Source organism: Halobacillus sp. BAB-2008, assembly GCF_000328325.1.
Classification (GTDB): domain Bacteria; phylum Bacillota; class Bacilli; order Bacillales; family Halobacillaceae; genus Halobacillus.
In genome coordinates, this window is the sequence record NZ_ANPF01000050.1 from 1 (window position 1) to 57,671 (window position 57,671).

General features: G+C 48.0%; 52 protein-coding genes, 3 pseudogenes and 2 riboswitches (1 of these 57 running past the window's edge). Of the genes and pseudogenes, 5 read left to right on the forward strand and 50 right to left on the reverse strand.

The genetic code is table 11. The features are described from left to right. Both D479_RS21190 and smc read right to left on the reverse strand, forming a co-directional pair. Positions 1-1,507, reverse strand: a pseudogene (locus D479_RS21190) (chromosome segregation protein SMC); the annotation flags it as partial. Further along, a complete protein-coding gene (smc, locus tag D479_RS21195; protein ID WP_051989393.1) occupies positions 1,486-3,303 on the reverse strand; it encodes a chromosome segregation protein SMC in 1,818 nt (605 codons plus the stop codon). The pseudogene D479_RS21190 and the gene smc, both read right to left, overlap by 22 nt. Positions 3,304-3,479: 176 nt before the next feature. Here smc and D479_RS11550 point away from each other — a divergent pair, with 176 nt between their 5' ends. Then, positions 3,480-3,701, forward strand: coding sequence for a DUF1128 domain-containing protein (locus D479_RS11550; protein WP_008637180.1), 222 nt, complete (start codon positions 3,480-3,482; stop codon positions 3,699-3,701). 74 nt (positions 3,702-3,775) lie between these two features. On the opposite strand, the gene rnc is transcribed toward D479_RS11550, so the two are convergent. The 9 genes and pseudogenes from rnc to sdaAB form a co-directional block, all read right to left on the reverse strand. After that, positions 3,776-4,468, reverse strand: coding sequence for a ribonuclease III (gene rnc / locus D479_RS11555; RefSeq protein ID WP_008637182.1), 693 nt, complete (start codon positions 4,466-4,468; stop codon positions 3,776-3,778). Positions 4,469-4,543: 75 nt separating this feature from the next. After that, complete coding sequence (gene acpP / locus D479_RS11560) at positions 4,544-4,777, reverse strand: acyl carrier protein (protein ID WP_008637184.1); 234 nt, start codon at positions 4,775-4,777, stop codon at positions 4,544-4,546. 85 nt (positions 4,778-4,862) lie between these two features. Further along, positions 4,863-5,603: a 3-oxoacyl-[acyl-carrier-protein] reductase gene (gene fabG / locus D479_RS11565; protein WP_026577480.1), complete on the reverse strand. Its 741-nt coding sequence runs from the start codon at positions 5,601-5,603 to the stop codon at positions 4,863-4,865. Then, complete coding sequence (gene fabD / locus D479_RS11570) at positions 5,603-6,547, reverse strand: ACP S-malonyltransferase (protein ID WP_008637189.1); 945 nt, start codon at positions 6,545-6,547, stop codon at positions 5,603-5,605. The genes fabG and fabD overlap by 1 nt, the downstream gene beginning before the upstream one ends. Next, positions 6,544-7,548 carry a phosphate acyltransferase PlsX gene (gene plsX, locus D479_RS11575; protein ID WP_008637191.1) on the reverse strand — a complete coding sequence of 335 codons (1,005 nt, stop codon included), beginning with the start codon at positions 7,546-7,548 and terminating at the stop codon, positions 6,544-6,546. The genes fabD and plsX overlap by 4 nt, the downstream gene beginning before the upstream one ends. A 15-nt stretch (positions 7,549-7,563) precedes the next feature. After that, on the reverse strand, positions 7,564-8,124 hold the full coding sequence (gene fapR, locus D479_RS11580; protein WP_008637193.1) for a transcription factor FapR: 561 nt from the start codon (positions 8,122-8,124) through the stop codon (positions 7,564-7,566). 185 nt (positions 8,125-8,309) lie between these two features. Continuing rightward, a pseudogene (gene recG, locus D479_RS11585) lies at positions 8,310-10,354 on the reverse strand (ATP-dependent DNA helicase RecG). Then, positions 10,351-11,235 (reverse strand): L-serine ammonia-lyase, iron-sulfur-dependent, subunit alpha, encoded by an 885-nt coding sequence (gene sdaAA / locus D479_RS11590; protein ID WP_008637195.1) that lies wholly within the window; start codon positions 11,233-11,235, stop codon positions 10,351-10,353. Before sdaAA ends, recG begins: the two are co-directional and overlap by 4 nt. 22 nt (positions 11,236-11,257) lie before the next feature. Beyond that, positions 11,258-11,920 carry an L-serine ammonia-lyase, iron-sulfur-dependent subunit beta gene (sdaAB, locus tag D479_RS11595; protein ID WP_008637197.1) on the reverse strand — a complete coding sequence of 221 codons (663 nt, stop codon included), beginning with the start codon at positions 11,918-11,920 and terminating at the stop codon, positions 11,258-11,260. A 224-nt stretch (positions 11,921-12,144) separates the two neighbouring features. Here sdaAB and D479_RS11600 point away from each other — a divergent pair, with 224 nt between their 5' ends. Further along, entirely contained in the window at positions 12,145-13,413 is a 1,269-nt protein-coding gene (locus tag D479_RS11600) for an NCS2 family permease (protein ID WP_026577484.1), read from the forward strand. 97 nt (positions 13,414-13,510) lie between these two features. Here the strand turns inward: D479_RS11600 and D479_RS11605 are convergent, their stop codons facing one another. The 11 genes from D479_RS11605 to D479_RS11655 all read right to left on the reverse strand — a co-directional run bounded on the left by D479_RS11605 (position 13,511) and on the right by D479_RS11655 (position 23,573). Next, entirely contained in the window at positions 13,511-13,897 is a 387-nt protein-coding gene (locus tag D479_RS11605; RefSeq protein ID WP_026577485.1) for a hypothetical protein, read from the reverse strand. Between the two features lie 94 nt (positions 13,898-13,991). After that, positions 13,992-14,432: an Hsp20/alpha crystallin family protein gene (locus tag D479_RS11610; RefSeq protein WP_008637207.1), complete on the reverse strand. Its 441-nt coding sequence runs from the start codon at positions 14,430-14,432 to the stop codon at positions 13,992-13,994. Between the two features lie 64 nt (positions 14,433-14,496). Next, positions 14,497-16,209 (reverse strand): assimilatory sulfite reductase (NADPH) hemoprotein subunit, encoded by a 1,713-nt coding sequence (gene cysI / locus D479_RS11615; RefSeq protein WP_008637208.1) that lies wholly within the window; start codon positions 16,207-16,209, stop codon positions 14,497-14,499. 21 nt (positions 16,210-16,230) lie between these two features. Then, positions 16,231-18,039: an assimilatory sulfite reductase (NADPH) flavoprotein subunit gene (locus tag D479_RS11620; protein ID WP_008637209.1), complete on the reverse strand. Its 1,809-nt coding sequence runs from the start codon at positions 18,037-18,039 to the stop codon at positions 16,231-16,233. 22 nt (positions 18,040-18,061) lie between these two features. Then, a complete protein-coding gene (locus D479_RS11625) occupies positions 18,062-18,877 on the reverse strand; it encodes a uroporphyrinogen-III synthase (RefSeq protein ID WP_008637210.1) in 816 nt (271 codons plus the stop codon). Further along, positions 18,865-19,503: an NAD(P)-dependent oxidoreductase gene (locus D479_RS11630; protein WP_008637212.1), complete on the reverse strand. Its 639-nt coding sequence runs from the start codon at positions 19,501-19,503 to the stop codon at positions 18,865-18,867. Before D479_RS11630 ends, D479_RS11625 begins: the two co-directional genes overlap by 13 nt. A gap of 13 nt (positions 19,504-19,516) precedes the next feature. Further along, entirely contained in the window at positions 19,517-20,257 is a 741-nt protein-coding gene (locus tag D479_RS11635) for a sirohydrochlorin chelatase (protein ID WP_008637213.1), read from the reverse strand. A 17-nt stretch (positions 20,258-20,274) separates the two neighbouring features. Beyond that, complete coding sequence (gene cobA / locus D479_RS11640) at positions 20,275-21,054, reverse strand: uroporphyrinogen-III C-methyltransferase (protein WP_008637214.1); 780 nt, start codon at positions 21,052-21,054, stop codon at positions 20,275-20,277. Next, positions 21,055-21,663 (reverse strand): adenylyl-sulfate kinase, encoded by a 609-nt coding sequence (gene cysC / locus D479_RS11645; protein ID WP_008637215.1) that lies wholly within the window; start codon positions 21,661-21,663, stop codon positions 21,055-21,057. 5 nt (positions 21,664-21,668) lie between these two features. Then, complete coding sequence (gene sat, locus D479_RS11650) at positions 21,669-22,814, reverse strand: sulfate adenylyltransferase (RefSeq protein WP_008637216.1); 1,146 nt, start codon at positions 22,812-22,814, stop codon at positions 21,669-21,671. A 30-nt stretch (positions 22,815-22,844) separates the two neighbouring features. Beyond that, the gene (locus D479_RS11655; protein ID WP_008637217.1) at positions 22,845-23,573 is read right to left on the reverse strand and encodes a phosphoadenylyl-sulfate reductase; all 729 of its coding nucleotides are present in this window, start codon (positions 23,571-23,573) and stop codon (positions 22,845-22,847) included. 78 nt (positions 23,574-23,651) lie between these two features. Then, positions 23,652-23,769, reverse strand: a riboswitch (SAM riboswitch). Between the two features lie 165 nt (positions 23,770-23,934). Continuing rightward, a riboswitch (SAM riboswitch) is annotated at positions 23,935-24,030 on the forward strand. A gap of 139 nt (positions 24,031-24,169) precedes the next feature. On the opposite strand from D479_RS11655, the gene D479_RS11660 reads away from it, so the two are divergent. After that, positions 24,170-25,042 (forward strand): sulfite exporter TauE/SafE family protein, encoded by an 873-nt coding sequence (locus tag D479_RS11660; protein WP_008637218.1) that lies wholly within the window; start codon positions 24,170-24,172, stop codon positions 25,040-25,042. A gap of 89 nt (positions 25,043-25,131) precedes the next feature. On the opposite strand, the gene D479_RS11665 is transcribed toward D479_RS11660, so the two are convergent. Both D479_RS11665 and D479_RS11670 read right to left on the reverse strand, forming a co-directional pair. Then, positions 25,132-26,796, reverse strand: coding sequence for a DAK2 domain-containing protein (locus tag D479_RS11665; RefSeq protein WP_008637220.1), 1,665 nt, complete (start codon positions 26,794-26,796; stop codon positions 25,132-25,134). 32 nt (positions 26,797-26,828) lie between these two features. Further along, the gene (locus tag D479_RS11670) at positions 26,829-27,191 is read right to left on the reverse strand and encodes an Asp23/Gls24 family envelope stress response protein (protein ID WP_008637222.1); all 363 of its coding nucleotides are present in this window, start codon (positions 27,189-27,191) and stop codon (positions 26,829-26,831) included. A gap of 236 nt (positions 27,192-27,427) precedes the next feature. Here D479_RS11670 and rpmB point away from each other — a divergent pair, with 236 nt between their 5' ends. Beyond that, entirely contained in the window at positions 27,428-27,613 is a 186-nt protein-coding gene (gene rpmB, locus D479_RS11675; protein ID WP_008637223.1) for a 50S ribosomal protein L28, read from the forward strand. Positions 27,614-27,666: 53 nt separating this feature from the next. On the opposite strand, the gene spoVM is transcribed toward rpmB, so the two are convergent. The 14 genes and pseudogenes from spoVM to D479_RS11740 form a co-directional block, all read right to left on the reverse strand. Then, positions 27,667-27,747, reverse strand: coding sequence for a stage V sporulation protein SpoVM (spoVM, locus tag D479_RS20240; RefSeq protein ID WP_035531293.1), 81 nt, complete (start codon positions 27,745-27,747; stop codon positions 27,667-27,669). Between the two features lie 41 nt (positions 27,748-27,788). Further along, complete coding sequence (locus tag D479_RS11680) at positions 27,789-28,451, reverse strand: thiamine diphosphokinase (RefSeq protein ID WP_008637224.1); 663 nt, start codon at positions 28,449-28,451, stop codon at positions 27,789-27,791. A gap of 80 nt (positions 28,452-28,531) precedes the next feature. Further along, positions 28,532-29,182, reverse strand: a complete 651-nt coding sequence (gene rpe / locus D479_RS11685; protein ID WP_008637231.1) for a ribulose-phosphate 3-epimerase — start codon at positions 29,180-29,182, stop codon at positions 28,532-28,534. A gap of 3 nt (positions 29,183-29,185) precedes the next feature. Next, a complete protein-coding gene (rsgA, locus tag D479_RS11690) occupies positions 29,186-30,067 on the reverse strand; it encodes a ribosome small subunit-dependent GTPase A (RefSeq protein WP_008637232.1) in 882 nt (293 codons plus the stop codon). Between the two features lie 12 nt (positions 30,068-30,079). Then, entirely contained in the window at positions 30,080-32,110 is a 2,031-nt protein-coding gene (gene pknB, locus D479_RS11695) for a Stk1 family PASTA domain-containing Ser/Thr kinase (protein WP_008637233.1), read from the reverse strand. Continuing rightward, positions 32,110-32,868 (reverse strand): Stp1/IreP family PP2C-type Ser/Thr phosphatase, encoded by a 759-nt coding sequence (locus tag D479_RS11700; protein WP_008637234.1) that lies wholly within the window; start codon positions 32,866-32,868, stop codon positions 32,110-32,112. Before D479_RS11700 ends, pknB begins: the two co-directional genes overlap by 1 nt. A gap of 61 nt (positions 32,869-32,929) precedes the next feature. Next, positions 32,930-34,276, reverse strand: a complete 1,347-nt coding sequence (gene rsmB / locus D479_RS11705; protein WP_008637235.1) for a 16S rRNA (cytosine(967)-C(5))-methyltransferase RsmB — start codon at positions 34,274-34,276, stop codon at positions 32,930-32,932. Continuing rightward, entirely contained in the window at positions 34,269-35,216 is a 948-nt protein-coding gene (fmt, locus tag D479_RS11710; protein WP_008637236.1) for a methionyl-tRNA formyltransferase, read from the reverse strand. Before fmt ends, rsmB begins: the two co-directional genes overlap by 8 nt. Before the next feature lie 27 nt (positions 35,217-35,243). After that, positions 35,244-37,655: a primosomal protein N' gene (gene priA / locus D479_RS11715; RefSeq protein ID WP_008637237.1), complete on the reverse strand. Its 2,412-nt coding sequence runs from the start codon at positions 37,653-37,655 to the stop codon at positions 35,244-35,246. Next, positions 37,652-38,859, reverse strand: a pseudogene (coaBC, locus tag D479_RS11720) (bifunctional phosphopantothenoylcysteine decarboxylase/phosphopantothenate--cysteine ligase CoaBC). Before coaBC ends, priA begins: the two are co-directional and overlap by 4 nt. A 123-nt stretch (positions 38,860-38,982) precedes the next feature. Continuing rightward, the gene (rpoZ, locus tag D479_RS11725; RefSeq protein WP_008637239.1) at positions 38,983-39,210 is read right to left on the reverse strand and encodes a DNA-directed RNA polymerase subunit omega; all 228 of its coding nucleotides are present in this window, start codon (positions 39,208-39,210) and stop codon (positions 38,983-38,985) included. A gap of 2 nt (positions 39,211-39,212) precedes the next feature. Continuing rightward, positions 39,213-39,827 carry a guanylate kinase gene (gene gmk / locus D479_RS11730; protein WP_008637240.1) on the reverse strand — a complete coding sequence of 205 codons (615 nt, stop codon included), beginning with the start codon at positions 39,825-39,827 and terminating at the stop codon, positions 39,213-39,215. A gap of 14 nt (positions 39,828-39,841) precedes the next feature. Further along, complete coding sequence (locus tag D479_RS11735; protein ID WP_008637241.1) at positions 39,842-40,105, reverse strand: DUF370 domain-containing protein; 264 nt, start codon at positions 40,103-40,105, stop codon at positions 39,842-39,844. A gap of 79 nt (positions 40,106-40,184) precedes the next feature. Beyond that, positions 40,185-41,063, reverse strand: coding sequence for a YicC/YloC family endoribonuclease (locus tag D479_RS11740; RefSeq protein ID WP_162129288.1), 879 nt, complete (start codon positions 41,061-41,063; stop codon positions 40,185-40,187). A 136-nt stretch (positions 41,064-41,199) separates the two neighbouring features. On the opposite strand from D479_RS11740, the gene D479_RS11745 reads away from it, so the two are divergent. Continuing rightward, positions 41,200-42,927, forward strand: coding sequence for an NFACT RNA binding domain-containing protein (locus tag D479_RS11745; RefSeq protein WP_008637243.1), 1,728 nt, complete (start codon positions 41,200-41,202; stop codon positions 42,925-42,927). A 46-nt stretch (positions 42,928-42,973) separates the two neighbouring features. Here the strand turns inward: D479_RS11745 and D479_RS11750 are convergent, their stop codons facing one another. From D479_RS11750 to D479_RS11805, 12 genes are all read right to left on the reverse strand, one after another. Continuing rightward, on the reverse strand, positions 42,974-44,323 hold the full coding sequence (locus tag D479_RS11750) for a VWA domain-containing protein (RefSeq protein WP_008637244.1): 1,350 nt from the start codon (positions 44,321-44,323) through the stop codon (positions 42,974-42,976). Between the two features lie 139 nt (positions 44,324-44,462). Then, positions 44,463-46,649 carry an FUSC family protein gene (locus D479_RS11755; RefSeq protein WP_008637245.1) on the reverse strand — a complete coding sequence of 729 codons (2,187 nt, stop codon included), beginning with the start codon at positions 46,647-46,649 and terminating at the stop codon, positions 44,463-44,465. A gap of 150 nt (positions 46,650-46,799) precedes the next feature. Further along, complete coding sequence (locus tag D479_RS11760; RefSeq protein WP_235601483.1) at positions 46,800-47,072, reverse strand: hypothetical protein; 273 nt, start codon at positions 47,070-47,072, stop codon at positions 46,800-46,802. 64 nt (positions 47,073-47,136) lie between these two features. Beyond that, the gene (pyrE, locus tag D479_RS11765) at positions 47,137-47,661 is read right to left on the reverse strand and encodes an orotate phosphoribosyltransferase (protein WP_008637256.1); all 525 of its coding nucleotides are present in this window, start codon (positions 47,659-47,661) and stop codon (positions 47,137-47,139) included. 78 nt (positions 47,662-47,739) lie between these two features. Beyond that, entirely contained in the window at positions 47,740-48,462 is a 723-nt protein-coding gene (gene pyrF, locus D479_RS11770) for an orotidine-5'-phosphate decarboxylase (RefSeq protein WP_008637269.1), read from the reverse strand. Next, the gene (locus D479_RS11775; protein ID WP_008637271.1) at positions 48,428-49,360 is read right to left on the reverse strand and encodes a dihydroorotate dehydrogenase; all 933 of its coding nucleotides are present in this window, start codon (positions 49,358-49,360) and stop codon (positions 48,428-48,430) included. Before D479_RS11775 ends, pyrF begins: the two co-directional genes overlap by 35 nt. Beyond that, entirely contained in the window at positions 49,357-50,118 is a 762-nt protein-coding gene (locus D479_RS11780; protein ID WP_008637272.1) for a dihydroorotate dehydrogenase electron transfer subunit, read from the reverse strand. Before D479_RS11780 ends, D479_RS11775 begins: the two co-directional genes overlap by 4 nt. Beyond that, on the reverse strand, positions 50,115-53,315 hold the full coding sequence (gene carB / locus D479_RS11785) for a carbamoyl-phosphate synthase large subunit (RefSeq protein ID WP_008637273.1): 3,201 nt from the start codon (positions 53,313-53,315) through the stop codon (positions 50,115-50,117). The genes D479_RS11780 and carB overlap by 4 nt, the downstream gene beginning before the upstream one ends. After that, positions 53,294-54,403 carry a carbamoyl phosphate synthase small subunit gene (locus D479_RS11790; protein WP_008637274.1) on the reverse strand — a complete coding sequence of 370 codons (1,110 nt, stop codon included), beginning with the start codon at positions 54,401-54,403 and terminating at the stop codon, positions 53,294-53,296. Before D479_RS11790 ends, carB begins: the two co-directional genes overlap by 22 nt. Further along, positions 54,384-55,673, reverse strand: a complete 1,290-nt coding sequence (locus tag D479_RS11795) for a dihydroorotase (protein ID WP_008637275.1) — start codon at positions 55,671-55,673, stop codon at positions 54,384-54,386. The genes D479_RS11790 and D479_RS11795 overlap by 20 nt, the downstream gene beginning before the upstream one ends. Continuing rightward, complete coding sequence (locus D479_RS11800; protein ID WP_039871403.1) at positions 55,674-56,552, reverse strand: aspartate carbamoyltransferase catalytic subunit; 879 nt, start codon at positions 56,550-56,552, stop codon at positions 55,674-55,676. Between the two features lie 181 nt (positions 56,553-56,733). Further along, positions 56,734-57,671: the 3' portion of a solute carrier family 23 protein gene (locus tag D479_RS11805; RefSeq protein WP_008637291.1), read on the reverse strand. 457 nt of this gene lie beyond the right edge of the window; the window shows 938 of its 1,395 coding nt (coding positions 458-1,395); the start codon falls outside the window, past its right edge — the gene reads right to left on this strand; the stop codon is at positions 56,734-56,736.

A 57,671-nucleotide genomic window follows, 5' to 3' on the forward strand; every position in this document is an offset into this window, starting at 1 on the left:
ACAACAGCGCGATAGCAGTCAGCGCCCGTTCCCCTCCCGACAGAAGACTCATATTCTGCAGTTTCTTACCTGGTGGCTGGGCGACGATATCGACACCTGTTTCAAGCATATTATCAGGATCGGTAAGTTTAAGGTCGGCTTTTCCGCCTCCGAAGAGACTGCGGAACACTTCTCCGAATTCGTTACGGATCTTCGTAAACGTGTCTTCAAATTTCCGCTTCATCTCTCCGTCCATTTCTTCTATAACCGTATGAAGCGTCTGTTTCGCTTCCAACAGGTCGTCCTGTTGGGTCTTTAAGAACTCATATCGTTCAAGGATACGGTCATACTCATCAATAGCACCGATGTTTACAGTTCCCAATTCTTCAATGGCGCGCTTGATCAGCTTCACTTTCGTCTCTGCTGCAGCCATATCCTCTACAGGGGCATACTCCCGTTTCGCCTTCTCAAAGGTCATGACATATTCTTCCTGCAAGTAGGAAAGCATGTTCTCGAGCTCTACATCCTGGCGGTTAGCTTTGACTTCTTTCTGCTGAATGTCCTGGATAAAGTTCTGGTGATTCCGTTTTAATTCCTTCAACAACTGCTCCGCCCTCTGAATGGAGACGCCGTATTCATTCCGTTCTTTCCGGCGTTCCTGGATCAGGACAGAAGTCGTTTCCTTCCTCTGCTTCGTCTCCTCAATCAATTCGAGCAGTTCTTCTTCCGTTTGGTTGGACTCTGCAACTTCCATCAACTGTTGATAAGAGGAACGGTTTCCACGTAGCTCTTGTTCAATGAGTGCTTTCTCCTCCAAGTAACGGCCGGTTTTCTCCTGCTGATTGGAATAGGCTGATTCCTGTTCGGCAAGCTTGATCTCAAGCTCCTGTTTTCGGTTGATCAGCTTTGCTTCGTCCAACTTCTGGCGTTCTTTCGTGTCCGTCAGTTCATCGATTTTCTTCTGAATCAGTGTAAGTTCTTCCGCTAACGACGCAAGGACTTTCTCCAGGTTATTTAATTGATCATGGGCATCTTCCCTGTCCTGATCATACTGGGCCTGATCCTGATCGAAAAGCTGCAGTTGGTCATTCAGATGGTTCCATTTAAGTTCCAGCTCTCTCAAAGTCGATGCCTTCTCATATTCTTCCCTCTTCCATTCGGAGAGTTCCTGGTTATGTCCGGCTGCTTCCTTCTCTTGAAGGGTGAGCTGCTCTTTCAGCTGCATAACCTTCCGCTCCATGTCTTTCGCTTTCTGGTCATACTCACCGATCTTGGCTGTGAGATCCTGCAGTTCTTTCTCCCTTGTAAACAGGGACTGGTTGGACTGTTTCTTTGCACCACCGGACATCGAACCGCCCGGATTCACAACATCCCCGTCTACTGTCACTATTCGGTATTTCCGGTTCAAATAGTTTGCAAGCTGGTTGGCACTCTTCAAATCCTCCGCAATCACGATATGACCGAGCAGGTGCTGAATCGCTTTTGCATAAGGTTCCTCATACTTTACTAACTCTCCCGCAATACCCACAAACCCGGCTGACCGCCAAGCTTTTCTTTGCCATAGACAGAGCGTGCCTGAATCGCATCCAAAGGGAGGAACGTCGCCCTCCCTTTGTTGTTGCTCTTCAGCCAGTGAATCGCCTGTCTCCCTGTCCGCTCATCCTTGACCACGATGTGCTGCGCCTGAGCTCCAAGAGCCGTTTCAACAGCCGTTATTAAATCAGAGGGGATGTCAATGAGTTCAAGAACCGCTCCTTCCACACCAGGGAGCTGCCCTTTCTGACGAGCCTTCAGCACTTCCCTGACGCCTTGGAAATAACCGGTGAAGTCTTCTTTCATATCCTCAAGCATCTCTTTCTTGGAACGCATCTTCTCCAGATATTGATAGCCTTTATACAATTTCTCCTGCGACTCTTGGTAAGCCGTTCTGCTCTGCTCCACCTGAGCCGTTAATGATTGAATCGTGGATTCCAGCTTTTGCCTCTCACTCTTAACTTCTTCTTGTTCAGAAGTGGTCAACCGAAGCTGTTCTTCCAGTTTGGCTCGTTCATCCCTTAAATCTTTAAACTTATCGTTCTGCAATCCTTTTTTGGAATGAATCTGATTTAACTGTTTCTCCAAAAGCTGCTTCTCGTTCCGTTTGGCCGCTTGTTTATTCAACAGTTCAATGTACTCACTCTTCAAATCTTCGATCTGTTCTTCGATCCGGTTGACATCTTTATTCAGGGCCTGGTTCGTTTGGTTGAGTTCCCGCCTCGTTTCCTTACGGATCTGTTTGGTTTCCTCAAGGCGCTTCGTCTCTTCTTCCGCGGTCACCTTCAACCTCTCCAGTTTTTCAGAAAGGTCTTCGTATGCTTCTTCCAGCTTTGATTTATTCTCTTCGAAATGTTTATGGCGTTCCTTCATAAGTTGTTTCTTACCTTCAAAATTTTCAAGGTCTTTCGTGAGAACCAGCAATGTTTCCTGAAGATCTTCAATCGACTCATCCAACGCCTGCATGTCCGACCGCTGCTTCAAGACTGTTTGTTCTTTGTTATCAATCTTTAATTGTAAGGAAGCCTCTTCCGCTTTGATTTTCTCGAGGTCTTTCAAAAGTGCCTGCCATTCTCCGTGCAGCTTCTCAATTTGTGTGATGAGAAGGGAGATTTCTATATGTTTCAATTCATCTTTCTTCTCCAAGTAATCTTTAGCAATAGCCGCCTGTTCCTTCAAAGGCTCCAGCTGACCATCAATTTCATAAAGAATATCCTCGACACGGTTCAAGTTCTCTTGTGTCTCGGATAGTTTATATTCCGCTTTTTTCTTGCGCTGTTTGTATTTAAGCACACCGGCTGCTTCTTCAAAAATCGATCTGCGTTCTTCTGCCTTCGAACTTAATATCTCTTCCACTTTCCCTTGACTGATGATAGAGAAAGCTTCCCGTCCAAGGCCGGAATCCATAAATAGATCGACAATATCCTTTAAACGGCATGTTTGGTTATTAATATAAAACTCGCTTTCACCAGAACGATACACTCGTCTTGTGACACTGACTTCCTGATAGTCAAGAGGAAGTGCCTGATCGGTGTTATCTAATGTTAAAGTTACTTCCGCCATATTTAATGGCGCTCTTGTCTCACTGCCTGCAAAGATGATATCTTCCATCTTCGCACCGCGCAGGGAACGAGCGGACTGCTCACCAAGCACCCAGCGTATAGCATCGGTTATATTACTCTTTCCGCTGCCGTTAGGACCGACGACGGAAGTCACACCTGTTACAAAGTCGACGGTTACCCGTTCGGCAAATGATTTAAATCCAATAGTATCCAATTGTTTGAGGAACATACTCATCCTCCTGTATTTTCACAAATCTATCTGTCACTCAACTTGTATATTTTATCATATTCGCACACCCTACGGTAGGAAGGTTCCGCCTCTTTATCCGATGAGGGTTTAAAAAACGATGAAACTGATTTATTATATGTACTAGTACTATTAAGCGCACTGGAGGAGGAAACACCTTGAGTTTACAAGAAGCCAGCCAAGAGAATCTGGCCGTGATCATCCATGACATGGCAGATAAACTGCAAGTCGTCAACCGTTCCCTTATGGATCCGGAAGACTACGATTTGAATAATTATGAAGAAATCAAATCCCTTCATGACATTATTGAGATGAAAGGCAGTTTAAGCGTCTCCGAGATACAAGCCTTCGTTACGGAACTCGGACAATACCGCAAGTAACAGGGCCGTCTCCAATTAGAGCTAAAAAAAGACCGCGCCAGGCATGAAATGAGTTGCCGTGGACGGTCTTTTTTTTATGAAATCGCTCCGTGATTCTCCAGCGCCTGCTGGGCAGCTTTCTGTTCTGCTTCTTTTTTCGTCCGTCCGACTCCGATTCCACCGATATCATCCTGGATACGGACGTGAGCAATAAATTCGCGGCTGTGGGCAGGTCCTCTTTCTTCGACGATTTCGTATTCAATTTTACTATTCTTATCTCGTTGTATGAATTCCTGCAGCTGACTTTTAAAATCCATCGCATGAGAAAAAGCACCTTTTTTCACTTTCGGATAAACGTAAGTTTGAAGGAACTGTATGACCTTGTCATAGCCTTGATCCAAATAGAGGGCTCCGATGAACGCTTCAAACACGTCAGCCAAAAGTGCAGGCCTGTTGCGTCCACCCGTCATTTCCTCTCCTTTACCGAGAAGAATAAGCTCCTGGAAATTCAACTCATTGGCAAACTCTACCAAAGAGACTTCACAAACGATGGAAGCCCTGAATTTCGTCAGCTCCCCCTCTGCCATATCAGGAAATTCCCGATACAGGTATTGGGATACTCCCAGTTCCAAGACCGCGTCACCTAGAAATTCGAGACGCTCGTTGTCTTCGCGGTCGGTTTTCCGATGCTCATTCACATAAGATGAATGCGTGAAAGCTTGTTCCAGTAACGAAATATCACGGAACTTTATGTTAATTTTGTTCTGGAAACTCGAAAAATCATCCATAAATCACCTTGTCCTTTACTGAGAATTTCTGAAATACAGGAAAGGCTGCCCGTATAAAACGGACAGCGATTCTCCTTACGACTGGCTGCTTATGTAATTCACAGCGTCGCCTACTGTATTGATTTTTTCAGCTTCTTCATCAGAAATTTCCAAATCAAACTCGTCCTCAAGCTCCATTACTAGCTCAACTACGTCAAGAGAGTCTGCTTCTAGATCTTCTTTGAAGGAAGCTTCCATAACCACTTTGGACTCATCAACGTCGAGACGATCGACGATGATCTGTTTTACGCGATCAAATGTATCTGCCATTGGAACCTCACCTCCCTTCAGTAATTATAGTAAGGTGCCGGAAAAAGCGCAAGGACTTATCCAATAACCTTTTCCACCACGTTTGTTACATCACCATTCCACCGTCAATGTGAAGCGTCTGGCCTGTCATATAATCTGCGTCCTCAGAGGCAAGAAAACGCACGACACGCGCGACATCTTTCGCTTCACCCAGACGGGATAAAGGAATCAGATTAAGCATCTGCTCCCGCTGTTCATCTGTCAAAGCATCGGTCATATCCGTAGCAATATACCCCGGCGCTACCGCATTGACATGAATGTTCCGCGCGGCAAGCTCCTTAGCATTCGACTTCGTCATTCCTATGACACCGGCTTTTGCAGCTACGTAGTTCGCCTGGCCGGGGTTTCCGGAGACGCCGACGATGGACGCGACATTGATGATACGGCCATACTTCTGCTTCATCATCTGACGCGTCACACCTTTCGTACAAAGGAAAACACCTTTTAAATTGGTGTCGATGACGGCATCGAATTCTTCTTCCTTCATCCGCATCAGAAGGTTATCCTTCGTGATGCCAGCGTTGTTAATAAGAATATCCAGACTGCCGAACTCATCCACAACAGTCTTCACCATTCGTTTCACATCATCTGCATCAGACACGTTCGCCTGAATTTTAATAGCTGTTCCGCCATTTTCACGGATTTCCTGAACGACTGCCTCGGCTTTGTCTTCACTCCCGGCGAAGTTAACTGCCACTTTTGCCCCTTTTGCTGCAAGCTCAAGGGCAATCGCTTTTCCTATTCCTCTGGAAGCTCCCGTAACAAGAGCCGATCGATCTTGTAAAATCATGAAGACTCCTCCTTATTCCATTCCAAGAATGCGTGCATAGTATCAGGGTCCTGGATACTAAACGTTTTCATCCTGCGCTTCACTTTGCGAACAAGGCCGCTCAGCACCTTCCCATGACCTACTTCGACGATGGCATCGACATCCTCTTCGACGAACGCTTCTAAAATTTCATGGAAACGGACCGGTGAATACAATTGCTCGACAAGCAAGTTCCTGATCGTTCGAGCGTCTGTCACAGGCGCTGCCGTCACATTTGCATAGACCGGAATCTGCGCATCTTTCACTTCTATACGATTCAAATACTCTGCAAATTCATCACTGGCCGGTTTCATCAATCTGGAATGGAAAGGTCCGCTTACGTTCAATGGAAGGACACGTTTCGCTCCGGCATCGGAGAGTTTTTCAGAAGCTTTGTCCACGCCCTCTTTCGTACCAGAAATAACGATTTGTCCAGGACAGTTAATGTTGGCTAAATCTACCGTGAGGTCACCGTCGAAGCCTTCCAGCGTCTTTTCGATATCAGAACGATCAAGACCCAGCACGGCTGCCATCGTCCCTTTACCCGTCGGGAAAGCCTCTTCCATCAATTTTCCACGCACGTGAACAAGCTTCACTGCATCAATTGGATCCAGCGCACCAGCACTGACAAGCGCACTGTACTCACCAAGGCTGTGACCAGCCGTCATCGCCGGTTTTATTCCTTCTTCTTCCAAGACCATCTGGATGGCTACACTATTAAGAAGAAGAGCCGGCTGGGCATTCTCCGTTTTCGTCAAGGTTTCTGCAGGACCTTCAAACATGAGGGTCGAGAGTGAATAACCGAGCGCTTCATCTGCACGGTCGAATAATTCCTTTACAGAAGGGTAAGTCTCATACATCGCTTTCCCCATGCCTACCTCTTGAGAGCCTTGTCCTGGGAATACTGCTGCTATACGTTTCATGATTCATCCTCCTCTGAATCCATTTGTTTGAGCGTTTCCGCAATAGTTTCTGTCACATTTAACTCCACCATCTGACAAGCTTGACGAATGGCGTTGAAAACGGCTCTTTCGTTAGACGAGCCGTGGGCTTTAATCACAGGTGCTGCTAAACCGAACAACCCTGCTCCTCCATACTCCGAGTAATCAAGCTGTGTCTTCAATCCTTTCAGATCGTTTTTAGCAAGACCGGCAGCAATCTTCGTCTTAAAGTTACTCATGAATGTTTGTTTAATCATAGAGAACATCGACATAGCCGTACCTTCAATTGTTTTTAATGCGACGTTACCTGTGAAACCGTCAGTCACTACGACGTCCGCTGCACCATTCAGCAAATCACGTGCTTCCACATTTCCGACAAAATGAATCGGAGCATTCTTCATCAGTTGGAACGCCTTCTTCGTCAAATCGCTGCCTTTTCCTTCTTCTGTACCTACATTCAGCAGTCCGACACGGGGACGTTCCAAACCGCGGACCTGTTCTGCATAAATGGAGCCAATGACGGCATATTGCAGTAAATGCGCCGGTTTCGCATCAACGTTCGCACCAACATCAAGCATTAAGAATCCTTTTCCGTCTATGGTAGGAAGTGTCGGGCTTAACGCCGGACGATCCACACCTTTCATTCTGCCGACAATGAATAGTCCCGCACTCATCAGGGCACCCGTATTTCCGGCGGAAATGCAGGCATCAGCCCTTCCTTCCTTGACTTCATTCGCCATGAGAACCATGGATGCATTCTTCTTCTTTCGAACAGCTCTTACAGGTTCATCTTCCGCCGTAATCATTTCTGTCGTATGTATTACCGTTACGTTTTCCTGCCCCTTCAAATAAGGGGAAATCAGCGATTCATCTCCGACCAGCGTGATGTGCAGTCCATCAATGGCATCAGCTGCCTGGACGGCTCCTTTCACGACAGCTTCCGGAGCATGGTCGCCTCCCATCGCATCTATGACGAGTTTCATCTCTTCCATCTCCTTCTATTGTTTAGAACGGTACATTTCAAATGTACCCGCAAACACTTCTTCCTGACCGACGTAGCTGTGGACTTTGACAATCGTTCTGCCCTTCTCCCCTTCTCCTTGGACAGTCGCTTTGGCAACGACGCGCTCCCCGAGTTTGACGGGACGGGAGAAGTGTATAGTGGACCGGGCAGTCAAAGCAAGTTCATCGTCGATCAAGGCTACAGCAAGTGAATTCGCCTGGGCGAACAGGTGGTGCCCCCTCGCAATGTGATTACGCGAGAATACGTGGTCGGGACGAATATCCAAAATGGAAATAGCCCTGTCGTCCAATTCAAGATCTACAACCTCACCAATGACTTCTTCGATAGGCAGAGCTTTCACCGTACCGTTCCATTCCTGATTCGCAACAGATTTAATTCTTTCACGAAGCTCCGGAATCCCCATTTCCATCCGGTCGAGACGAATGGTTTGTATACTGACACCAAAGGTTTTTGCAAGCTCTTCATCCGTAATAAAAGGCACACGGTCAATTTGATTTTTTAATTCTTCCTGACGAATCTTCTTAGGTTTTCTCATATTGATTCCACCGTTCATCTAGCATAAACGCTCGACTTTATGACTAGGTACTAATAGTAATATATAATACCATGTCCGATTACGCAAGGAGGGGGTTATTTTTCTGAAAATTCCATCCGGTTCTCTTTCATAAATAAAAGGTTCCGGCTTGTCTGCCGGAACCCTGAAGGAAGAAAGCATACCTCTCAGTCCAATACATTCCCAAGAATACTCTTATCCTCATACAGCAATTCCTTCAAAGAGTGGTAGCGCGGATCTCGCTCCAATGAATCAGAAAGGACGAGATCAGCTGCATCCTTCCGCGCCGTTTCCAACGCTCTGTAATCATGAACCATATCTCCGACTCTGAATTCCGGAAGGCCGCTTTGTTTCCTGCCGAAGAAATCTCCAGGTCCCCTGAGCTTCAAATCCTGCTCGGAAAGTTCAAAGCCGTCATTCGTTTCGGTCATGATCCGCATCCTCTCTTTGCCCACATCGCCCTTAGGGTCTGCAAGCAGAATACAGTAACTTTGATCAGAGCCCCTGCCGACACGGCCTCTAAGCTGATGGAGCTGAGAAAGTCCGAAGCGCTCGGCATCGTAGATGACCATCATGGTCGCATTCGGAACATTCACCCCTACTTCCACCACCGTCGTAGATACAAGAATACTCAGCTCATTAGCTGCAAACCGTTCCATGACGGCTTCTTTCTCTTCATTATGTAAGCGTCCATGCATGAGGCCGACGGAAACATCCGGTTCAAACACAGCACTTAATTGATGATAGAGATCAACAGCATTCTGTATATCCAGTTTATCCGACTCTTCAATCAACGGGCTGATGACATAAGCTTGATGTCCCTGGTCAATTTCTTTTTTAATAAAGCTTAAAACGCGGTTGGTCATCTCACCTTTTACCCAATAAGTCTCTACCGGCTTCCTCCCTGCAGGCATTTCATCAATGACGCTGACGTCCATATCCCCGAAAGCCGTTATGGCCAGCGTCCGGGGGATCGGTGTCGCCGTCATGAACAGTACGTCCGGATGTAAACCTTTATCCCGAAGGGCTCTCCGCTGTTTGACACCGAAACGATGCTGTTCGTCAACAATAACGAATCCCAGGTCGGAAAACACGACCTCGTCCTGAATCAACGCATGAGTACCGATCAGGATATCTACTTCTTTCCGCTCAACAGCCTCCAATATTTCCTGTCGCTTTTTCCCCTTTATGGAACCTGTAAGCAGAGCGACATTGGCACGTCCACTAAACATTTCTTTAAGCGATTGGTAATGCTGCTCAGCAAGAATTTCTGTAGGAACCATGAGCGCTCCTTGAAAACCAGCGGTGATGGATGCATAAAGACCGATGGCAGCTACGGCGGTTTTACCTGAACCAACATCCCCTTGCAGCAGGCGGTTCATTCGATGCGGATGCTTCATATCGTGGAGAATTTCCGCAAGCGCCTTTTTCTGAGCCGAGGTCAGTTCGAATGGCAGGGCCTGTACGAACTCCGTCAAGCGTCCGTTGTCATACCGCTGGACAAGCCCTTCACTCGCCTCCCGGTGATACTTACGGAGAAGCTGCATTTTGAGCTGGAAGATAAGAAACTCCTCATAGATGAACCGGCGCTTCGCATGCTTAAGCAATACCCTGCTGTCGGGATAATGCATTTGTCTTAAAGCCTGTACGCGGTCCGGAAGCTTATATCCCAATGTCAACTCTTCAGGGAGAATCTCAGGAACGTCTTGCCCATACGCATCAAGAGCTGTACGGATCACTTTCCTGAGTGTCGTTAAGCTGACTCCTTCTTTCAGCGTATAAACCGGCTGGATCGGTTCCTGTTCTTTCGACTCGCCTTTTTTGAACTGGCTGACTGTAATCTGCAGCCGCTGCTGGTCCCATTTCCCCGTCACCGTAACGGTATCTCCCGGGTTCAGCTGTTTCTTGGCAAAAGCGCGATTGAACATTACAGCCTTCACAGCGAACTGTTCCACCTGCAACGTGAACGTCAACCGCGACTTTTTCCTACCAAAAAACTGAGGACAGGATCGGAGACGACCTGTCCCTCAATTGTCGCCTTCTCATTGTTTTCTAATTCTGTCAGGGGTTTAATTTCATAAGAATCATAACGGTGCGGAAAATAAAACAATAAATCCTCGACCGTAAACAAACCCAATTCATTCAAATTCGTTGCCAGTTTCGGTCCTACACCTTTCACTTCACTGATAGACTGTTGCAGCAATGGTTTCACTCTTTCTTCAACGAGATTCCGTACACTTTCGCTTCAAGCTCTCTTCCTGTTGGAGTGGCGGCGAGCCCCCCCTGGGCTGTTTCACGGAAATCTGACGGCATGCGCTGTCCCACCTTATACATGGCATCGATAACCTCATCACATGGAATACGGCTCGTCACACCTGCGAGCGCCATATCTGCAGCTACGACTGCGTTCGATGCCCCCATGGCGTTCCTTTTCACACACGGGACTTCCACCAATCCAGCTACAGGGTCGCAAATTAGACCTAGCATATTCTTAAGTGTTATCGCCATCGCTTCCGCTGATTGGGAAGGAGTGCCTCCTGCCATTTCTACAATGGCCGCAGCTGCCATACCGGCAGCAGAACCTACTTCCGCCTGACAGCCGCCTGCCGCACCGGAAATAGAAGCATTATTGGCTACAACGAATCCGAAAGCGCCGGACGTAAACAAGTACCGTACCATCTGTTCCCGCGTCGGTTTCAATTGATTTTTCACAGCAAACAATGTACCCGGGACACACCCGGCACTTCCAGCTGTCGGCGTCGCACAAATCGTCCCCATTGCCGCATTGACTTCGTTAGTGGCAACTGCTTTACTTACGGCGTCCATCATCAGATTACCGGATAAAGGAGTATGATTCTTCATATAATTCTGGATGAGTACGGCGTCACCTCCGGTCAGGCCGCTGTGGGATTTTACCCCTTTCAGTCCATCCTCAACCGCTTTCTCCATTACAGACAGGTTCCTTTCCATCTGCTCGATCACTTCTTCTCTCGTCAGCTGCTTCACGTCCATTTCCTGACGGATCATCACTTCCGAGATCTGTATGTTTTGACTCTCTGCCATTTCAACAAGCTCTGCTACGTTGCGAAACATGGGATCGCCCCTTTCTTTGTTGTCAGTCTGATATTTTGGCTACTTGTGTAATATGATCAGCACGCTCCAACTCGTTCAAAACGGAGTCGTCGATATTCTGATCCACTTCGATCACCATAAGCGCCTGTTCTCCCTGCGCTTTCCTCGATACTTCCATTCTACCGATATTGATTTCATTCCTGGCAAGGACCGCCGTCGCAGAGGCAATTGCTCCGTAACGATCATTATGAATCAATAAAATGGCAGGGTGGCTTCCCGACAAACGCAGTTCAAAGCCGTTCAGCTCCGTAATCTCCGCCTTACCGCCTCCGATGGATATGCCTACAAGCTCAAGTTCTCCATCCTCATCACCTATTTTGACGCAGGCGGTGTTCGGGTGATCCGTATGGGAATCCTCCTCATAAAAACGGATTTTCATTCCGTTCTTCCTTGCTGTTACCAAAGATTCCCGGATCCGCTGATCGTCGGTATCGTAATCGAGCAGCCCTCCGATAATCGCGACATCTGTACCGTGCCCTTTATAAGTTTTTGCAAATGATCCATACAGATGGATATGCGCATATTTGGGCTCTCTGCCGAATAAATGACGTGCGGCTCTGCCTATCCTGGCCGCACCTGCTGTATGTGAACTGGACGGACCGATCATGACAGGTCCGATGATATCGAAAACAGAACGATATTTCATTTGTTTCACCTTCCCCTTGTTTCTGTCTCTATTGCACGAAAGAAAACGCTTACTAACATCGAATAATCCCCTATCATCTTATCACAAACTTGAGATTTTCACCTCCATTTTACTAGAATACAAATAATGCTGCTTGTAAGATACTTTAATCAAGAGTAAAATAGATGGTTGTGGGTTACTCGGTAACCGGGTGGGAGAGGGATAACTTCATAGAGGAGATTGAAATGCTCAATCAGCAAAGCAATCGTGCAGACTGGAAGAAAGAGGGTCTGGCAGGTTTAATCGGCTATTTTACGACTGTTTACATCGTAGCTGTCAACAGCCAGATCATGGAGAGTGCCGGACTTCCGCTTGAAAGCGGAATGGTGGCAACGATTCTTGCCAGTGCACTAGGCTGTTTGATCATGGCCTTATATGCGAACGCACCTATGGTTCTGATACCAGGTATGGGGGTCAACGCTTTATTCGCCTATTCCATTGTCGAAGGGACAGGAATGGATTTCCAGCAGGGGCTGGCCGTTGTCGTCGTTGCTTCGATACTGTTTCTCATCACAGCATTTACGAAGCTTGGAGACTGGCTGAAGCAGGCGATCCCTTCTTCTTTGAAGCACGCCATTACGGTCGGATTAGGTTTATTCCTTACATTGATCGGATTGGAGAAAGGTGGACTTGTCGTCAAAGGCGATCACTCGTTGATTGCCCTTGGAAACCCCTCGTCAGCACTAGTAATGACGAGTATCCTGACGCTGTTTATCGGCATTTTCCTCTTCACCAGAAATGTACCTGGGAACTTCCTGATCACGATGGTCGCAGGAACGATTCTTGCGAAGTTCACCGGCGTTCTTGGTGAAAAAGGAGATCCCATTTCTCTCGGAAGCCAATCCTTCGCCTATATGCCGGACTTTTCAACCATTGGACAATTCGGTTTTTGGATGGCGGTCTTTCCGCTGGCGATCGTACTCATCTTTGAAAACATGGGTTTGATCCACGGACAGCTGGGAATGCTTGATCAAGAAGGGAAGTTCAAACGTTCTTATCAGGCGTCTGCCTTTTCCGCACTTACGACAGGGTTCCTCGGCACTTCGCCTACTGTTTCATCCGCAGAGAGTGCAGCTGTTATAGCCTCAGGCGGTAAAAGCGGAAAATCGAGCTTGACGATGGCTGTGTTGTTCATCGGGACGCTTTTTCTAATCCCTTGGATCTCTATGGTGCCTTCTACAGCTATTGCGCCGATTCTAATCATCGTCGGGGCCCTTATGGTGCAGAACATCAAAGAGATTCCGATTGACCAATTATCAGAGTCCATGCCGGCCTTTCTTATCATTGTGATGATTCCGTTCACTTATTCCATAGCAGATGGGATGGCTTTTGGATTTATTGCCTACCCTATTGTCAAGTTTGCTATTGGAAAGCAAAGGGAATTGTCGGCACCGGTCGTTCTTATCGCCATGATCTTTCTCATTGAATTTATCGTTCGTTCACTTGGACATTAATACAGATGAACGTATTTACCCGTTCTCTGAAAAAACCGGCTGCACCCTTTCTCTTGAAGAAGGGCGATCAGCCGGTTTTTTATTTCGCTACAAATCCCTAACCTCTTTGGACACGCCAGCGGAGCATTACGGTCATTTTGCAGCAGTCCACCCCTCCAGCCGTGCCTTTCCACTGAATTTTGATCCTCTCCGGGTTATAATCAAAGTCGAAATCTCCCACTGCTCCAGCCTCTTTAATCATTTGTTCCACCTTTGGACGATTCGACCGCTGAGCTGCCTCCATTAGCTCATCGGCGAATTCCTTCGATGCCTCCACCCGCTCCATCACTTTCTCTGCCCCGTTCATCATTTGTTTCGCTGCCTTCGCAGATTGACGAAACAAGCTGCTGTCGACTTCAGGGAAAGCTGGTCTGCCGACTTGAACATAAGCAGGAATCCGGTAATCATACATGAAATAGGGATAGGGTACCCAGACCATAGGCAAGAATAAAACCTCCCCTTGTTTGCTCCTTTCTTCATGTTTATGTGAATAGGCAGAAAAGAAAACAAAAAAAGAAGACGTTGAAACGTCTTCTTTTTTAATCTTCAATAGGAATGATAGACGAACCCTGCTTTTTAAATAAAATCGTCAGCAGGCCGTCTTGGAAAGATGCCCGAAAGACAGTGTCTGAAACAGTGAATGGAAGTGGAATGATTCTTTCTTTCCGAGTAAACGAACGGCTCTGATTAAAATAATTCATGGAGTGATCATGAACGTAACGATCCTCGGAACCCTCCACCCTGATTCTCACCTGGCTGCCGACATGTTCAAGATGAATCTGCTCTCTCTTAACTCCCGGAAGATATGCTTCAATCGTGTATTCTTTGTCTGTTTCAACCACCTCTATCGGAATAGTGGTGGTTTGGATATAGTGATCGAGCTTCTGGAAGGCATCTCCAAAAAAGGAATCAACTACTTTCATCACATCTTCCAAATCCTGCTGAAACAAATCCGGCAAATGATCGTTTTTATTCTTCATAGGGACACCTCTTTGGTTGAAGTTATACCCTACCAACATATGCCCAGATCAATCTTCAGGTTCCTCACTCATGGAAATCAAGACCGGATGCCACCGCTTTTACATAGCCTTTGCGGATAACGAAGTCTCCGAATTTCTCGTCCTCTTCCCTTTCCTTCGCATAGCGGTGAATCATCGGTTTCAGCTCTTTAAGGATTTCTTCTTCACCAATGTTCTCTCTATACAATTTATTCAAACGATCCCCTGTGAATCCAGCTCCGAGATACATGTTATATTTGCCAGGCCCTTTTCCAATGAATCCGATCTCTCCCAACGCCGGGCGGGAACACCCATTCGGGCATCCGGACATTCGGATAACGATCTCCTGTTCTTTCAATCCGGCTTCATCTAAAATCTCTTCCAGGTGGTCGATCAATGTCGGGAGATACCGCTCCGCCTCCGCCATTGCCAATCCGCAAGTCGGCATCGAAACACATGCCATTGAATTTCGACGGAGAGCAGAATTCTGGCTGCCGTCCGACAACCCGTATTGTTCAATCAATGCTTCAATCACAGGCTTCTCCGCTTCTGATACTCGTGAGATGATAAGGTTTTGGTTGGGGGTCAGACGGAATTCCCCGATTTGGGTTTCCGCTATTTTTCTCAGTGCTTCCTTTAATTTATACCCTTCCGCATCCTTGATGCGTCCATTCTGGATAAAGAATGTGTGGTGCCAGGTCCCGTCTTCTCCTTTGACCCAGCCGTACCGGTCCCCGTTGTGATCAAAATGATATGCCTTCGCTTCTTCCAACGCATAACCTAATCGACGATTAAGTTCCTCCAGAATCTGATCGGCTCCTAATCTGTCAACCGTGTACTTGAACCGGGCGTTCTTACGATTGGAACGATTGCCGTAATCCCGCTGTATCGTCAAAATTTTCTCCGCTACATCAACCACCTGCTCCGGCACACAGAAGCCGATGGTACGACCGAGCTGCGGATATGTCGAAGTGTCGCCGTGGGTCATTCCCATCCCCCCGCCAACGACGACGTTGAATCCCTGCAGCTTTCCATCGTCCAATACAGCGATGAACCCCAGGTCCTGTGAAAACACATCCACGTCATTGGAAGGTGGAACGGCAATGCCTATTTTGAATTTCCTCGGCAGATACAGCGGTCCGTAAATCGGCTCTTCTTCCTGACCGTCCACCACTTTTTCTTCATCCAGCCAAATTTCATGATACGCTCTTGTCCGCGGAAGGAGATGTTCACTCACTTTCTTCGACCACTCATACACTTCTTTATGAAGGGCGGATTGCTCAGGGTTAACGTTACACATGACGTTCCTGTTCACATCGCCACATGCCGCAATGGTGTCCATCAATACGGCATCCATCGCCTGTATCGTCTTCTTCATGTTCCATTTTAAAATACCGTGCATTTGAAACGTCTGACGGGTCGTCAGTTTCAGCGTTTCATTGCCGTACTGGTCTGCCAGACGATCCATAGCCAGCCACTGGTCGGGAGTCGCCACACCACCGGGAAGGCGCACCCTGATCATGAATTGATACGCCGGCTCTAATTTCTGCTTTTTTCGTTCGTTCCGCAGGTCCCTGTCATCCTGCATGTAGCTGCCGTGAAATTTCAAAAGCTTCGTTTGATCATCAGGAATGCTTGCAGAAAGCGGCTCCTGGAAACTCTCGACAAGATCGCCTCGTAAAAACCGGCTCTTTTCTTTAATCTCTTCCATTTCACTCGGAGGACCTTCCGGTTTATGCAATGTTTTGTGTTCAGACATCCGTAAAACTCCTTCCCGCTATTAGTAAACGTCTCTCTGATAGCGCTTTGATTTTCTAAGTTCTGTCAAATAATTTTCTGCTTCTTCTCTTGTATAAGCGCCTTCCTGCTGGAAGATATCAAGCAGGGTTTCCTGCACGTCTTTCGCCATGTGTTTCTCATCGCCGCAAATATAAAGATAAGCACCTTCCTCAATCCATTGGAAGACCTCTTTACTCTTTTCACGCAGGCGGTGCTGCACATAGACCTTTTGATCGGTATCCCTGGAAAAGGCAACGTCCATATTCGTCAGAACGCCGTCTTTGATCCATTTCTGCCATTCCGTCTGATAAAGAAAGTCCGTCACGAAGTGCTGTTCACCGAAGAACAGCCATGACTTCCCTTCCGCTTCCGACTCTTCCCATTCCTCCATAAAGGAACGGTAAGGTGCAATACCAGTACCAGCGCCGATCATGATGATCGGCCGGGTCGTGTCTTCCGGAAGCTTGAAATTCTGGTTTTTCTGTACAAAAACCGAAAGCTGATCCCCGGGTTTCGTCCTTTCGGCACACTGTCCGGAACAGACTCCCGTCCGCTTTCTCCCATGAGAATCATAGCGAAGCGCCCCTACCGTCAAATGAACCTCGTCGGGGTTGGCTTTCAGGCTTGAGGCAATTGAATATAGACGTACTGGAATCTTACGTAATGCAGTAAGGAATGCATCGACATCGACTTCCCAAGGTCCATAGTCTTTGACGAAATCCAACAGATCCCTCCCGTGAATGTATTGGGAAACTTGCTCTTTATCTGTCAAGAGATCCGCTAAACTCTCATTAGAAGTAAAAGGAGCGAGCTTTTCGAGGAGGGGCTTGGTAAGAACCGTAATCTCAAAATGGGTCAGCAGCGCTTCTCTAAGCGCACGGACCTCCCCTTGCTTATTGACTGAGACGGACCTCTCCGGATCCCAATTCATCTCTGTAATCAGTGCATCTACCAAGGAAGGCTCATTTTGGGGATAGATTCCGAGACTGTCTCCAGGCTCATAGGTCAGACCGGACCCTTCCAAGTCGATCTCCAAATGCCGGGTTTCTTTGTTGGAACCCTGCCCGTTCAAATTGATGTTCTCCAACACTTCCGCCTGAAACGGATTAGATTTGGAGTGGACCGGTACGTCGTCCGTAAGCGGTGCAGCAGCTGCAGCAGGAGAATTGGTTTCTGACGCAGAACCCAGCTGCTGACTAACGCCCCGCCACCACTCCTCCGCGGGATCTTCATAATCAAGATCACAATCGACCCTCGGATACATCCTTTCCGCGCCAAGTTCAGCGAGCTTCTCATCGATCACTTTACCGGTCTCGCAGAACAAGTCATAAGAGCTGTCTCCAAGTGCCAAAACCGAATACCGAACCCCCTCCAGCTTCGGTGCACGCTTCCCATGGATAAATTCATAAAACGACAGCGCGTTATCCGGCGGATCTCCTTCTCCATGCGTACTGGTCAAAATGAGAAGATCCTCTACATTTTTCAAAGCCTTCGGTTTGAAGTCATCCAGTGCTGATAACGTCGTTTCAAACCCCTTCTTATCCAACGTTTCCTTGTACTGTTCTGCCAGTGACTGACAGTTCCCCGTATGAGATCCGTAGAGGATGGTAATACTCCTCGTTGCAGCAGCCTTCTCCTCTGTAGTGGAAGGGTGAGACTGAGCAGCAGGGTCTGCTTCGGTTGAAGCCAGGGAAGATGCCAAATACCCGCTTAACCATATTTTTTGATGATTACTTAATGATGTTAATAACTGGTTTAACAAGTCCGCCTGATCTTTATTGAACGGACTGTTGCTGACTTGTAAGGACAACATTTCCACCTCCATAAAACCTTTATTTTTTTATTTCGGAAGCTTTCGCTTTATAGTAGCGATCAAGTGTGACGACCATCGCCCCCATTTTCGGACGGGCGGGCTGAATCACTGTGGATATTCCCTGACCGGCAAGCTCCTCTGCTGTTACTTTGCCAACGGCGACGGCTGTGACGTCCTTTTCGAAGGAAGCGGTGAGACGGCTGCGATCCGCATCTTTTTCAAACAAGTTTTTCACCTGAGTTTTACTCGTGAACACCACCGCATCCAGTTCCCCCGCAAAAATAGCATTCTTCAAATTGTCGATAATGGACAAAGATGGCTTTTCAAATGTGTAAGGCTTTGATAAATAGACGGAAAATCCAAGTTGTTCCAAGGATTCCTTCCATACGGCATCATCCTGATCATACGCCTGCAGGAACAACCTTCCGCCCGAAGCCGCTTCTTTCTGAATGCGCTCCACAAGATCCTTCATCGTCCCATCTGCCGCAACGAGGGCCGGCTTTATCTCGTTTTCTTTTAACCAATCCATTGTCTTCGAACCTCTAACAGCAAGCGTTTCTGTGTTCAGCTTTTTTACAAAAGCACGGGACAATTTTCTTTCAGAGGCTGCATTGTTAAGCGTCCTTGCACCGATTCCGGTTGTTAAGACGACAAGGTCGAATGGTTCATCCAGATAGTCTTTGACATTTCTCACACAGCGCTCTTCGTGGAGCACCTGCTTCCCTTGAATCGGATAGACAGAGGCACGGCCGCCTAAATTTTCTATAAGGGAAGTAATGGCTTCCGACCTTCGATCCGCTGCCACACCTATGTGTTTATTCGTTAATCCTGACACGTCCCTCCCCCTTTCCTATAGCTATGTATATCATCAAGCACCCGCTTTTGCGCTTCTGTATCGTGGTAGTCCTCCTTGAGGATTTCTCTTAAAAAATCATGCTGTGTTTCTTTGTTCATACTGCTTTCTTTAAGCAGCGTACGGCAGTGATGTAAGAAGTCAACATACTCCCCATAACCTTCGCCGTATTCGCTTTCCAGGCGTTGTTTTAATTTGGAGGCAAGCATCGGACTCGCTCCGTCGGTTGATACGGATATTGTCAACCTCCCGCGTTTAAGGAACCCCGGAAAGTGTACATTCCCCCCGCTGCCACCATCCACTCTGTTGATCAGTGGTATCCTTTCACTTAAAGCAGCAATACGGTCATTCTCTTTTTGGTCGCTTGTAGCAATGATCAGGAGGTCCGTTCCTTTGCTGTCGGAACTAGTGAACGTTCGACGGTAACAAGTAATCTCCCCACTCTTCTCCAACAGGGAAAGCTCGGGATGGAGGGAAGGGCTGACAACGATTATTTCTGCGCGGCAGGTCATCAGCGTTTTCACCCGCTTAAGCGCGACGCGCCCACCGCCGGCAACGACGACTCTCCGCCCTTTCCATTCCACCATCATAGGTAAGTGACTGTTCACAGGAAGTCTCCTCTCAAGGTGTCTTCATTCCCACCAGCGTTTCTTTCACACGATCCGCCATCGCTTCGATCATATGAGGATGGTCATTCAAATGTCCGGAAATCTTCACCGCATATCCTTGTTCCGCAGCCTTTTGCACCTTAGCTTCCATAGAACGGAGAAGTACTCCGGTAAACCACAGGTACGGGACGACGACGGTAGGCTTACCCGATTCCAACACTGCATGAAAAGCCTCATCGTAGCTTGGAGTGATTGCGGCAAGGTAACAAACATGAACACTGTCCGCACCCGCTTTGCTCCGCAAACGCTCTCCAATAAATTCCATTGCCGTTCTTGTTGATGGATGTCTGCTGCCCCTTCCAACGAGAAGGATATTAGGAGTTTGATTCCCTGCAACAATGTCCCTTACTCGATCAACAAGGACGTCGATAATACGCTCCTGTACTCCAAGGGGTTCCCCGTAATGCAGTTCAACACCAGGAAAGCGCAGCTTCGCCTTATCAAGCTCCTCCGGTATATCTTCAAAATAATGCCCCGCGCTCAGAAGCAGTACCGGTAAAACGGCGATTCTCGTCGCACCCTTCTTGACAAGACGGTGGATTCCTTCCTCAATGTCTGGTTCGGCTAATTCAAGAAAACATCGTTCGAAAAGGGGAATGCCGATCTCTTCCTGGACTTTACTCAAAAAATCAAGCGCCTGCTCTGTTGCTTCTTTCTTTCTGCTTCCATGACTGACATAGAGAACTGCGTCCATCTTTCTCCCCCTTTCATTCAGCCGACAATCGATTTTGCGATGTCCACCTGGTCCTCCTGCTGTATCGATTCAAACCACTGCAGCTGCTCACGCAATTTCACAACTTCACCAACGACGATCATCGCCGGGTTCTTCATATCTGCAGCTTTAGCAACGATATCCTCAAGCGTCCCGGTAACGGTTTCCTGCTGTTCCGTCGTGCCCCATCGAACGAGAGCGACAGGAGTATCGAGCCCTCTGCCATGTTTCACGAGTTTTCCGCAGATATCCGGCAGCTTCTTCACACCCATGTATATACAAAGAGTGTCCATACTTTTCGCTACGTGTTCCCAATAAGCATCCTCTTCAATGCCAAGCTTACTTACCCCGGAGATGAAGGCTACGGAAGAACTGTATTCCCGATGGGTGACAGGTATGCCTGCATAAGCGGGAGCCGCGATACCGGAGGTAATTCCAGGAACAATTTCAAAAGCGATCTGGCGTCGGGAAAGTTCTTCGGCCTCTTCTCCACCGCGCCCGAATACGAACGGGTCGCCGCCTTTCAATCGAGTGACTGTTTTGCCCTGAAGCGCATATTTACACAAAAGATGATTGATTGTTGATTGTGTCAAGGCGTGATGATCCGGCCGTTTCCCACAGAATATAAGCTCCGCATGATCCGGGGCTTCATCGAGTAATTCTTGATTGATGAGCCGGTCATACAGAATAACGTCCGCCTGCTGGATTGCTTTCAGCCCTTTGACCGTAATCAAATCATAATCACCTGGTCCTGCTCCGACAATATAAACCTTAGCCATCTATGATGCTCCCTTCGGTATCCACCCTTTTTCTTCCAAAACCTGCAACAGCTGTTCGGCACATGCTTCGATATCATATTGATGAGAGGAAACAACAGCTTCCGGTGTTTCGGGGGCTTCATATGGAGAATCGATTCCAGTAAAGCCTTTGATCTCTCCGGAGCGGGCTTTTTTATAAAGCCCTTTAGGATCACGTGCTTCACAAGCTTCCAATGGACACTCAACATAAACCTCAAGGAAGTCCCCTTCTGGAATTGATGCGCGCACCTGCTCCCTGTCACTCTTGAACGGAGAGATAAATGCTGTCAGTACAATCGTCCCACTATCAGCAAACAACTTTGCGACTTCCCCAATCCTTCGAATATTTTCCGTACGATCCGCTTCAGAAAAACCGAGATCCGCATTCAATCCGTGACGGATGTTGTCGCCATCAAGCAGATACGTATGAACACCACGCTCATGCAGGAGATGGTTCAGCTGATTGGCGATGCTGGACTTGCCGGAACCGGAAAGTCCCGTGAACCAGAGGACACCACTGTGGTGTCCATTCTTCTTCCGGTAGGATTCCTGACTTACAGATGCTTCGTGCCAAGTAAGATTCCGTTCCATTCCCTTCACCCCTTTACGTCTGCAGCTTTCGCCTGCAGCCCTTCAATCAAAACTTCTACAACTTCCGGGCGGCTGAATGTCTTCGGCGGTTTCTCCCCGCTCCGTAACAGCTCACGGACTTTGGTTCCGGAAAGGATGACGTGATTTTCCTTATCGTGCGGGCACGTCTTGTGAGAGGCCATCGCTTCACATGCCTTACAATAAAAACTGTGTTCAAAGAACATCGGAGTAATATCAAGTTCGCCTTCGCCGTAGTGAGAGAATATCTTCTGTGCGTCATACGTTCCGTAGTAGTCACCTACTCCAGCGTGGTCACGGCCGACGATGAAATGAGAGCAGCCGAAGTTTTTACGGACGATGGCATGGAAGATCGCTTCCCTTGGACCTGCGTAGCGCATGGCTGCACGGAAAACGGCCAGGGTCACGCGGTCCTTCGGATAGTAATGATCAAGCAGTACCTGGTAGCTCTTCATCCGAACATCACTTGGTATGTCATCGCTCTTCGTTTCGCCGACCAACGGGTTCAGGAATAAACCGTCAACCGTCTCCAAGGCCGCTTTTTGAATATATTCGTGGGCGCGGTGGACAGGGTTCCTTGTTTGGAAACCGACAACCTTCCTCCATCCGTTCTTTTCGAAAAGTGCTCTCGTTTCTTTCGGATCGAGGTAAAACTCTTCTCCGTGTTCTTTTGCTGACGAAGCAAAAACCTGGATAGTACCGGATACATAATAGTCGGGGCGTTCAAACAACTTTTTGACACCCGGGTGAGCAAGGTCCGTAGTTAAATATACTTTTTGCGCTTCTTTTTCTTTGTCAGGTTTGAAGATGTCTTCAATCTCAATCACACCGTACACCGTTCCATCATGGATAAGCTTGGCTTCTTTTCCTAACGATTCTGCCTTCTCTTGACTTACAGGCAGCGTAATCGGAATGCTCCAGGGTGTCCCGTCTTTCAAACGCATCGTATCGACGACGGATTCATAGTCTTCCTTGTTCAGGAACCCTTCCAGCGGACTGTATGCTCCGTTACCGATCAGCTCCACGTCACTGAGAGCCATTCCATCCAGTTCGATACTGTCCTTCGGTAAATCCTCCGGTGTTTCGTTCCATCTATTGATTAACTTCCCTCCATGGGGTTTAATGACTGCCATTTCATACATCCTCCTATTAGTTCGTTTCGATTAGTTCGTTTCTGATGGGCCCGGGGTGTGAAGACCACACTCCGTTTTATTAAATCCTTTCCAGCGGCCGGAGCGATCGTCGCCGACGGCCTGGGATGTACAAGGAATACATCCTACACTTGGATAGTTTTGGTCATGCAAAGCATTGTAATCCAAGCTATTTAGTCGGATATAATGCCATACGTCGTCCCAAGTCCAATGTATCAGTGGACAAACTTTCACGGACTTAAACCGTTCATCTTTGTTGATGAAATCCGTCTTCGCTCTGCTCGGGGACTGTTCTCTGCGCAGGCCGGAAAGCCAGGCAACCGCACCGGACAGTTCCTCTTCCAACGGTTTGATCTTCCGGATGTAACAACACTGGTCCGGCTGTCTCTTCCACAAAGCGGAACCATGCTTTTCTGCCTGTTCTTCCACTGTAAGCTCCGGTAATTTCATATGAATATGAAGCGCCGGATACCGTTTCTTCACTTTATCAATCAAATCGTAGGTTTCCTGGAAGTGAAGACCTGTGTCGAGAAAAACGACATCCGCATCCGGTTTGACCTGCGAAATCAGATCGATGAGTACCATTCCTTCTGCGCCGAAGCTGCACGCATAAACCACGTCAGAACCATACTGGTCGTATGCCCATTGAATGACCTTTCTCGCGCCTTTCGTATCATCCTCTGGCTGATCATTTTTGAATGGATCACCGGAAAAATGCTGGTACGTAAGTAAGTTTCCCATACACTCGCCTGCCTTTCTCCAAATAAAAACGCCCCTCTTCCGGAAAAGAAGAAGGGCGTCTGAAAGTAAGATACGTCCTTCTTATCTTTCCAAATGCTTTCAGCATCTGCTGGAATTGGCACAGCGTCTAACTTTAACGGTTAGACCCGTTGCCGAGGCTTCGATGGGCCAGTCCCTCCACCTCTCTAGATAAGAAAAATTAGTCGATTGGATATTTCAAAAAAACTAATTGATTCAAATAGTAGGCTTCTTTCTAAGATATGTCAACAGGTTTTTTAAAAATTACAACTTTTCTGTTTTTAATATTGACAATGGTCCCCCTCTGCTTTAATTTGGTAAGTAATCAAAGCAAGATACTATATCCTTATGAAGAGCCGGGGGAGGAAACTGGTCCAACGATCCCGCAGCAACCTTTTAAAGGTGCTCCATCCAGCAGACATTGTCTGAAAGATAAGGAGAGGAACGAAAGCCTCTTCTGTGTGAAGGGTTTTTTTATTTTTGTAGAAAACCTCTTCACACATAAAACCAAGTATTCTCATATGATTAATCATACACCATATGGGAGCTGGAATTAAAGGGTAAAAGGAGAGGTTGGATTGAATAAATTAATTGTTTTCGCATTAGTGGGATTTTTTGCTCAGTTAGTCGATGGTGCTCTCGGCATGGGCTTCGGATTGACTTCCTCAACGATTCTGCTTGCCTATGGACTTGCTCCGGCAGTAGCTTCTGCATCCATTCATATGGCTCAAGTGGCAACGACGGCCGCTTCCGGCTTCTCTCACTATAAATTCGGGAATGTCGATAAGCGTCTCGTCGTTATTCTGGCTGTTCCCGGTGCCATCAGCGCTTTTCTCGGTGCAGCTGTATTAAGCTGGGTTCCAGGAGAAATTATCCGACCCTACATATCACTCTTCCTCCTCGTATTAGGAATCTATATCATCATTCGTTTCCTTACCATGGGACAGAAGCGGCGCCAGGAGAAGCGGCCTTTCAAAAAGAGCTTTTTGTTTCCCCTTGGATTTATCGGAGGTTTTCTTGATGCAGTCGGCGGCGGCGGGTGGGGACCAGTGAATACGCCCGTTCTCCTGGCAAGACAGAAGCTTGAACCCCGAAAAGTGATTGGAACGGTAGATACCAGCGAATTCATCGTCACTGTTTCTGCGACCCTCGGGTTTCTTATCTTTCTTGGCTGGGAGCAATTCAGCTGGCTGCTCGTATCTGCGTTTGTGATCGGCGGGGTTATTGCGGCCCCCCTTGCTGCCTGGCTTGTGAAAATAATGCCGTCTCTCGTATTAGGTGTCCTCGCCGGTGGATTCATCGTTTTGACAAATATCCGAACGCTTTTGAATACAGTAGAGCTTGGAGACACCTCCATCGCCATTATTTACACGGCTTTAGTCCTTGCCTATATCTGCATGGTTCTCTTGTCCATCCGCAGAAACTTCCGGCTTAAGCCGGCAACCAGGTAGCAGGAACAGTGTTGTACTGAGCAGCACGCTTTTATGATAATATAAAAAAAGAGATCAGAGCTGTATGCTCTGATCTCTTTTTCTATATTTTATTCAATAGAGAAGATATAGGAATAAATCGGCTGTCCACCTGTGTGAACTTCCACTTCCAAATCTTCGAACGTATCTTCAATATACGCTTCCAACTGACCAATTTCATCTTCTTCAACTTCTTCACCAGTAAGAATGGTCAGGATTTCATCTTCATCCTCATCGATCATCTCGCGAAGCAGAGCCTTCGCTGCCTCTAACGCTTCTTTTGCCGTTGTTTGTATTTTACTTTCCGCGATCCCCATAAAATGGCCTTTTTCAATGGCTAGTCCATCGATCTGGGTATCCCGTACCGCATACGTAACCTGTCCGGTTTTCACTTCGGACATCAGCTGGCTCATTTCCTCTTTATTCGTGTCAAGATCCGCTTCCGGATTAAATCCTAGAAGAGCACTCATTCCCTGCGGAATGGTCTTCGTCGGAATAACGGCTACTTCCACATCAGCAAGCTCGGCCGCCTGTTCCGCCGCCATCACAATATTCTTATTGTTCGGGAGAATGAGCACACGGTCTGCATGGGCTTCCTTGATCGCTTCCGACAGATCCTGGGTACTAGGGTTCATTGTTTGTCCACCTTGGATGACAACTGTCGCGCCGAGGCTTTCGAACAATTTCCTGATCCCTTCCCCCATACTTACTGTGACGATACCGTATGGCGCTTTCTTTTCCTGCTTAGCGCCTTTTTTCTTGTCTCCTACAATAGATGTATGCTGTTCACGCATATTCTCGATCTTCATGTTAATGAGACTGCCGTACTTCTGACCGAGCGTCATCGCTTCGCCGGGATACTCGGCATGAACATGCACTTTAATTAAGTCTTCATCGGAAACGACTAGGAGGGAATCACCAATTTCGCTGAGCTGGTTGCGGAATGCATCCTCATCATAAGGGTTTTCCGCAAGCTTGTCCTCTTCGAATTTCACCATGAATTCCGTGCAATAGCCGTATTCGATATCTTCCGTATTCATGAAATCCTGAGCAGATTTATGATGTTCTGCATTGACCATATCATCCATGGATACGGTTTCCTGAACTGCCGGAAGTTCTTCCCCTTTCAAGGAAGCAAGAAATCCTTCATAAATGGTTACAAGACCCTGGCCGCCACTGTCCACGACTCCGACTTCCTTTAAAACAGGAAGCAGTTCCGGGGTCCGTTTAAGCGATGCTTTCGCAGCTTTTACCACTTCTTCCATAAACGGAATGAAAGCCGTGTGCTTTTCTGCAGCTTCCACCGAACCTTCCGCTGTTTCACGAGCTACGGTAAGAATTGTTCCTTCTACCGGTTTCATAACCGCTTTATAGGCTGTATCCACGCCGCCTTCAAGAGCCGCCGAGAAATCTTTCGTTGTCAACGTTTCCTTATCTTCATTAACTTTTGAGAAACCACGGAAGATTTGAGAAAGGATGACACCGGAATTCCCACGGGCGCCCATAAGCAGTCCCTTGGACAGTGCTTTCGCCACTGCCCCTGCATGATTTTGATCTACGGTTTTCACTTCCTCCGCTCCGGAGGTCATGGATAAGTTCATGTTCGTTCCTGTATCTCCGTCTGGTACGGGAAATACGTTTAGGGCATCGATCATCTGGGAATTTCTCTTCAGATGATGCGCCCCCTGTAAAATCATTTCGGCCAACATTTTGCCGTCTAGCTTTTCTACCGTCACACTTACGTCCTCCTTTGACTGCAACCGCTGCTTTATGCGCTTGTCACACGGACTCCCTGGATAAAGATGTTCACAGAGTCAACGGACAAACCGACTGTTTTGTTCAGTGTGTATTTCACTTGAGATTGGACGTTATGAGCCACCTCAGAAATCTTCGTCCCATAACTTACGATGATAAACATATCTATATGAAGGCGATCTTTGTCCTGTCTGACAACGACCCCTTTGGAAAAATTTTCTTTACGGAGCATTTCGGACAGGCCGTCCCGTATCTGGTTCTTCGAAGCCATGCCGACAATTCCATAACACTCGACTGCCGCCCCTCCGGCGATCGTTGAGATTACTTCATTACTAATAGTGATATGACCATATTGGTTGTTCAAATCCACGGACATATAGATCCTCCTTTATAATCCTCGTATTCTTACTCAATTATAACATAAGATTCACAGGTGAATTCTGCTTCAATTCCCGAAAAGGATCTGAATATCCCTTATATACTTTGAGACATATCCATGTATCTGTCAAGAAGAAATTCTTGATATAATTCGACCTATCTTATTGCAAACCTTATTTTGATATGATAAAGTTACTAAGTATCTGATGATTTATGTAACAGGAGGGATTTTTCATGGCACGTAGTGTTATATCTGGTAAAGGTACACGTTCAGGTAACCACCGTTCACACGCGATGAACGCTAATAAACGTCAATTCAAAGCTAACCTTCAAAAAGTACGTATTCTTGTAGATGGTAAGCCTAAGAAAGTTTACGTTACTGCACGTGAGCTAAAATCAGGCAAATTACAACGCGTATAACTCTTTGAACAAAAGAAGCACCCGGATTCCGGGTGCTTTTTTTGTTGGGCCTGTTAGTCTTTTTTGAATGTACTTATGACTGCACGCACTATGCCCCCGACGAACCGCGGGAGTTTGATAGTATAAAATTTCAAAGAGCCCCTCCTCCTGTTATAACTGATGGAACAACCCTTCTCTACCCTCTATTAGTCAAGTCTTTGCTTCTTATTACTAAGAGTATGCCTGCCTGAAAGGAAAAAGTACCCGTATCTTCAAGAAGCCTGTTCGAAATGCAGAGGGTTGATCCATAAGGTACATATGCGTCTGTGAGTGGATAATAAAAACCCTTTAGAGTAAGCCCTGACACATCCAGGGTGACAGGCAGGAAAGAGATGTACGGGTATTCTTCATCCGCTTCTATCGTATGCTCTCCGGCTTTGACTAATTCCACTCGATTTTGTTTATCTACGATGGTCGCTTTCACATCCCGTTCTGCAAGCGTGTAAAGCAGCTGAATGTTAGCTTGGGAATGATCAAGCCTTCCTCCCGTCACTCCGACTAATAAAATATGCGCAGGGTTTCTTTTTTGTGCTTCTATCACAGCAAGCTCAAGATCGGTTTCATCTTTCTCATCCGGATATATACGTGTTTCAGCTGCCGAAGCCTGAATACGCCTTAATACTTCCAGTGATACAGAATCAAAGTCTCCGATGGCAAGATCCGGTTTAATGCCTTGCTCGATCAGTACTTCGGCTCCCTTGTCTGCACCGATCCACAGGCAATCCCCTTGCACTGTCTGTTTCAGGTCTGGTATGTAAGCTGCCGGTCCTCCTCCGACAATGACGATGGTGTGGTTCATATGATTCCCTCCAAGATTAATGATGAATAAACAAGAAGCTCAAATGGATGCCTGCTGGCAATCATTTGAGCTTCTTCCCCTTATAAAGAGCTGCGAATCGCATCTATCGCTTTTTTACGGTCGGGGTGATTGAAAACAGCGCTTCCTGCTACGAGGACATCAGCACCGGCTTCGGTGCAAAGGCGTGCCGTTTCTTCATTGACGCCGCCATCAATCTCAATTTCAAAATCCAGCGCTTCTTCCGTTCTCCATGCATCGATCTGGCTGACTTTAGGCAGTACAGAATGTATGAATGACTGACCACCGAAACCAGGATTGACCGTCATTAACAATACAAGATCCACGTCTTTCAGTATAGGACGAATCGCTTCGGCAGGTGTCGCAGGGTTAATGACCACACCTGCTTTCACCCCGTGACTTTTAATCAGTTGGATGGTGCGGTGGAGGTGCGGACACGCTTCCTGATGGACCGTTAGAATATCTGCGCCCGCTTTGGCGAACGTTTCCACGTAAGCTTCCGGATTCTCGATCATTAAATGGACGTCAAGCGGAAGGCTCGTCACCGGGCGGACCGCATCAACAATCAAAGGGCCGATCGTAATGTTTGGAACGAAATGTCCATCCATGACATCTACATGGATATAATCTGCTCCTGCGAGCTCGACGTCTTTAATTTCCTCTCCCAGTTTAGCAAAATCGGATGCTAAGATGGATGGTGCAATTTTTGTCATCGTTTAATACCTCGGCTTTCTATTCTGTATTTCTTCCAGGAACTGCAGATAATGTTGGTAGCGCTGGCTGCTGATGTTACCTGCCTCTACTTCCATTTTCACCGCACATTTAGGCTCTTTATGATGCAGGCAGCCTCTGAATTTGCACCCATCCTGAACCGCCACAAATTCCGGAAAGCACTCCGGCAGCTGTTCCAGTTCCAAGTCTGCAAATTCAAGCGAACTGAACCCCGGCGTATCTGCTACAAGCCCATTGGATATTTCATACAGTTCCACATGCCTCGTCGTGTGCTTCCCGCGGCCGAGACTCTCTGATATTTCATCCGTATCAATGGACAACCTGGAATCGATGGAATTCAAGAGAGAGGATTTCCCTACCCCCGACTGACCGGCAATTACAGTCGTGCGGTCTGCAAGATGGGACTGGATCAAGTCCATCGCCTCTGGATCATTGACAGCAGACAGGATAACGGGATAGCCGATTTCGCCATACATCGTCTCATAATGCTGCATCTCTTTCACCTGATCTTCATCCAGACGGTCCATTTTCGAAATAACGATAATCGGTTCAATCCGTTTCGCTTCCACAAGAACAAGGAAACGATCGAGGAGAAGCGCATTGAAATCCGGTCGGGTAGCGGATGTTACAATCAGAGCCTGATCCACATTGGCAATCGGCGGCCGCACAAATTCATTTTTCCGTTCTTCAATAGATAAAATATACCCTTCTTCCCGATTGTCCGCTTTGAATTCGACCATGTCACCGACGAGAGGAGACACTTTCTTCTTCCGAAAGTTACCTCTCCCTCTGCATTGGTAAATTTCTCCCTCATGAAGGACATAATAAAACCCGCTTAAGGCCTTGATTATTTTGCCTGTCGCCATGATTTCACCTTCTTAATACGATACACTTTCTTCTGCAATGACTTCGTCACCCCTTTGAACTTTATACGCTGCTTCCGTATCTTCGGCAATCGTCAATGTTATATCGAACGACGTCGTCTCGGTAATGGTCTCCTCAATGACAGGCTCTTCCATATCCCGTTCCAAGTCATCCACATAAATGAGCACCTGCTGCTCGGTCTCTTCCGAAGCCTCATCGAAAGGCACTTCTACCGAGACGGTCTCCTCCCGAGGCGGCTTTTCCTCAGGACCCAAGGAAACAGTAATGGTTACCGTCGAACCTTCCTTGACTTCTGTGTATGGGTCTGGATCCTGCGTAATGACGCGTCCCTTGTCCACCTCATCGGAATACTCTTCCACTACCTGCATTTTAAGATTACGATTATCAAGATAACTTTCCGCCTGCTCCTTCGTCATATCATCCAGCCGACCTAAATCGATGGTCGGTGGGCCGCTGCTGACACGGAAAATGACCTTCGATTCATCCGGAAGTACTTTCGTCCCGGGTTCCGGGGACAGCTGCGCCGTAATTTCTCCCGGCGGCTGATCGCTCGTTTCAGGTATTCGTTCAATTTCAGAATACCCTTTATCCCGAAGCTCCTCTTCGACACTGTCGAAATCTTCCCCTGTGTAATCTTCAAATTCGACCCGTTCTCTTCCAAGGCTTGAATAAACGGTTACTTCAGACTCTTCTTGAACCGTACGGCCGGCTTCCGGATCCGTCCGAATGACCATTCCCTCTTCGACATCTTCTGAAAACATCGTTTCCCGGTTCACTTTTAAGTTCAAATCGCTCAATTCACTGTAAGCCTCTTCATATTCCATGCCTGCGACATCAATCATCTCGACTTCTGCCGGCCGAATAAATCCAGGAACATAAAGTGCAGCTGCCGTTCCGCCACCCAAAAGCAGAAGGATAAGGATCGTGACGATCCACGGCCAGACTTTCCGTTTTTTCTTCGGTTTTTTCGGCTTATTTACTTTTTTATTCTTTTTCTTTTTGCCTTTCTTCGCCGGAGCAGGAGGTTGGTTATATTCCTGCGTTTCCTCCTCAGCAGGAGTCTGGACACCATTCGGCTGAGAATGGATAATCGTGTCTTCTTCGGTCTGTTCACCATACACATCATTTGTAATGACCGGGATGGCCTTCGTCATTTCTTCCTCGTCATCCTGCGGTATTTCGAAAGCCGCTTCATCTCTCCGATCGAGTTCCAAAGACGTTTCAATATCCTGTTCCATATCCAATACAGACTCATATCGGTGGAAGGGATCTTTAGCCGTCGCTTTCAGAACGATGTTCTCCACGCTTTGCGGAAGGTCCGAATTCCATCGTTTCAAGGACGGTGTCTCATGCTGCAAATGCTTTAAAGCAATGGACACAGGAGACTCACCGGAGAAAGGAAGGCGTCCTGTCAGCAGTTCGAAGAAAACAATACCAAGAGAATAAATATCAGATTTCTTTGTAGCGACACCGCCGCGTGCCTGCTCCGGTGATAAATAGTGGACGGAGCCGAGCACCGAATTCGTCTGCGTCAGCGAAGTAGCACTTAACGCCATCGCAATCCCGAAGTCTGTTACTTTTACATGTCCATAGTGATCAATTAATATGTTCTGCGGTTTTATGTCCCGGTGAACGATTTCATTATCATGGGCATGGGCGATCGCAGAGGCTACCTGCCTCATGATATCGACAGCATCGGAAGCGTCAATCGGGCTGTGCTGCTGGATGTACTGCTTTAAGGTCATTCCGTCCACGTATTCCATCACCATGTAATAGATGTCATCTTCTTCCCCGACATCATAGATATTGACGATATTAGGATGGGAAAGGCTTGTGGCAGACTGTGCTTCCCGGTGGAACCTGGCAATGAATTCCTCGTCATTCCCGTGTTCTAAACGTAGGACTTTGACGGCCACCTCCCTGTTGAGGATGGTATCATGGGCGAGATAAACGTTTGCCATACCCCCGCCGCCGATCATCTCCCCTACGCGATAACGGTCATTAAGGAGACGGTCCTGGAGCATTATTGTACACCCTCTTTCTCATGGGTTGCCGAATCATAATGGACGACAGCAAGGGTGATATTATCTTCTCCGCCCCGTGCGTTGGCCAGTTCAATTAATCGACGGCAAAAATCTTCCCATTCCCCATGAAAATCTTTCAGCTCAGATAATTCCTGATCATTCACCTTGTTCGTCAATCCGTCTGTACACAAAAGAAGACGGTCATCTTTTTCAAATTCCAGCGTGCGGACATCCGGTTCCAAACCGAATTCGGTTCCGAGAGCTTTCAACAGAACGTTCTTCCTGGGATGATGTTCCGCCTCTTCTTCCGTGATCTGCCCTGTCCGTACCAGCTCATTGACTAAAGAATGGTCATCCGTTACAGACTGGAACCCATATGCATTCGCAAGGTAACAACGGCTGTCTCCGATATGAGCGATTGTCGCAAACTGGTCCGTGCTGATAGCTGCAACAATCGTTGTCCCCATCCCTTGACATTCCTCGTGCTCATCCGCATATGCTTTTATTTCATCGTTTGCGGACCGAACCGTTTCTATCATCCACTGCTCTGCCTCTTCCGGAGTCGCTATAGTGCCGGATTCTTTCCATTTGTTATGTAAATGATCGGTTGCCATCCGGCTTGCGACGTCTCCCGCCTGGTGGCCGCCCATTCCGTCGGCAACGACAGCGAGGATTGGTGCTTTTTCGGAAAACACACCACCCGCATCTTCATTATGATTGCGAACTTGCCCTTGGTCTGTAAGAAAATAGCCTAACATAGACTCACCTACTTTTGATTTCCCGGGGGCCACCGGAAATACAACCGATGCACCCTCCGAGTTATTGTTTGATCAATCGGGTCAAGAAAAATCCATCTGTATCCCACTCGTGCGGGAATAGCTGAAGTCCGTGTTCAGAAAGGCCGATGCCGTCCCTCAAAGCAGGTGGCAGATCTTCCTTAAACGAAGGATCCACACGGAATTCTGGATGTTTGGAAAGAAAGTGCTTCACAGCTTCTTCATTTTCATGACGGTCTACTGTACACGTACTATAAACAAGCTTGCCGCCTGATTTCAACAAAGGTGCCATCTCATCGAGGAGATCATCCTGGATTAAACGGAGCGAGTATATATCCTGTTCCGTTTTATGATACTTTATATCCGGCTTTCCGCGCAAAACACCAAGTCCGGAGCAAGGAGCATCGAGCAGAATACGATCAAAGTGTTCTGCCGCATGTTTCTCGCCAAGTTTTCGAGAATCGGCCTGCCCTGCCGTAATCGAAGTCAACTGCAGCTGTTTTGCTTTCTTCTCTACAAGCTTCGCTTTCTTCTCATGCAGATCATAAGCCAGTATTTCCCCTTCATCTGCCATCTTCTCCGCGATATGTGTCGTCTTGCCGCCGGGGGCACTACAGGCGTCAAGGACAGTCATACCTGAAGCAAGATCCATCATCTCCGCAACAAGCATGGAGCTTTGATCCTGTACGGTTACATATCCTTCCGCAAACAGCGGGTGTTTAAGTATGGCACCACCAGTGACGATCAATCCTTGCGGGGACAGCTGGCTTTCCTCTACGGTAAGCCCGTCTTCTTCCAGTCTGGAAACGACCTCTTCTCTGTCCATCCGCAGCGGTTGAATTCGGATGCTCATCGGCAAATGGCGGTTGTTCGCTTCACACATCGCCTCCGTCACTTCTTCTCCATATTGCTCCGCCCAACGTTTGACAAGCCAAAGTGGGTGACTCGTTCGGATCGCAAGCTTTTCCACCGGATCTGTAATCTCATCCAGATCCCGTCCACCATTCCTCTGTACGTTACGCAGCACACCATTCATAAACGATGCGATTCCCTTGTGGCCGCGCTTTTTCGATATCTCTACCGCTTCATGGATGATTGCATGATCCGGAACCCGCTCAAGGAACATCATTTGATAGACGGACATATAAAGAAGCCAGCGGACCCAGGGCTTTATTTTCTTTTGTTTCTGTATATAAGGTTGTATCGTATAAGCAATGAGATCGCGGCGCTGAAGAGTGCCGTATACGATTTCTGTCAACAGCCCGCCGTCCTGCCTGGAGAAATCCTGTTTATTGATTTCTCTATCCAGCAGTACGTGGCTGAAGCCGCCTTGATCTCCGATTCTCGTTAATAGATCGAGAGCCGTCTCTCTAAGTAAAAATTTAGTCATGCTGCTCCCCCAGACGATCTCCGATTTCTAATGATTGACCGGATCCGTTAATAAAGGCCTGGCCGTCCATTTTTTTCTTGCCGGACGGCTGCAGGGACGTAACCTTGACCGTTTTCCCGTCTCCGGTGGCGACAAGAAAACCGTCCTCTTCGATCCCTGTGACTGTTCCGGCTACTTCGGAACTTGTGCCGTCCACTTTCTCCACCCACCAGATCTTCATTGGTTTATCGTTCCAATACGTGTAGGCGACAGGCCAAGGGTGGAGGCCTCTCACATGATTATAGATGGTCTGCTGATCCTTGTTCCAGTCGATAAGCTCCTGCTCCCTTTTAATATTCGAAGCAAAAGTGACGAGGGTTTCGTCCTGCTTCTCCGGTATGATCTCCCCGGCCAACAGCTTCGGCAGCATTTCGGCCAACAGGTCGGAACCGGCTTCCGAAAGTTTATCATGGAGTGTTCCGACGTGGTCCTCATCCGTAATTGGGACAACTGTTTTGGCAAGCATATCGCCGGCATCCAGCTTTTTGACCATATACATGATCGTAACGCCCGTTTCTTTCTTACCTGCTAAGATGCTGTAATGAATCGGTGCTCCTCCCCTGAATTCAGGGAGCAGGGATGCATGGACGTTGATACATCCGTGCTTCGGTTCTTTTAACAACGCTTCCGGCAGGATCTGTCCGAAAGCTGCAGTAACGATCAAGTCCGGGTCATAAGCCAAGACTTCCTCGTATTCGTTCTTAATTTTCTCCGGTTGAAATACAGGAATGCCGTGCTTTTCCGCAGCCACTTTGACGGGCGGCGGGGTCATTACTTTTTTACGACCTTTCGGGCGGTCAGGCTGGGTGATGACGAGGACGACCTCGTATCCTTCTTCTATGATGCGGTCGAGAACGGGGACGGCGAAGTCCGGTGTTCCCATGAATGCGATTCTTGTCATGACTAGTTGCTCCCTTCTGACGACAGCTTACATAAGCTGGTACGGTTGAAAATCAACCGTGATTTGTAATCCATTTTCTTGTTTCATTTCTTCTTCATAGTAATGCAGGATCCGTTCCACGAATTTCCGCTGCTCTGGTTCTTTCTTGTATTTTACCATGCATTGATAGCGATATCTATTATTGATCCTGGTCAGCGCAGACGGCGTCGGCCCCAGTACAAAGGCACCATCGGACAATTGCTGCTGCATGAACATCGTTATTTTCTGGGTGACTTCCTGAACTTTCAGCTGATTCGGATGAGAAACCGTGAACAGCGTTAAGTAGTAATAAGGCGGGTACCGGAACGCTTTCCTAAGCTTCATTTCCTCCTGGAAAAAACGCTCAAAATCGTACGTGCTTGCAAGTTCAATGCTGTAATGTTCGGGTGTGTACGTCTGGACGACGACTTCCCCCGCCTTTTCGTGTCTCCCTGCCCGGCCGCTGACCTGCGTGAGGAGTTGGAACGTCTTTTCTGAAGCGCGAAAGTCAGGAAGGTTGAGCATCGCATCGGCCGCGAGCACTCCGACGAGCGTAACATTTCCGAAATCCAGCCCCTTTGCGATCATCTGTGTTCCGAGTAGAATATCCGCCTCTTTCTCACCGAACTGTTTCAGAAGCCGTTCATGAGCACCTTTGCGCCGGGTCGTATCCACGTCCATTCGGAGTACGCGCGCTTCTGGTATAAGCTCCTGCAAAGCTTCCTCCACCTTCTGCGTTCCAGTACCAAAGAAACGAATCGTTTTGCTTTCACACTCCGGACATTCCTTAGGCATTGGTTCTTCGTGGGAACAATAGTGGCATTTCAATTTATTCTGCCGCTTGTGATAGGTGAGGGCAATATCGCAGTGTGGACATTCCTGCACATGACCGCAGTCCCGGCACATGACGAATGTAGAATAACCACGCCTGTTCAAGAACAAGACGATTTGTTCTCCTTTGGCAATACGGTCCTCTATTTTCTCCTTCAACACCCGTGAAAACATCGTACGGTTCCCTTCATGAAGTTCTTCTCTCATATCGACAAGCTCTACTTCCGGCATGACCGCTTCGTTCATCCGTTTTTTCATCGTTAGGAGGTGATAGTTTCCCTTGACCGCCCTGGCGTAACTTTCAAGAGCCGGAGTCGCGCTTCCGAGAACGACGGGGCATCGGTGCGTCTCCCCGCGTTTGATGGCGACGTCCCTCGCATGGTATCTTGTTCTGTCCTCCTGTTTATAACTGGTTTCATGCTCTTCATCAATAATAATCAATCCGAGATTCGTAAAAGGAGCGAAAATGGCAGACCTTGCCCCCACGACGACTTGAACATCCCGGCGCTGGATCTTCCGCCATTCATCATACTTCTCCCCTGCAGAAAGGGCACTATGCAGAACAGCCACTTTTGACCCGAACCTTCCCTTGAATCGTTCCACCATTTGCGGAGTCAGCGCGATTTCCGGCACCAGCATGATTGCTTCTTCCCCTTTATCGATCACTTCCTGTATGGATTGCAGGTATACTTCCGTCTTACCGCTTCCGGTCACTCCGTGCAGCAGAAAAATTTCATGCTGCTTCTGTTCAATAGAACGGAGGATCGGCGTGATGGAAGACTGTTGTTCATCCGTTAACGGAAAAGGGGTTGTCCGCTCAAACTCTCTCTCGCCGTAGGGATCGCGGAACACTTCCTGCTTATATTCGCGAAGCGTCCCATCCTCTATAAGCGGCTTCAAGGAAGCCGGGGTTGTCGAAAGAAGCGACAGCAGCCGCTTCTTCTCTAATGCATGCGGATATTCAATGAAAAACTCAACAATTGCCAACTGTTTTTTGGCCCTCGGGGATATGTCCTGCCATTTCTCCTCCAATTGCAGTGGTTCAAGTGCAGGTTCCACCATCGGAATGACTTTCTTCGTTTCTCTGCTCTTCACTTCATAATGGACATCCACTTCGCCGTCATCCATGTGCTTCTTCAACAGACGGTAGCTGATGCCGGATCGTTCGAACTCCTCGAAATCAACGACACCCCTTCCATCAAAGAGCCGATCCAGCTCCGGCACGAGCGGTTCCTCCGTCAACTTCCAAAGTTCCTTACGGTATTTCGCTTTCATCACCTGAGGAATCATAACTTGGAGGCAGGATATATAGTAACTGAGCGTCTGACGGGAAAGCCATTTACCAAGCTCCAACAGTTCCTTTGTCAGCGTAGGAAGCACGTCCAGTACATCCGTGATGTTCTTTACCGACGGGAAACTGCTTGTTTCGGATAAAGAGACGACGTAGCCCATAATTTTTCTCGGGCCGAAGGGGACGATCACCCGGACGCCCGGCTGAACGATGCCTTCAAATTTCTCCGGAACTTTATAATCAAAGGGTCGATCCGTATTTTGAGATGGAACATCTACGATGACGTTGGCAATTGTCACGGGGTGTCACGCTCCACAAGCTCCCCGTATGCTTCTGTCAGTATCCGGGCGGCAAGCTCGTCTTTGCTCTGAAGCGGATACGTCTGCTCCTGCCCTTTTTTCGTAAGGAATAGAGAGGCGTTCGTATCCGTTCCGAACCCGGCCCCCGGATCTCCTACATTGTTGATCACGATGGCATCCAGGTTTTTATTGATGAGCTTTTTCCTCCCATAATGCTCCACATCGTTGGTTTCAGCTGCGAAGCCAATTAAATACTGGTGCTCCTTGCGCTGGCCAAGCTCGAAAAGAATATCCTTCGTCCGCTCCATCTCCACGACATAATTCCCGGCCTGTTTTTTCATTTTATGTTCATAGGTGACTTTCGGTCGGTAGTCGGCGACGGCAGCTGATTTGATGACAATGTCCTGATCAGGATAATGCTGCATCACAGCCTGAAACATATCTTCTGCCGTTGTTACATCGAAGCGATTTACGCCCGGGGGTGTATCCAGCTGAACCGGTCCCGCAATCAGAGTGACGTCCGCTCCAAGCGTTGCGGCCTGGCGGGCAAGGGCAAAGCCCATCTTCCTGTCGACGGGTTGGTGAAGTAACGGACAGGGTCAATCTTTTCCCTGGTCGGTCCTGCCGTAATTAATACACGTTTCCCTTCCAATATCTTTTTACGGTCCATTTCCCCTTCGAGCACACGTACGATCGTTTCCGGTTCTTCCAGCCTACCCTTCCCGACATAGCCGCAGGCAAGATATCCTTCTCCGGGCTCAATGAATCGAAAGCCCCACTCATCCAGCTGCTTCATGTTATTCATCACAGCAGGATGACTGTACATATGGACATTCATCGCAGGAGCAATGTAAACAGGTGCTTCTGTGGCAAGCAGTGTCGTCGTCAACATATCATCCGCATGGCCACCTGCCATCTTCGCTATCACGTTGGCTGTAGCAGGAGCGACGAGGAACAGGTCTGCCCAGTCCGCGACATCGATATGCTGTATTTGGGATGGGTCCTGTTCATGAAAAGTATCGGTGTATACAGGCTGTCTGGAAAGCGCCTGAAACGTAGTCGGCGTGATGAACTGCTGCGCACTGTTTGTCATGATCACCTTCACGTTCGCACCTGCCTGTACCAGCTTGCTCGTTAATGCAGCAGCTTTATAAGCGGCGATCCCGCCGGAGACTCCCAATGCAATGTTTTTTCCTTTTAACATAAGACGTTCCCCTTTGCTCGACTGGAATATATGTTTGCTACGTAGTAAAAGCCGCGCTGGATTCAGAGAATGAGCGCGGCTTTTGTACTTCTTATGGACCAAACGCATAACGAACGTCCGGTTTTATAGCGTTTCTGTACGGGCCTGGATTTCATCAGACTCGATGAAGTTCAACTTGCCGCTGTCGATTTCTTCTAAAGCGACACCTACTTGTTGAAAAGAGTTCGGGTTTTCGACCATCGGCGCGCTGCCCTGTTTCAATTCACGGGCTCTGCGGGCAGATAATGTTACAATCGTGTACTTGGATTTAATTTTTTTCTGTAGGGAGTCAATAGACGGTTCCAGCATCATAATTATTCATCCTCCAATGCTTTCTTATATTGATGAGCTACACGCTCACGCTTGCAGTGTTCACTGGCTACGATGGATTGTACTTTCGATACGGCATGATTAATGTCATCGTTGACGACAACATAATCATAGGCATCCATCATATCAATTTCTTCTTTAGCTGCGAGCAGACGGTTTTTCACTTTATCTTCTGTCTCGGTACCGCGGTTGACGATGCGGTCTTTCAATTCTTCCAAAGAAGGCGGAATTAAGAAGACGAATACCCCTTGCGGAAAGTTCTCGCGGACCTTCATCGCACCCTGGACCTCGATTTCCAGGAAAACGTCTTTCCCTTCCTCAAGCGTCTGCTCCACATATTGACGGGGTGTTCCGTAATAGTTGCCGACATACTCGGCATGTTCAATGAGCTGTCCTTGGGAAATCAATGTCTCAAACTCATCTCTCGTTTTAAAGAAATAGTCGACGCCGTCCACTTCCCCTTCACGAGGTTCGCGTGTCGTCATACTAATAGAATAACGCAAATCTGTCGACTGTTCGAACAAAGCCTTTCGTACAGTACCCTTCCCGACCCCGGAGGGGCCGGACAGTATAAATAAAATTCCTTTCTGATCAATCACTTCAGTTTGTCCCCCTAATTTTCATCTGAAATCTCATCATGGCTGATTACCCGCTGCCCTACGGTTTCCGGCTGAACGGCGGAAAGGACGACATGATCGCTGTCGGTAATGATGACGGCTCTCGTTCGACGGCCGTATGTAGCATCTACTAGTTTATTATTGTCACGTGCAACGGTAATAATACGTTTGATGGGCGCAGATTCCGGTGAAACGATCGAGATAATGCGGTTGGCAGAAACTACATTTCCAAAGCCGATGTTAATTAACTTCAAACTCAAAGCTGACTCCTCCTTCTTCTGACCAAGCACTGTAATCACTAACTCTATTATATGAAAAAACTAGTGATAAACACAATTGTTATTCGACATTTTGCACTTGTTCTTTCATTTTCTCCAATTCATTTTTCCATTGGATGACGATCTCGAGCAGTGCGCTGTCATTGGATTTCGAGCCGATTGTATTCACTTCGCGATGCATTTCTTGAATCATGAAATCAAGCCGGCGTCCGACAGCTCCCTTTTCATTCAGGAGACGTTCCACCTGCAGAAGGTGGGAATCCATCCGGGTCAACTCTTCTGTCACGTCCCCTTTTTCTGAAAGAATGGCAATCTCTTTGAGAAGCTGGGACTCTTCCGGGTCGATGAATTCTCTTGAGAATTCTTCAACCCTTTGTTTAATCCGGTCCCTGTATTCCTTGATAAAGGCCGGGCGTCTTACTTCCATTCTCTTTAACAACGCCCGCATAGCCCGAACACGTGCTTGGAGGTCTGTCCAGATCCGTTCCCCTTCCAGACTCCGCATCTTATTCAAGGCCCGCAGCGCAGCAAACATCGCTTCGTCCAGTACAGGTTTTATGTAGGATGTATTCTCCTTTGTTTCCTTAACAGAAAAAACATCGTCTAACTTGGATACCATATCAATAGTCATTTCGCCCGTCAAATCATAATGACTTTTCAGTTTCTTCCATTGATGAATATACTGATCGGTCAAATCCCAGTCGATATCCACCCTCTTTTTCAAAAAGCCGTCTCCGTCAATCATGACAGATATGTCGATATGTCCTCTTTCCAGCTCTTGTTTAACGGCATTTCGTACAGCCTCTTCCATAGATAGAAAGCTCGCGGGCAGTTTCACATGGATATCGAGAAAACGATGGTTAACAGCTCTCAACTCAACATGAACGACCGTCCCATCCTTTTCCACCCTTCCCTTACCGTATCCCGTCATACTCTTCATCCATCTCACACCCATCGTAGATTATCCGAAACAACATTCTACCATTAGCCGCTTCGTATAGCGAGGGTGTAAGGAATTTTCTTAGAATTCCCTCCTGCACTCGTGCTATACTTGCAACAGTAGAGAGGTGAAGACCATGTCGTTTGACGGAATCGTCACCCGGGCGATTACTCATGAATTAAATGAGACCATCCGCTCGGGTAGAATTATGAAAATTTATCAGCCGACGGACACGGAACTGGTATTTACCGTCCGTTCCCAGAGAAAGAAACACAGCCTGCTGTTATCGGCTCATCCCAGTTATGCACGCTTCCATCTGACGGAAGATATTTATAACAACCCGAAAGAACCGCCGATGTTGTGCATGCTGCTGAGGAAACACCTGGTCGGAGGATTTGTAGAAGAAATCGAGCAGGTGGATATGGAACGAATCGTAAAATTGAAAGTTCGAAGCAGGAATGAAATTGGAGATGAAACCATCAAGACCCTGATTATAGAAGTGATGGGGAAACACTCCAACATCCTGCTTGTAGATGAAGAGGAAGGGCATATTCTAGACAGTATCAAACACCTACCTCCTTCGCAGAACAGGCACCGTACTATCATGCCCGGTCAGCCATACAAACTCCCTCCGGAACAAGGAAAACTTAATCCGATTGATTTAGATCCGGATCTATTCATTAGAAAGCTTGACTTTAACAGCGGAAAAATGGATAAACAAATCCTTAATCTCGTCATGGGATTCTCGCCGATGATAGCCAAGGAGATCGTTCATCAGGCAGGGCTTGGTGGATCAGATGCCCTCAAGCAATCCTATAAGAGCTTTCGGGATCGTATCCTTGCCCACGATTATACGCCCCAGGCGCAGCTCAGCGGAAAGAATCAGTTCTATGTATTTCCACTCCAAGCATTTGATGGGGAAGTGGAACAGTACGAGAGGGTAAGCGCCATGCTTGATGACTACTATTCGGGCAAAGCGGAAAGGGACCGTGTCAAGCAGCAGGCCGGCGATCTCCATCGTTTCATGAAAAATGAGAGAGATAAAAATATCCGTAAAATCAAAAAACATGAAGATACGTTGAAGAAATCGGATTCCGCCGACCGCTATCAGCGCTTAGGAGAGTTGTTGACCGCTCACATGCATCTCGTAAAACCGGGGGATGAGGCGGTAACAGTCGTTGATTACTATGATCCGGAACAGGCCGAGATCACCATCGACTTGAATCCGAATAAATCTCCGAGTGAAAATGCTCAAAGCCTTTTCCAAACGTACCAGAAACTCAAGAAATCCAAGCAGGTCGTTAAGGTGGAGATAGAAAAAGCGGAAGATGAAATTGCCTATTTCGACCGGCTGCTTCAACAGGTGGAGACCGCTCGGGAAGAGGATATTGAAGAAATCCGTGAAGAGCTTCGCGAGCAGGGCTACCTGAAGATGAAGCCCCAGTCCAAAGGAAACAAAAAGAATAAGCAGGCAACCCCGGCACCCGAGGCATTCGAAGCCAGTGACGGAACCCTCATCTACGTAGGAAGAAATAACAAACAAAATGAATACTTGACGAACCGGCTCGCCCACAAAACAGACATTTGGCTCCATGCCAAGGACATCCCCGGGTCCCATGTCGTCATTAAGAGCAGCGACCCGAATGAAGACACCCTGTTTGAAGCAGCACAGCTGGCAGCGAACTTCAGTAAATCGAGCCGCTCATCCTCTGTACCGGTCGATTATACTCTGATCCGTCATGTGAAAAAGCCATCCGGTGCTAAACCAGGCTTTGTGACGTACGATAACCAACAGACCTTATTTGTAACACCTGATGATTCTTTCATCAAAAAGTTGAGAAAGAACAAAAAAGAACAGCAGTAGAAGAAAGCCGGACGATTGTAACAATCGCCCGGCCTTTTACGTTCACTCAGTTGCTGTATTGATCCTTTTTCTCTTTTCCTTTATCGAGAATATCCTCTCTTCTTTCATCGCCTTCCTCATCCGTCTGGTCGAGAGCGGCATCAAAGTCCGCTTCCAACTCTTTCAGCGTATCTGCCCGTTCCTCAATGAGTTCATAGATTTGTTTATTCGTATCACTATCGATTCGATCGTCTTGTGATAAGTGTAGGACTGCATTTTTCAGGTTGCTCTGTTCCCGGAACGTAAGGTTCTTAAAATCGGTCCTCTCCCTGTACAACTCATTTAACTTATCTGTCTGTTCTCTCGCGACGTTATTAAAATTATCGGTCGTCCACCTGCTCCATTCGTTAAAGAGACGAACTCGTTCTCTTTCGAACAGACGCTGGAAATCCGCTGCAGAGTCGACGCTTTCATACTCCCCGCCGCCGGCCTTGGCTACATCCATTAACTGTTCCTGCCCTTCATCATCCACATCAAAACCAATAACGTGGATGGTTCCTTCTTCCCCGGAATCGCGCAGAGCACCTGCTGCCGCGACTGGATCACCGCCGCATGTTTCGATTCCGTCACTTACAATATAAACCAACTGCTGCCTCACTTTCGGTCCGGATTTCAAATCCTTCTCCGTCTCTTCTATGGCCTTGGCAATCGGCGTCCACCCAACCGGCTCTACCCCTTCCAGTGTTTGTTGGAAAGCTTCTTCATCGTAAGCCTTCCTGTCGTAAACATTCTCAGTACTGGAACAGGACAATGCTTTATCAGACTCTTTGCTGCTGCCTTCCTGTCCATAAATACGAAGAGAAACATTGGATCCTTCCGGCATGGAGGCCACAAAATCATGGATGGCGTCCTTCGCATGGTCCATCTTCTGTCTGCCGTCAATCGTCTCTGCCATACTTCCACTGGAGTCCAGGAGGAACGTTATGTTGGCGGAACCTTCCACTTTCTTCCCTTCCTCCAGTTCCATTCCTCCAGGTGTATCAGACACCTCTGTTTCGATATTCGCTTGGAATGATTGGATGAACTCTGAGTATTCACGGTATTGCCCGGATTCACTCATTAAAGGGAGGATGTTCATATATATTTCTTCCGCTTCCATTCCTTCCATGTCCAAGTCATCCAAGGCTTGGTTAACCTTTTCTTTATCATAATGCTCGCCGGCGTATTCCCCAGCCTCTTCCTGGAGAATATCATCCATCGTTTCCGAAAGCTCCATGGACGGAGATTCTGCCGGCTCCGATTCCTGCTCCTTTCCCGGTACCTCCTCCTTATTGACAGTCTTCGTCTCTTCTCCTAATGAGCAAGCAGTGAGTACCAGGATCACTAACAAACCGAGCATGCCTACGTATTTTCTCATTCAAATCCTCCTGTTCAACTTGCGTGTTCGTTACAGGAATTACGGACTGTGGGAGGGAATGTTTCACATTTCGCCAAAGATGGGAGTATACTCCTCCCTCCACTCATCCCATATACCTATAAATGAAAAACCGCAAACCTTAATCGGTCCGCGGTTTCATTTCTTGATTCCCTTCATTTGCGCCAAGCACATCGCCCATAAGCATCAAAGCTTGATTTATTTTCCATACATAGTAGAGGTGGTGAACGAGATCGCCCTGATTTTCGTTGTGGTTCGGAGCGTGGCGTTCGATTTCTTCTCTCTCTTGTTTAAGGTCATAAAACTCTCCAGCAATCTTATTCGTTTCGATCAACGTCTGGACAAGTTCCATATTGTAGCTGAGTTTCCTCTCCATTTCTTCAAACGTCCGGCAGAGTTCTTCTGGATATTGAAAGTTCTTCTGATAAGAGGAAGCGACCAAATGTTTAGCATAATAGTTAATGGCCGTAAACACGGTGATCAACCTTGGAAGTCTGGAATACTTCCTCGCACCAGGGCCTTGAAGAATCGGCTTTGCTTCATCTTCCATAGCCTGGATTTTATCATCCATATCAAAAGCGGTGTTGGCTAAATTCTTCACCTGCACCGGTGTACGGAACCCTTTCACGTAGGAAGTGACGTATGTTTCCAAATTCTCGAGATAACCGGTGAACACTTCCGTAATCTTGTCCATCGTTCTGGATGGGAGAATAAACGCAGATACGGCTAGTGCAATTGCCGCACCGATGATGGTATCAAGGACACGGGCACCCAGCAGCTGATAGCTGATTCCTCCGAGCAGGAGATCGTACATAAAAGCAATGAGCATCGTAATGAAAACACTCATAAGCGTATAGGATACAGTCAGTAAATAGAAGGCGAAGAAAACGACGGAGAACAACAGAGCGATGATCAGGACAATGTGTCCGGATACGAGATTGGCAAGAAGAAACCCGATGACAGCGCCGATAACCGTTCCGACGGACCGCTCCAAGCCTTTCAAGTACGTTCTTCCTACCGTCTCTGTACCCAAGAGGACAATGAAAGCAGTAAGGACAATCCAATAAGGCTGGATCGGTGATATCAAATAACCGGCTATTATGGCAATCGTTCCGGCTATCATCGACTGAATCGCCTTTTTCGTGGTAGGTTTCATTTCTTTGGTACCCGTATCCTCTTCCTTTTCTGTTTCTTCTATTACCTCTTCTGAGCTGTTATCTGCAATATCGTTCCTTACTTTCTGTGCCCCTTCTGTTACATGCGAGGCGATCGCTTCAATCCGTCTGACGAGATACAGCCAGCCTTCCGGAGGACCGGTACGCTCTTCGAAAAGATCATCGATAAGGCTTCTTAAAGCAAGTACCACATTTCTTGCTTCCTTCAGGTTTTCATCTTCGCTTCCTGTATCCAGTATCTTTGCCTGCTTTAGTGAATGGATGACACGCACAAGGAGTGAACGCAGCTCATCCATTTCCAATGCCCCGTCTTCCTTCAAACGTTTCAGGCTGTCTGAAAGCGTCATGACGAACATGGCCGTATCGAAGATATAGAGACGCAGTTGACTCGGCTTCAAACCCTGCCAAAGTTTACGAACGTCTTCTTCATTGATATCCGTCGATACATTACTCGCATACTGCCTCAATTTCTTGACATTGTATTCCGCTTTTCTCTTTTTTGCCTCTGTCATATCCGGCTCTTCGATAATCTCAATCATCATTTCGAAAGTAAGGTTCGCCTGTCTGTGAAAGGATTGGATGCTGCGTCTGAGCAATTGAGCCGAATCTTTAAATAAATAGAAATTATAAAAGAAGGCGTAACTGATCCCGATGACGACCGCCAGATAAAACCATGGAAATTGTGCGGGGGGGAGTTTCAGAAACGAAGAAAGATACGTTGTAAAGAAGGCGATCATACCCAGCGAGAAGTACCGGCTGCCATACTGAGAAAAATAGAAACTGCTGAAAATGATAATAATCATCAGGATGGCTACAAGTACGGCATTGAAGGAAAGTAAAGAGCCTAGAGTAATTCCACTACTGGCTGAAATCGCAAGCAGTCCCGTCGTTACCTGCTTCTTCCTCCTCGTATCATCCATGACGACCATGATCCCCATCATTCCCGCCATACCGGAAACGACCGCCGGGAGCAAGGGGGAGTGACCGAACATGTTCATAAGGAAAATGGTCGTAAAAACAGAAGAAATAAGACTGATCGTCGCCTTTCCGGCTTGACTGAGCCGCTTTCTTCCAGGATCCGATGCTAATAATCTCCTGAACCAATATTTCACACGCAGTTTTGCTTCTACCATTATGTGTACCGCCCCCTTTCCGATTTTTTATTCATACTTATCTATCGTAATCCGTTTTGTTTGTGAGGACAAATGATTTGACCGCCGTATCCTTATTTTTAAGTATTCCAACTTTTTGCAGACAAAAAGACCACGACGTGCATCGTGGCCTTACGTAAGGAAATAGGCGAAAAAAGCGACGGAACCAAAGTAGGAGAATACCGCCTGCGCCCAGTAGCGCTTCCGCTCTCTCTTAAGCATGACAAAATTCCAGAGAAAGAAGACCAGCATCGAAAGGGTCAGAGAAAAAACCGGTTCGAGTACAGGCATCGATTCCAAAAATGTGAGCGCCACCCATGAGTATAAATAAATAAAACAGGTCAGGATTCCAAGGGCGGCATTCATGAGAATGAAACAAGAGTGCTTGTTTGATTTCACTGTCATCACCATTTTTATTTGATGCTTTTATCCTACTAGTGTCCTGCTTAAATAGCAACACCATCTCCCGTTAAGTTTGTGTAAAAATGTAAGGATCCTGACGCCATTCCGCCATCAACCTTCGCTCTTCCTCATTCATCCGCTCCGCATCAACCAAAGCATTCAGCAGGTTTTCGTAGCTTGTAATGGAGCGGTATGAGAGTCCTGCTTCCTTAAAGGCTTCATCCGCTTTATGAAGACCATAGGTGAAGATGGAAAGGACCTCAAGCACCTCCACTCCCTCCTTCTGAAGAGCCTCGGCTGCTTGTATGGAAGATTTCCCTGTAGAGATCAAATCTTCAATAACGACCGCCTTTTGCCCTTTGCGGATTCTTCCTTCGATTTGGTTACCCTTCCCGTGTTTTTTAGCAGAAGCACGGACATAAACCATGGGAAGCTCCAGCTTTTCCGCAATCCACGCTGCATGAGGAATACCTGCCGTTGCGCATCCCGCAATGACATCGACTTCCTCTCCAAGTTCTTCAATCTTTTCTATAAAAGCAGCGATGATTTTTTCCTGATCTCCGGATAAGACATCGTTAATCGGTTGTCGCAATAAATGGGAGACTTAATACCGGATGTCCAAGTAAAAAAGTCTTCTGTCTCAATTTTGACTGCTCCGATGGAAAGAAGGTCATGAATGAGCTGTCGATTGTCCATAAGTAAAAGCCTCCTTGATTTGTTGATATGTAGCAAATGGGTTTTCTGCATCTCTGATCGCCCGACCGACGACGATGGAGTTACTGCCCTTCTGGCCGGCAATTTCAGGCGTAGCTATCCGTTTCTGATCGTGGGCATTCCCTCCAGGAAGACGAATCCCCGGTGTCAGAGCAGAAAGCTTCGTATGTCTGTGGATAAGCTCCGCTTCCTCCACCGAGCATACGACACCGTCGACACCGCTTTTCTCTGCCAGTTGTGCATAATGAAGCACGACATCATGGAGCTTTCGATCATATAAGAGCTCTTGTTCCATCATCGATTGGTCAGTGGATGTGAGCATAGTTACGGCAAGAAGGATTGGCGTATGACCAGCCGGTCCCTCCTGCAAGCCATGTTTCGCACTTGTCATCATCCTGCTTCCCCCCTGGGCATGGACGTTGACGACGTCTACACCAAGAGAAGCAAGGTTGCGCATCGCTCTCCGCACGGTTTCCGGAATATCATGAAGCTTCAGATCCAGAAAAATGTTGTGGCCGTTCTGTTTTAGACGTTCGATGATGGAAGCACCTTCCCTGTAATAGAGCTCCATTCCGACTTTAACAGGGATTCCTGTTAGCTGATGACGTTCAAGAAACCCGAGGGCTTCTTCCCCTGTTTCAAAATCAAGTGCGAAATAAACTGGTTGCAGTTCTTTCATCATGCGCCCCTCCTATCGCTTCTTCCACAGAAGAAAATCCATACTTGCGGAGTGTCTCCGGTAATTGATCGATGATCTCCTTACAAATGAACGGGTTCTTGAAATTGGCACTGCCGACAGCGACAGCGCTCGCACCTGCGAGTAAGTACTCCACCACATCTTCCGCCGTTTCAATTCCGCCCATCCCGATGATCGGTAAATCGACGGCAGCATAGACCTGGTGGATCATCCGGATGCTTACCGGTTTGATAGCAGCTCCTGAAAGACCCCCGGTCTGGTTGGCGATCACCGGTTTACGGGTTTTTGGATCGATACGCATCCCTGTCAATGTATTAATCATGGATAAACCGGACGCCCCGCCTTTTTCTACGGCCCTCGCCATAAGGACAATATCCGTAACGTTCGGAGAAAGCTTGACGTACACCGGTACAGCACTCGCATCGACCACTTTCCGCGTGACTTCTTCCGCCAAGGCGGGATCCGTTCCGAATTGGACGCCACCTTCTTTAACGTTCGGACAGGAAATGTTCAATTCCAGTGCATCGACGTGGGAAGAGATCCGCTCAGCGACAGAGACATATTCCTCAATGGTGCTGCCTGCGACATTCGCAATGATCGGCATACCCTGTTCCTTCAAAAAAGGGATCTCATCGCGGATGATCCCATCGACGCCAGGATTTTGCAGACCGATCGCATTCAGCATACCGCTCGCCGCCTCGGCTACTCTTGGCGTGGGATTCCCGTATCGTTTGTCACCGGTCGCGGCCTTCATGATGACTGCTCCAAGCTCAGTCAAATCATAAAACCCGGAAAATTCTTTCCCAAAACCGAAACACCCGGACGCCGGCATAACCGGGTTTTTCAGTACTAATCCTGGAAGGATAACTTGTGTTTTCATGAAAGGACAACCTCCTTCGCGTCAAATACCGGACCGTCACAGCAGATACGCCGGTATCCCTTCTCATCGTTCGCTTCGACGACACAAGCGAAACATGCGCCGATTCCGCACCCCATCCGTTCTTCCATAGAGATATAGCCGGGTTTATGATCCAGCTGTTTCTTCACCGCTTTCAGCATGACGGTGGGACCGCAAGTGAAATACATATCACAAGATTCCTCGACTGAAGGCAGGACATCGGTGACAAAACCTTTCGTACCAAGGCTCCCATCATTCGTCGTGATATGGACATCACCGAATTCAGCAAATGCTTCTGTAAGAAACGCATCTTCCGCAGATTGGAACCCAAGGACGCTCGTCACTTCTACTCCGTCTGCTTTCAGCTGTTTTGCCAAATTATAAAGCGGCGGTACGCCGATCCCTCCACCGACGAGCAGGGCATGGCGGATGCCAAGATTCTGTGCAGGGAATCCGCTGCCGCCCGGGCCTAAAACATCAAGGTCTTCCCCGACTTTTTTTGTTGTGAGCGCATCGGTCCCTTTCCCCATCACTTTGTAAAGCAGCGTAATCGTTTCCTCTTTCACATCCATGTCTGAAATGGAAACGGGCCTGCGCAGGTAAAACCGTTCGTCCACTTGAATGTGGACGAACTGGCCGGGAGCCTTTATATCATGGACGATATCCCCTTTCAAAAGGAGACGATACGTATCTTTGGCAATCTTTGTATGTCCGATGATATTCATAAGGGCTCGCTTCATGAAGTCACCCCTTCCATCGGTTCAATAGCTCTTGCCGTAAAGGACATCGCGTTGATGACGTCCACGATGGATCGCGCCGTATCAAGGCTTGTCAAGCAAGGAAGTCCGTGTTCCACAGCTTCCCGGCGGATACGGAATCCGTCAGAGCGGGACTGCATCCCTTTGTTCAGGGTATTGACGACGACGTGTACGTCTCCGTTTTGGATAAGATCGATGACATCGCGTTGATCGGACCCCACTTTACCGACTGCTTCAGCCGGAATAGACGCTTCTTTCAGAACAGCTGCTGTTCCTTCCGTTGCAAACAGGCGGAAACCAAGCTCATAGAAGATGTTGGCAATGTCGAGCATCTCATCTTTGTCCTTATCCGCAACCGTAAGCAGAACCGAACCCTGCGTTGGAATCTTGAGTCCAGCAGAAGTCATTCCCTTGTACAAGGCTTTCTCAAGAGTCTGGTCATAGCCGATGACTTCTCCAGTGGACTTCATTTCCGGTCCAAGCGTCGTATCTACGCTGCGAAGCTTCTCGAAGGAGAAGACGGGCACTTTCACATACACGCCGTTCGGTTTTGGTGCAACACCGGATTTGTACCCAAGAGACGCCAGCGATTCTCCAAGAATCACCTGGGTTGCAAGCCTAGCCATTGGAACACCGGTGATCTTGCTTAAAAACGGTACCGTACGACTCGCACGAGGGTTGACCTCCAGAACATACGCGGTACCCTTGTAAGCGACAAACTGGATGTTGATCAAGCCTTTCATATCCAGTTCCCTTGCGATTTTCGTCGTCGCTTCGATACACTGTTGTTCCAAATCAGCGGTTAAGCGCTGCGTCGGATACACGGCCATCGAGTCTCCGGAGTGAACGCCTGCCCGTTCGATATGCTCCATGATGCCTGGAATGAAGACGTCCTTTCCGTCTGAAATCGCATCGACTTCGATTTCCATCCCTGTCATATACTTGTCGACTAAGATTGGATGTCCGTTATGCACCGTAACATTCGACTCTAAATACGCTGCCAGCTCCTCTTCGGAATATACGATCGCCATGGCACGTCCACCAAGGACGTAGGAAGGACGAACGACCAGCGGGTATCCGATCTTTTCTGCTGCCGCATACGCTTCTGCTTCACTCGTGACACTTTCTCCGCCCGGTTTGGCTATATCCAGCTTATTTAACAGGCGTTCGAACAAGTCACGGTCTTCGGTCTTGTCAATTGACTCCATTGTCGTACCAAGGATCTGCACCCCTTGTTTAGACAAGTCTTTGACAAGGTTGATCGCCGTTTGACCGCCGAATTGTACGATGACCCCTTCCGGCTGTTCCAGGTCGATCACATTCATCACATCTTCTATGGTAAGCGGTTCGAAGTATAGCTTGTCCGAAACGCTAAAGTCTGTTGAAACTGTCTCCGGGTTGTTATTCATAATGATCGCTTCATATCCCATCTCTTTAAGAGCGAGTACGGAGTGAACCGTTGCATAATCAAATTCGACCCCCTGCCCGATTCGAATCGGGCCGGATCCGATGACGAGCACTTTCTTCTTCTCAGACTGTATGGACTCGTTCTCGTCTTCATACGTACTGTAGAAGTAAGGTGTCTCCGATGCGAATTCCCCTGCACACGTATCTACCATTTTGTAGACGGGGCGCAGTCCCTGCTCTTTTCGGACATGCATGATTTCAACAGATGTCGAGCCTGTCAGACGTGCGAGCTGCTGATCGGAAAAACCAAGCTTCTTGGATTTCTCCAGCAGTGCTGGTGTCAAACCGTTTTCTGCGATTGCGTTCTCTACTTCAATGATGCGCTTCAGCTTATGCAGGAAGAAGAAATCGATACCGGTGATCGCGTGAATTTCCTCGAGTGTATAGGACCTGCGCAGAGCTTCTGCCAAAAGGAAGATCCGCTCATCGTCTGCTTTTTTCATACGGAAACGCAGCTCTTCATCACCAAGCTTAACCGCGGACGGCAGATAGAATTCCTCGGTTTCCCCTTCCAGAGAGCGTACCCCCTTAAGCAGAGATTCTTCCAACGTACGGCCGATACTCATGACCTCTCCCGTCGCCTTCATTTGGGTACCGAGCTTACGATTTCCTTTGGCAAACTTATCGAACGGCCAGCGTGGAATTTTCGTAACGACATAGTCAAGAGCCGGCTCAAAGCAGGCGTAAGTCGTTCCCGTGACCGGGTTCTTAATTTCATCCAGTGTCATGCCGATTGCAATCTTCGCTGCAAGCTTGGCGATTGGATACCCTGTCGCTTTCGATGCAAGCGCCGAAGAACGACTGACACGGGGATTTACTTCGATAATATAGTATTGGAAGCTGTGCGGATCTAGTGCAAGCTGCACGTTACATCCACCTTCGATTTCCAAAGCCTGTATGATGTCAAGCGATGCATTTCTGAGCATTTGGTATTCGCGGTCACTCAGCGTTTGGGATGGAGCGATTACGATGGAATCTCCCGTATGAATACCTACCGGGTCGAAATTCTCCATGTTACAGACGACGATTTTGTTACCGGCGCTGTCACGCATAACTTCGTATTCTATTTCCTTAAATCCTGCGATGTTCCGTTCAATCAAACACTGACTTACAGGGGAAAGAGCCAGACCATTTCGGGCCGTTTCCCGAAGCTGTTCTTCATTATCGCACATTCCACCTCCGGCGCCGCCCATCGTGTAGGCTGGACGGACAATTACCGGATAGCCGATTTGATCTGCAAAAGCGAGGGCCTGATCGACCGTACTGACGATTTCACTCTCAGGTACCGGCTGTCCCATCTGGTGCATGAGGGAACGGAATTTCTCCCGGTCCTCCGCTCGTTGGATGGCATCAAGAGGAGTACCGAGCAGCTCGACATCGTAGCGTTCCAGGATCCCGGATTCGCTCAACTCTACCGCTAAGTTCAAACCGGTCTGCCCGCCAAGCGTCGGCAGGATTGCGTCCGGTTGTTCCTTCCGAATGATTTTCTTAAGAAATTCAAGGGTAAGAGGTTCCATGTAAACCTGGTCCGCAAATGTATGATCGGTCATGATTGTCGCCGGGTTCGAGTTAGCCAGAATGACTTGATAGCCTTCTTCTTTCAAAGACTGGCAGGCTTGTGTTCCGGAGTAGTCAAATTCCGCCGCTTGGCCGATGACAATCGGGCCGGACCCGATAACTAGAATTTTGTTTAGATCTGTGCGTTTAGGCATGAAGATTCCTCCTTCGTCTTCTCTTCCGTACGTTCGATTCTTTCAAGAAATTCATCGAATAAATGAGCTGTATCTTCAGGTCCTGGAGAGCTCTCCGGGTGGTATTGGACACTGAATACTTCAAATTCTTTATGTTGTAATCCTTCGACACTGTCATCATTCAGGGAATGCTGAGTCAATTCAAGATCCGTGTTCTGGAGCGACCCTCTGTCTACGGCATAGCCATGGTTCTGCGACGTCATATACGTTCTGCCTGAGCGAAGGTCTTTGACCGGTTGGTTGGCACCGCGGTGACCGAATTTCATTTTGGACGTGTCTGCACCGGCTGCAAGCGCGATAAGCTGATGCCCAAGACAGATACCAAAGATCGGAACCTTCCCGATCAAGCCGCGAATCGTTTCGATCGCTTCCGGTACGTCTTTCGGATCTCCAGGTCCGTTTGAAAGCATGACCCCGTCCGGCTTCAGCCGTTCGATTTCAGCGGCAGATGTATGATAAGGAACAACGGTGACGTGGCAGTTCCGCTTCGTGAATTCTCGCAGGATGCCGTGCTTCATTCCGAAGTCCATTAGAACGATCCGCTTTCCTCGGCCGGGAACGACATACGGTTTGACCGTGGATACCTGCTCCACCTGGTTCCTCGGGAGTTCTGCTTCTTTGAGCTCCTGCAGCACTTCGTTAACAGAGCGGTCGCTTGAAGTGATGATTGCCCGCATCGTACCGTGCTGACGAATGATCTTCGTAAGCTTTCTTGTATCAATTCCGCTGATGCCTGGAATATGTTTCGCTTTCAGGAAAGCATCAAGCGTTTCTTCATTTCTGAAATTGGATGGATGTTCACAATGTTCTTTGACGATGACACCGAGAACGGCCGGGTTGACTGTTTCAAAATCATCCCGGTTTATGCCGTAGTTCCCGACTAGCGGGTAGGTGAAAGTGACCAGCTGGCCACAGTAGGATGGGTCTGAAATTACTTCCTGGTATCCAGTCATTCCCGTATTAAACACGACTTCCCCTATCGATTCGCTGTCACTGCCGAACCCTTCTCCGACAAAAATTGTTCCGTCCTCAAGCACGAGTTGTTTCATATGAACTCTCCTCCCAAACTGTATTTCCATTCATTAGTGTACGTACCGGCCAGCCTTTCACTTTCCAGCCGTCAAACGGTGTATTTTTCCCTTTCGATACGAATGTTTGGCGGTCGATCGCCTTTTCTGTTTCCAAATCTACCAATGTAATATCGGCAGGAGCACCGACCTTGAGCGTCCCGTATGGAAGCCCGAAGGTTTCTGCAGGTTTCCGGCTTAACAGCCCGACAAGTTGTTCCAAATCAAGGACTCCCTTACCTACCAGGTGCGTGTAGAGAAGCGGGAATGCTGTTTCCAATCCTGTAATCCCGAACGGCGAGTATAAGAAGCCCTGCTGCTTCTCTTCTTCCGTATGAGGCGCATGGTCTGTCGCAATGAAATCAAGCGTTCCGTCCAGCAAACCGTCGATCAGTGCCTGATGATCCTCTTTGGAACGGAGCGGAGGATTCATTTTAAAGAAAGCATCATCTTCTTTGACGTCCGCTTCATTCAAAAGCAAGTGGTGAGGTGTCACTTCCGCTGTCACGTGAATGCCGGCCCGCTTTGCATCACGGATCACCCTCACAGATTCCTTCGTCGAGACGTGGCACACGTGGTAATGGCAACCTGTCGCTTCTGCAAGCAGGACATCCCTGGCAATCTGGACCGATTCTGCCACATTCGCGATACCCGGGAGATCAAGCCTCTCACTCACCTCTCCAAGGTGGGAGACACCCTTATAAACAAGAGAATTATCTTCACAGTGAGCAACGATCGCTTTTCCGTACTTCGCTGCTTCCTTCATCGCCTCATACATCGTACCTGCTGTCTGGACTCCGACACCGTCGTCTGTGAATGCAAACGTACCAAGACCGCTGAGTGCTTCCATATCGACAAGCTCTTTCCCTACCTGCCTTGTTGTGATCGACGCATAAGGGAGGACTCGGATGACGGCATCCCGATCGATAACCGCTTGGACCTGCTTCATTATCTCCACGGAATCCGGAACCGGCGTCGTATTCGGCATGGCACAGACGGTTGTAAACCCGCCTTTCGCTGCCGCTTGTGTTCCTGTTGCGATCGTTTCCTTCGCTTCTCCTCCCGGTTCCCTCAAATGAACGTGGACATCCACGAATCCCGGCAGGATAAGGTTACCTCCGGCATCGATGACCTCATCTGCCTCCCCTGCTGTAGTCTCGATTTCGACTATATGTCCATCCTCGATGACTACTTCACAGGACTCCAGGCTGCCTTCGACTATTCGTTTACCGTTGATGATTTTCTTCTTCATTTAAAGTTCCCCTTTCATCAATGCGTCGATGACGGCCATACGCACCGTCACGCCGTTCTTCATTTGGGTAAAGATCCTTGATTTACTGGATTCTACAAGGTCGCTGTCGATTTCTACTCCCCTGTTCACTGGAGCAGGGTGCAGAATGATGCTGTGTTCCCCCATGCGTGCTTCTCTCTCTTTCGTCAATCCAAACTGATCTAAATACGACAGGACAGAGGCACCTTGTTCATGTCTTTCATGTTGAATGCGCAGCAGCATCAGGGCATCACAACGATCGACCGCTTCGTCCATCGTTATGTATTGATCTGTAAGAGTCGGGTCCTGCCATTCCGGCTTTGTCACGAATGTGACGTTTGCGCCTAATTGTTTCAGGGCGTGGGCATTGGATCTCGCGACTCGGCTGTGTTTCAAGTCACCGGCAATCGTTACTTCCAGACCTTTGAAACTCTTAAAATGTTCGTGGATCGTATAGAGATCCAAAAGCGACTGTGTCGGATGCTCTCCGCAGCCGTCTCCAGCGTTCACGATCGAAAGGTTCAATCCTTTGGTACATTCCTGCAGGATGCCTCTTTCCGACTGCCTGACGACGGCGAGGTCGACGCCGATCGACTCCAGCGTTTTCAGCGTATCGTACAAGCTTTCTCCTTTCGTGACGCTTGAGGCTGCATCATCGAGGTGAAGGACGTCCATTCCGAGTCTGCGTTCGGCGATGTGGAAACTGCTCTTCGTTCTTGTGCTCGGCTCTAAAAATAAGTTGGCAGCGAACCTCCCTTGATAAGAAGGAAGACGATCCGTCTCCTCCATATGTTTCGCCGTTGCAAACAAGTGCATGATCCTCTCATTGGACAGCTTCTTCATGGATAATAAATGGGACAAGGATTCTATTGCAGGCATTCTCATCTCTCCAATCTTGTGATAATAGAGATACGAAGGGTATAAAAAACACCCCCAGGCGTCTGGGGGTGTCGTGCTCGCTGCATACGTAACGAGCCAATCCCTCGTACACCTTTCTGAGCCTCACAGGACTCGGTTAAAACGTGACTGAGTGTTGGTTATTTCAGGAAGCTGCGTGATGATTGTCTTTCTCTTTGTCCATATTTTCCTGAGCTTCGAACATATTGCCATTGCCGATGCCCTTTTCTTTGCCGGGCAGAATCAGGTTCAACAGGACGCCGATGGTTGCAGCTAAAGCCATACCGGCGATTTGGATGCTGTCGGTCACTTGGACGAACGCACCACCGACTCCGATAACAAGGATGACAGATGCGATGATCAGATTTCTCTTTTCACCGAAGTCGATCTGGTTATCGATCAGCATGCGCAGGCCGCTGGAAGCGATGATCCCGAAAAGAAGGATCGAAACGCCTCCCATCACAGCACTCGGTATCGAACCGATGACTGCGGTGATCATACTGACGAATCCGAAGAAGATGGCAATGACCGCCGCTCCTCCAATGACGAACACGCTGTAGACTCTGGTGATCGCCAGGACACCGATATTCTCTCCATAGGTTGTGTTCGGAGGGCCGCCGAGACAGGAGGCGATCATCGTCGCCACTCCGTCTCCGAGGATCGATTTATCAAGTCCGGGATTCTTAAGGAAGTTCCGTCCGACAACTTTGGATAACACCATTTGATCTCCCGTGTGTTCGGTGATTGTAACGAGAGCGAAGGGAACCATCAGGAAGACGATTTCCCAGCTGAACACATCGAACGGGGAGAAATCAGCAAACGGGACTACGAAATCCGGTGTATGGAATACTGCACTAAGGAACCCTCCGAGAGAGTCTGAAGATGTAACAGCCGACCACTCCGCCTGTATTTCAGTCGTATCTACAATCCCCTGGGTGAGGGCGAAAACATAGCCTCCAACGATTCCGAACAATATCGGAAGAAGGGAGAAGAATCCTTTGAAGAAAATCGATGCGATAATCGTCAACGCGAGCGTAACAAGGGCGACCATGAAGTGTGTTCCGCTGTAAATGTTTTCTTCCT

What these genes read in the sequence shown, in the direction of transcription:
- sdaAB (WP_008637197.1), bottom strand. Translation starts at nt 11,920, where the DNA reads ATGAAATATCGTTCTGTTTTCGATATCATCGGACCTGTCATGATCGGT.
- pknB (WP_008637233.1), bottom strand. Translation starts at nt 32,110, where the DNA reads ATGCTCCAGGACCGTCTCCTTAATGACCGTTATCGCGTAGGGGAGATG.
- rpe (WP_008637231.1), bottom strand. Translation starts at nt 29,182, where the DNA reads ATGACAAAAATTGCACCATCCATCTTAGCATCCGATTTTGCTAAACTG.
- rsgA (WP_008637232.1), bottom strand. Translation starts at nt 30,067, where the DNA reads ATGGCGACAGGCAAAATAATCAAGGCCTTAAGCGGGTTTTATTATGTC.
- D479_RS11760 (WP_235601483.1), bottom strand. Translation starts at nt 47,072, where the DNA reads ATGACAGTGAAATCAAACAAGCACTCTTGTTTCATTCTCATGAATGCC.
- D479_RS11755 (WP_008637245.1), bottom strand. Translation starts at nt 46,649, where the DNA reads ATGGTAGAAGCAAAACTGCGTGTGAAATATTGGTTCAGGAGATTATTA.
- D479_RS11655 (WP_008637217.1), bottom strand. Translation starts at nt 23,573, where the DNA reads ATGGGAAACTTACTTACGTACCAGCATTTTTCCGGTGATCCATTCAAA.
- sat (WP_008637216.1), bottom strand. Translation starts at nt 22,814, where the DNA reads ATGGCAGTCATTAAACCCCATGGAGGGAAGTTAATCAATAGATGGAAC.
- fapR (WP_008637193.1), bottom strand. Translation starts at nt 8,124, where the DNA reads ATGAGAAAACCTAAGAAGATTCGTCAGGAAGAATTAAAAAATCAAATT.
- D479_RS11780 (WP_008637272.1), bottom strand. Translation starts at nt 50,118, where the DNA reads ATGAAGCGAGCCCTTATGAATATCATCGGACATACAAAGATTGCCAAA.
- D479_RS11610 (WP_008637207.1), bottom strand. Translation starts at nt 14,432, where the DNA reads ATGAAGAATAAAAACGATCATTTGCCGGATTTGTTTCAGCAGGATTTG.
- D479_RS11750 (WP_008637244.1), bottom strand. Translation starts at nt 44,323, where the DNA reads ATGAGAAAATACGTAGGCATGCTCGGTTTGTTAGTGATCCTGGTACTC.
- cysC (WP_008637215.1), bottom strand. Translation starts at nt 21,663, where the DNA reads ATGGAACGGAATCTTACTTGGCACGAAGCATCTGTAAGTCAGGAATCC.
- pyrF (WP_008637269.1), bottom strand. Translation starts at nt 48,462, where the DNA reads ATGAAAGAACTGCAACCAGTTTATTTCGCACTTGATTTTGAAACAGGG.
- D479_RS11775 (WP_008637271.1), bottom strand. Translation starts at nt 49,360, where the DNA reads ATGAAAACACAAGTTATCCTTCCAGGATTAGTACTGAAAAACCCGGTT.
- smc (WP_051989393.1), bottom strand. Translation starts at nt 3,303, where the DNA reads ATGTTCCTCAAACAATTGGATACTATTGGATTTAAATCATTTGCCGAA.
- cysI (WP_008637208.1), bottom strand. Translation starts at nt 16,209, where the DNA reads ATGTCTGAACACAAAACATTGCATAAACCGGAAGGTCCTCCGAGTGAA.
- acpP (WP_008637184.1), bottom strand. Translation starts at nt 4,777, where the DNA reads ATGGCAGATACATTTGATCGCGTAAAACAGATCATCGTCGATCGTCTC.
- D479_RS11600 (WP_026577484.1), top strand. Translation starts at nt 12,145, where the DNA reads ATGCTCAATCAGCAAAGCAATCGTGCAGACTGGAAGAAAGAGGGTCTG.
- rnc (WP_008637182.1), bottom strand. Translation starts at nt 4,468, where the DNA reads ATGGATGATTTTTCGAGTTTCCAGAACAAAATTAACATAAAGTTCCGT.
- plsX (WP_008637191.1), bottom strand. Translation starts at nt 7,548, where the DNA reads ATGAAACTCGTCATAGATGCGATGGGAGGCGACCATGCTCCGGAAGCT.
- rpmB (WP_008637223.1), top strand. Translation starts at nt 27,428, where the DNA reads ATGGCACGTAGTGTTATATCTGGTAAAGGTACACGTTCAGGTAACCAC.
- sdaAA (WP_008637195.1), bottom strand. Translation starts at nt 11,235, where the DNA reads ATGTTTCGCAACGTAGCAGAGCTTGTTGAAATGGCAGAGAGTCAAAAC.
- fmt (WP_008637236.1), bottom strand. Translation starts at nt 35,216, where the DNA reads ATGACAAGAATCGCATTCATGGGAACACCGGACTTCGCCGTCCCCGTT.
- cobA (WP_008637214.1), bottom strand. Translation starts at nt 21,054, where the DNA reads ATGGCTAAGGTTTATATTGTCGGAGCAGGACCAGGTGATTATGATTTG.
- carB (WP_008637273.1), bottom strand. Translation starts at nt 53,315, where the DNA reads ATGCCTAAACGCACAGATCTAAACAAAATTCTAGTTATCGGGTCCGGC.
- D479_RS11745 (WP_008637243.1), top strand. Translation starts at nt 41,200, where the DNA reads ATGTCGTTTGACGGAATCGTCACCCGGGCGATTACTCATGAATTAAAT.
- D479_RS11635 (WP_008637213.1), bottom strand. Translation starts at nt 20,257, where the DNA reads ATGGACGCAGTTCTCTATGTCAGTCATGGAAGCAGAAAGAAAGAAGCA.
- fabD (WP_008637189.1), bottom strand. Translation starts at nt 6,547, where the DNA reads ATGAAACGTATAGCAGCAGTATTCCCAGGACAAGGCTCTCAAGAGGTA.
- D479_RS11795 (WP_008637275.1), bottom strand. Translation starts at nt 55,673, where the DNA reads ATGAAGAAGAAAATCATCAACGGTAAACGAATAGTCGAAGGCAGCCTG.
- rpoZ (WP_008637239.1), bottom strand. Translation starts at nt 39,210, where the DNA reads ATGATGCTGGAACCGTCTATTGACTCCCTACAGAAAAAAATTAAATCC.
- D479_RS11790 (WP_008637274.1), bottom strand. Translation starts at nt 54,403, where the DNA reads ATGAAACAACTCGTGCTTGAGGACGGAACAATTTTTGTCGGAGAAGGG.
- D479_RS11740 (WP_162129288.1), bottom strand. Translation starts at nt 41,063, where the DNA reads ATGAAGAGTATGACGGGATACGGTAAGGGAAGGGTGGAAAAGGATGGG.
- D479_RS11670 (WP_008637222.1), bottom strand. Translation starts at nt 27,191, where the DNA reads ATGTCCGTGGATTTGAACAACCAATATGGTCATATCACTATTAGTAAT.
- D479_RS11700 (WP_008637234.1), bottom strand. Translation starts at nt 32,868, where the DNA reads ATGTTAGGCTATTTTCTTACAGACCAAGGGCAAGTTCGCAATCATAAT.
- rsmB (WP_008637235.1), bottom strand. Translation starts at nt 34,276, where the DNA reads ATGACTAAATTTTTACTTAGAGAGACGGCTCTCGATCTATTAACGAGA.
- D479_RS11680 (WP_008637224.1), bottom strand. Translation starts at nt 28,451, where the DNA reads ATGAACCACACCATCGTCATTGTCGGAGGAGGACCGGCAGCTTACATA.